At 62.7% G+C, this 57671-nt stretch carries 48 protein-coding genes, 1 tRNA gene and 3 riboswitches (1 of these 52 running past the window's edge); of the genes, 23 read left to right on the forward strand and 26 right to left on the reverse strand.

The genetic code is table 11. From position 1 onward, the window contains the following. Positions 1–219: 219 nt before the first annotated feature. A tRNA-Ala gene (locus tag AC1RQ5_RS01845) sits at positions 220–295 on the reverse strand. A gap of 207 nt (positions 296–502) precedes the next feature. Here AC1RQ5_RS01845 and AC1RQ5_RS01850 point away from each other — a divergent pair. From AC1RQ5_RS01850 to folD, 3 genes are read left to right on the forward strand one after another with little or no spacing between them, the layout of a single operon-like run. After that, a complete protein-coding gene (locus AC1RQ5_RS01850; protein WP_398484879.1) occupies positions 503–793 on the forward strand; it encodes a YggT family protein in 291 nt (96 codons plus the stop codon). 5 nt (positions 794–798) lie between these two features. Next, positions 799–1137, forward strand: coding sequence for a DUF167 domain-containing protein (locus tag AC1RQ5_RS01855; protein ID WP_493196899.1), 339 nt, complete (start codon positions 799–801; stop codon positions 1135–1137). Continuing rightward, positions 1134–2018 (forward strand): bifunctional methylenetetrahydrofolate dehydrogenase/methenyltetrahydrofolate cyclohydrolase FolD, encoded by an 885-nt coding sequence (gene folD / locus AC1RQ5_RS01860; RefSeq protein WP_493196900.1) that lies wholly within the window; start codon positions 1134–1136, stop codon positions 2016–2018. Before AC1RQ5_RS01855 ends, folD begins: the two co-directional genes overlap by 4 nt. 126 nt (positions 2019–2144) lie before the next feature. On the opposite strand, the gene AC1RQ5_RS01865 is transcribed toward folD, so the two are convergent. The 3 genes from AC1RQ5_RS01865 to AC1RQ5_RS01875 form a co-directional block, all read right to left on the reverse strand. Then, positions 2145–3620, reverse strand: coding sequence for a M20 family peptidase (locus tag AC1RQ5_RS01865; RefSeq protein ID WP_493196901.1), 1476 nt, complete (start codon positions 3618–3620; stop codon positions 2145–2147). 35 nt (positions 3621–3655) lie between these two features. Continuing rightward, positions 3656–4192: an inorganic diphosphatase gene (ppa, locus tag AC1RQ5_RS01870; protein ID WP_398483476.1), complete on the reverse strand. Its 537-nt coding sequence runs from the start codon at positions 4190–4192 to the stop codon at positions 3656–3658. 283 nt (positions 4193–4475) lie between these two features. Further along, positions 4476–4985, reverse strand: a complete 510-nt coding sequence (locus tag AC1RQ5_RS01875; RefSeq protein ID WP_398483474.1) for a GNAT family N-acetyltransferase — start codon at positions 4983–4985, stop codon at positions 4476–4478. Positions 4986–5288: 303 nt separating this feature from the next. On the opposite strand from AC1RQ5_RS01875, the gene AC1RQ5_RS01880 reads away from it, so the two are divergent. Next, positions 5289–5753, forward strand: a complete 465-nt coding sequence (locus AC1RQ5_RS01880) for a DUF2269 family protein (protein ID WP_493196902.1) — start codon at positions 5289–5291, stop codon at positions 5751–5753. Further along, the gene (locus AC1RQ5_RS01885; RefSeq protein ID WP_493196903.1) at positions 5750–6163 is read left to right on the forward strand and encodes a thiol-disulfide oxidoreductase DCC family protein; all 414 of its coding nucleotides are present in this window, start codon (positions 5750–5752) and stop codon (positions 6161–6163) included. The genes AC1RQ5_RS01880 and AC1RQ5_RS01885 overlap by 4 nt, the downstream gene beginning before the upstream one ends. A gap of 77 nt (positions 6164–6240) precedes the next feature. Here AC1RQ5_RS01885 and AC1RQ5_RS01890 read toward each other — a convergent pair whose 3' ends face one another. Further along, positions 6241–7482, reverse strand: coding sequence for a flavin monoamine oxidase family protein (locus AC1RQ5_RS01890; protein WP_493196904.1), 1242 nt, complete (start codon positions 7480–7482; stop codon positions 6241–6243). Positions 7483–7565: 83 nt separating this feature from the next. On the opposite strand from AC1RQ5_RS01890, the gene maiA reads away from it, so the two are divergent. Continuing rightward, a complete protein-coding gene (maiA, locus tag AC1RQ5_RS01895) occupies positions 7566–8234 on the forward strand; it encodes a maleylacetoacetate isomerase (RefSeq protein ID WP_493196905.1) in 669 nt (222 codons plus the stop codon). Positions 8235–8436: 202 nt separating this feature from the next. Here the strand turns inward: maiA and typA are convergent, their stop codons facing one another. Further along, positions 8437–10260 (reverse strand): translational GTPase TypA, encoded by a 1824-nt coding sequence (typA, locus tag AC1RQ5_RS01900; RefSeq protein ID WP_493196906.1) that lies wholly within the window; start codon positions 10258–10260, stop codon positions 8437–8439. A 219-nt stretch (positions 10261–10479) separates the two neighbouring features. Then, positions 10480–12030 carry an alkaline phosphatase D family protein gene (locus tag AC1RQ5_RS01905; protein ID WP_493196907.1) on the reverse strand — a complete coding sequence of 517 codons (1551 nt, stop codon included), beginning with the start codon at positions 12028–12030 and terminating at the stop codon, positions 10480–10482. Between the two features lie 240 nt (positions 12031–12270). Then, positions 12271–12477: riboswitch (cobalamin riboswitch) on the forward strand. Positions 12478–12621: 144 nt separating this feature from the next. Between AC1RQ5_RS01905 and AC1RQ5_RS01910 the strand changes: the two genes are divergently transcribed. From AC1RQ5_RS01910 to AC1RQ5_RS01935, 6 genes are all read left to right on the forward strand, one after another. Then, entirely contained in the window at positions 12622–13326 is a 705-nt protein-coding gene (locus AC1RQ5_RS01910) for an ABC transporter ATP-binding protein (RefSeq protein ID WP_493196908.1), read from the forward strand. Position 13327: 1 nt separating this feature from the next. After that, positions 13328–14731, forward strand: coding sequence for an ABC transporter permease subunit (locus tag AC1RQ5_RS01915; protein ID WP_493196909.1), 1404 nt, complete (start codon positions 13328–13330; stop codon positions 14729–14731). A 1-nt stretch (position 14732) separates the two neighbouring features. Next, positions 14733–16202, forward strand: a complete 1470-nt coding sequence (locus tag AC1RQ5_RS01920) for an ABC transporter permease subunit (RefSeq protein WP_493196910.1) — start codon at positions 14733–14735, stop codon at positions 16200–16202. Between the two features lie 97 nt (positions 16203–16299). After that, positions 16300–16507, forward strand: a riboswitch (cobalamin riboswitch). A 106-nt stretch (positions 16508–16613) separates the two neighbouring features. Further along, complete coding sequence (locus AC1RQ5_RS01925) at positions 16614–18893, forward strand: TonB-dependent receptor (RefSeq protein ID WP_493196911.1); 2280 nt, start codon at positions 16614–16616, stop codon at positions 18891–18893. 193 nt (positions 18894–19086) lie between these two features. Beyond that, positions 19087–19306, forward strand: a riboswitch (cobalamin riboswitch). Positions 19307–19413: 107 nt separating this feature from the next. Continuing rightward, positions 19414–21681, forward strand: a complete 2268-nt coding sequence (locus tag AC1RQ5_RS01930) for a TonB-dependent receptor (protein ID WP_493196912.1) — start codon at positions 19414–19416, stop codon at positions 21679–21681. 149 nt (positions 21682–21830) lie between these two features. Further along, positions 21831–23276 carry a PepSY domain-containing protein gene (locus AC1RQ5_RS01935; RefSeq protein WP_493196913.1) on the forward strand — a complete coding sequence of 482 codons (1446 nt, stop codon included), beginning with the start codon at positions 21831–21833 and terminating at the stop codon, positions 23274–23276. Here the strand turns inward: AC1RQ5_RS01935 and AC1RQ5_RS01940 are convergent. Beyond that, positions 23273–24688, reverse strand: a complete 1416-nt coding sequence (locus tag AC1RQ5_RS01940) for a TAXI family TRAP transporter solute-binding subunit (RefSeq protein WP_398482931.1) — start codon at positions 24686–24688, stop codon at positions 23273–23275. The two genes, AC1RQ5_RS01935 and AC1RQ5_RS01940, sit on opposite strands and share 4 nt — an antisense overlap. Before the next feature lie 217 nt (positions 24689–24905). On the opposite strand from AC1RQ5_RS01940, the gene AC1RQ5_RS01945 reads away from it, so the two are divergent. Together AC1RQ5_RS01945 and AC1RQ5_RS01950 are read left to right on the forward strand one after the other, a co-directional pair. Continuing rightward, positions 24906–25208 carry a 4a-hydroxytetrahydrobiopterin dehydratase gene (locus tag AC1RQ5_RS01945; RefSeq protein ID WP_493196914.1) on the forward strand — a complete coding sequence of 101 codons (303 nt, stop codon included), beginning with the start codon at positions 24906–24908 and terminating at the stop codon, positions 25206–25208. A gap of 219 nt (positions 25209–25427) precedes the next feature. Further along, on the forward strand, positions 25428–25805 hold the full coding sequence (locus AC1RQ5_RS01950) for a YkvA family protein (protein ID WP_398482927.1): 378 nt from the start codon (positions 25428–25430) through the stop codon (positions 25803–25805). A gap of 9 nt (positions 25806–25814) precedes the next feature. Here the strand turns inward: AC1RQ5_RS01950 and AC1RQ5_RS01955 are convergent, their stop codons facing one another. The 5 genes from AC1RQ5_RS01955 to AC1RQ5_RS01975 form a co-directional block, all read right to left on the reverse strand. Further along, on the reverse strand, positions 25815–26591 hold the full coding sequence (locus AC1RQ5_RS01955; protein ID WP_493196915.1) for a TIGR02186 family protein: 777 nt from the start codon (positions 26589–26591) through the stop codon (positions 25815–25817). Next, positions 26588–27520: a sulfite exporter TauE/SafE family protein gene (locus AC1RQ5_RS01960; protein WP_493196916.1), complete on the reverse strand. Its 933-nt coding sequence runs from the start codon at positions 27518–27520 to the stop codon at positions 26588–26590. Before AC1RQ5_RS01960 ends, AC1RQ5_RS01955 begins: the two co-directional genes overlap by 4 nt. Positions 27521–27737: 217 nt before the next feature. Beyond that, positions 27738–28397, reverse strand: a complete 660-nt coding sequence (locus AC1RQ5_RS01965; protein ID WP_398482920.1) for a COG3904 family protein — start codon at positions 28395–28397, stop codon at positions 27738–27740. 362 nt (positions 28398–28759) lie between these two features. After that, on the reverse strand, positions 28760–32185 hold the full coding sequence (locus AC1RQ5_RS01970) for a tetratricopeptide repeat protein (protein ID WP_493196917.1): 3426 nt from the start codon (positions 32183–32185) through the stop codon (positions 28760–28762). 246 nt (positions 32186–32431) lie between these two features. Beyond that, positions 32432–32983: a TetR/AcrR family transcriptional regulator gene (locus AC1RQ5_RS01975; protein WP_398482916.1), complete on the reverse strand. Its 552-nt coding sequence runs from the start codon at positions 32981–32983 to the stop codon at positions 32432–32434. 87 nt (positions 32984–33070) lie between these two features. On the opposite strand from AC1RQ5_RS01975, the gene AC1RQ5_RS01980 reads away from it, so the two are divergent. The 4 genes from AC1RQ5_RS01980 to AC1RQ5_RS01995 all read left to right on the forward strand — a co-directional run bounded on the left by AC1RQ5_RS01980 (position 33071) and on the right by AC1RQ5_RS01995 (position 39134). Beyond that, positions 33071–33472 carry a nuclear transport factor 2 family protein gene (locus AC1RQ5_RS01980; RefSeq protein ID WP_493196918.1) on the forward strand — a complete coding sequence of 134 codons (402 nt, stop codon included), beginning with the start codon at positions 33071–33073 and terminating at the stop codon, positions 33470–33472. Positions 33473–33568: 96 nt separating this feature from the next. Further along, on the forward strand, positions 33569–35359 hold the full coding sequence (locus AC1RQ5_RS01985; protein ID WP_493196919.1) for an acyl-CoA dehydrogenase C-terminal domain-containing protein: 1791 nt from the start codon (positions 33569–33571) through the stop codon (positions 35357–35359). Positions 35360–35520: 161 nt separating this feature from the next. Beyond that, a complete protein-coding gene (locus tag AC1RQ5_RS01990) occupies positions 35521–36729 on the forward strand; it encodes an acetyl-CoA C-acetyltransferase (protein WP_493196920.1) in 1209 nt (402 codons plus the stop codon). Between the two features lie 191 nt (positions 36730–36920). After that, positions 36921–39134, forward strand: a complete 2214-nt coding sequence (locus AC1RQ5_RS01995) for a 3-hydroxyacyl-CoA dehydrogenase NAD-binding domain-containing protein (protein ID WP_493196921.1) — start codon at positions 36921–36923, stop codon at positions 39132–39134. A 159-nt stretch (positions 39135–39293) separates the two neighbouring features. Here AC1RQ5_RS01995 and argF read toward each other — a convergent pair whose 3' ends face one another. Together argF and AC1RQ5_RS02005 are read right to left on the reverse strand one after the other, a co-directional pair. Continuing rightward, positions 39294–40226, reverse strand: a complete 933-nt coding sequence (gene argF / locus AC1RQ5_RS02000) for an ornithine carbamoyltransferase (RefSeq protein ID WP_493196922.1) — start codon at positions 40224–40226, stop codon at positions 39294–39296. Beyond that, positions 40226–41437 carry an aspartate aminotransferase family protein gene (locus AC1RQ5_RS02005; RefSeq protein ID WP_493196923.1) on the reverse strand — a complete coding sequence of 404 codons (1212 nt, stop codon included), beginning with the start codon at positions 41435–41437 and terminating at the stop codon, positions 40226–40228. The genes argF and AC1RQ5_RS02005 overlap by 1 nt, the downstream gene beginning before the upstream one ends. 461 nt (positions 41438–41898) lie before the next feature. Here AC1RQ5_RS02005 and AC1RQ5_RS02010 point away from each other — a divergent pair, with 461 nt between their 5' ends. Next, positions 41899–42408, forward strand: coding sequence for a GcrA family cell cycle regulator (locus AC1RQ5_RS02010; RefSeq protein ID WP_398484736.1), 510 nt, complete (start codon positions 41899–41901; stop codon positions 42406–42408). 207 nt (positions 42409–42615) lie between these two features. Here the strand turns inward: AC1RQ5_RS02010 and phoB are convergent, their stop codons facing one another. The 10 genes from phoB to AC1RQ5_RS02060 all read right to left on the reverse strand — a co-directional run bounded on the left by phoB (position 42616) and on the right by AC1RQ5_RS02060 (position 52746). Continuing rightward, entirely contained in the window at positions 42616–43320 is a 705-nt protein-coding gene (gene phoB / locus AC1RQ5_RS02015) for a phosphate regulon transcriptional regulator PhoB (protein WP_211911446.1), read from the reverse strand. 44 nt (positions 43321–43364) lie between these two features. Continuing rightward, positions 43365–44075 (reverse strand): phosphate signaling complex protein PhoU, encoded by a 711-nt coding sequence (gene phoU, locus AC1RQ5_RS02020; RefSeq protein WP_398484739.1) that lies wholly within the window; start codon positions 44073–44075, stop codon positions 43365–43367. 28 nt (positions 44076–44103) lie between these two features. Then, complete coding sequence (gene pstB / locus AC1RQ5_RS02025) at positions 44104–44931, reverse strand: phosphate ABC transporter ATP-binding protein PstB (protein WP_398484741.1); 828 nt, start codon at positions 44929–44931, stop codon at positions 44104–44106. Continuing rightward, positions 44928–45779, reverse strand: a complete 852-nt coding sequence (gene pstA, locus AC1RQ5_RS02030; protein WP_398484743.1) for a phosphate ABC transporter permease PstA — start codon at positions 45777–45779, stop codon at positions 44928–44930. Before pstA ends, pstB begins: the two co-directional genes overlap by 4 nt. Before the next feature lie 3 nt (positions 45780–45782). Further along, positions 45783–46781 (reverse strand): phosphate ABC transporter permease subunit PstC, encoded by a 999-nt coding sequence (gene pstC / locus AC1RQ5_RS02035; RefSeq protein WP_398484745.1) that lies wholly within the window; start codon positions 46779–46781, stop codon positions 45783–45785. Between the two features lie 147 nt (positions 46782–46928). Next, positions 46929–47939: a phosphate ABC transporter substrate-binding protein PstS gene (pstS, locus tag AC1RQ5_RS02040; protein ID WP_398482798.1), complete on the reverse strand. Its 1011-nt coding sequence runs from the start codon at positions 47937–47939 to the stop codon at positions 46929–46931. A gap of 438 nt (positions 47940–48377) precedes the next feature. After that, the gene (locus tag AC1RQ5_RS02045; RefSeq protein WP_398482796.1) at positions 48378–49676 is read right to left on the reverse strand and encodes a sensor histidine kinase; all 1299 of its coding nucleotides are present in this window, start codon (positions 49674–49676) and stop codon (positions 48378–48380) included. Between the two features lie 67 nt (positions 49677–49743). Continuing rightward, on the reverse strand, positions 49744–50790 hold the full coding sequence (locus AC1RQ5_RS02050; RefSeq protein ID WP_398482794.1) for a lysylphosphatidylglycerol synthase domain-containing protein: 1047 nt from the start codon (positions 50788–50790) through the stop codon (positions 49744–49746). Positions 50791–51043: 253 nt separating this feature from the next. Continuing rightward, the gene (locus AC1RQ5_RS02055) at positions 51044–51346 is read right to left on the reverse strand and encodes a hypothetical protein (protein WP_493196924.1); all 303 of its coding nucleotides are present in this window, start codon (positions 51344–51346) and stop codon (positions 51044–51046) included. Further along, positions 51343–52746 carry an OmpA family protein gene (locus AC1RQ5_RS02060; RefSeq protein WP_493196925.1) on the reverse strand — a complete coding sequence of 468 codons (1404 nt, stop codon included), beginning with the start codon at positions 52744–52746 and terminating at the stop codon, positions 51343–51345. Before AC1RQ5_RS02060 ends, AC1RQ5_RS02055 begins: the two co-directional genes overlap by 4 nt. Positions 52747–52909: 163 nt before the next feature. Between AC1RQ5_RS02060 and AC1RQ5_RS02065 the strand changes: the two genes are divergently transcribed. Then, positions 52910–53965 (forward strand): polysaccharide deacetylase family protein, encoded by a 1056-nt coding sequence (locus tag AC1RQ5_RS02065; protein ID WP_398482788.1) that lies wholly within the window; start codon positions 52910–52912, stop codon positions 53963–53965. A gap of 123 nt (positions 53966–54088) precedes the next feature. On the opposite strand, the gene AC1RQ5_RS02070 is transcribed toward AC1RQ5_RS02065, so the two are convergent. After that, a complete protein-coding gene (locus AC1RQ5_RS02070; RefSeq protein WP_493196926.1) occupies positions 54089–54817 on the reverse strand; it encodes a CBS domain-containing protein in 729 nt (242 codons plus the stop codon). Between the two features lie 289 nt (positions 54818–55106). On the opposite strand from AC1RQ5_RS02070, the gene AC1RQ5_RS02075 reads away from it, so the two are divergent. From AC1RQ5_RS02075 to AC1RQ5_RS02085, 3 genes are all read left to right on the forward strand, one after another. Further along, a complete protein-coding gene (locus tag AC1RQ5_RS02075) occupies positions 55107–55913 on the forward strand; it encodes an SDR family NAD(P)-dependent oxidoreductase (protein ID WP_493196927.1) in 807 nt (268 codons plus the stop codon). A 183-nt stretch (positions 55914–56096) separates the two neighbouring features. Beyond that, on the forward strand, positions 56097–56831 hold the full coding sequence (locus tag AC1RQ5_RS02080) for a cysteine hydrolase family protein (protein ID WP_493196928.1): 735 nt from the start codon (positions 56097–56099) through the stop codon (positions 56829–56831). Next, a protein-coding gene (locus AC1RQ5_RS02085; protein WP_493196929.1) for a regulator crosses the window boundary here: on the forward strand, positions 56828–57671 show its 5' portion. The gene runs 782 nt beyond the window's last position; 844 of the gene's 1626 nt are visible here — the first part of the coding sequence; it begins with the start codon at positions 56828–56830; its stop codon lies off the right edge, out of view. Before AC1RQ5_RS02080 ends, AC1RQ5_RS02085 begins: the two co-directional genes overlap by 4 nt.

Genomic DNA, 57671 nt, shown 5'->3' on the forward strand with positions numbered 1-57671 from the left:
ACGTCCGTCCGTCTTCGCCCTAACGGGCTTCGCCGGACACCACGCTTCGCCAAAAGGCTTCGCATGGCTGCGCCACGCGAGGTTTCGTGGAGAGTGTACAGCGAAATAAAGAGGGAGCTTCAACCTCCGTCCGTCTTCGCCCTAGCGGGCTTCGCCGGACACCACGCTTCGCCAAAAGGCTTCGCATGGCTGCGCCACGCGAAGCCTTTTGGCGAAGCGTGGTGGACCCAGGCGGGATCGAACCGCCGACCTCGTCATTGCGAACGACGCGCTCTCCCAGCTGAGCTATGGGCCCGTCAAGAACAGCACCGCGAAGCGGCGCAGGTCTGGAATGGGCGCCATTTACAATCCCCGTTAACGGCAAGTCAAGAACGACCCGCGCACGGCGCAAAGTCTCGATTTTCCGGGCTTTTTCGGCCCAGCCTTCCCTTGTTTGCGCAGGCGCGAACCGATATTTAGCCGAAGGTCCAATCCGCGACCCAACCATTGAGCCATTCCCGCCATGCGCGCCGTTCTCGATATCGTGCTGATCATCCTCGATCTCTACGTCTGGCTGCTGATTGCCTCGGCGATCCTGTCCTGGCTGATCGCCTTCAATGTGGTGAACACCCGCAACCAGTTCATCGCCGCCGTCGGCGAGTTCCTCTATCGCATCACCGAGCCGGTGCTGGCGCCGATCCGCCGGATGCTGCCGAGCCTCGGCGGCCTCGATCTGTCGCCGATCGTCGTGATCCTGATCATCATGTTCCTGCAGCGGGTGATCTCCTATTACATCTATCCGAACGTGATCTGAGCCCGTTGGCTGATCCCTGGCGATATGGCGCCGATGGCGTCAGCATCGCGGTTCGCGTCACGCCGCGCGGCGGCCGTGACGATATCGACGGGATCGAGGTGATGGCCAATGGCCGTGCGGTGCTGAAGCTCCGCGTCCGCGCCATTGCCGAAGGCGGCGAGGCCAATCGCGCCGTAACCGAGCTGCTTGCCAAAAAGCTCGGCGTGCCGAAGCGGGATGTCCGGCTGCTGTCGGGCGCCACCTCCCGCATCAAACAGATCGCCGTGACCGGCGATGCCAGGAAACTGGGGCTGCTTCTGCGCGACATCGCAGCCAGCCCGTCTGACGACAAGGACACAGCATGACCGCCAGCGTGATCGATGGAAAAGTGATCGCCGCCGAACTCCGCAGCCGCGTGGCCGCAGAAGTGGCGCGCGTGAAGGCCGATCACGGCCTCACGCCGGGCCTTGCCGTGGTGCTGGTCGGTAGCGATCCCGCCTCCGAGGTCTATGTGCGCAGCAAGCACAAACAGACCCAGGAAGCCGGCATGGCCTCCTTCGAACATGTGCTGCCGGCCGATGTCGCCCAGGCCGATCTGATCGCGCTGGTGCAGAAGCTGAACGCCGACGCTTCGGTGCATGGCATCCTGGTGCAGTTGCCGCTGCCGAAGGGCCTCGACACCCAGGCCGTCATCAACGCCATCGATCCCGCCAAGGATGTCGATGGCCTGCATCCCGTCAATGCCGGCCGCCTAGCCAGCGGGATGGATGCGCTGTCGCCCTGCACGCCGCTCGGCTGCATCATTCTGGCCAAGAGCGTGCATGAGAAACTCGACGGCATGAATGCCATCGTGATCGGCCGCTCCAATCTCGTCGGCCGCCCGCTGGTGCAATTGCTGCTGAACGAGAACGCTACCGTCACCATCGCGCATTCGCGCTCGCGCGATCTGCCGAAGCTGACCGCGCAGGCCGATCTCGTCTTCGCCGCCGTCGGCAAGTCCGAAATGGTGCGCGGCGACTGGATCAAGCCGGGCGCCACCGTGATCGATGTGGGCATCAACCGCCTGCCGGCGGCGGATGGCAAATCGAAGCTGGTGGGCGATGTCGCTTATCAGGAAGCATTGAAGACTGCGGGTGCGATCACGCCGGTGCCGGGCGGCGTCGGGCAGATGACGGTCGCCTGCCTGCTGGTGAACACGCTGCGCGCGGCCTGTGCGATCAATGGGCTGAAGCCGCCGGCGGTGTGACGCATTCACTGTCATCGCCCGCGAAAGCGGGCGATCCAGTAGACACCGCGATCAGCGTGTCGTCACAGCCGCCGCCGCATACTGGATTGCCCGCTTTCGCGGGCAATGACAGTGGAGAGGCATCGCTTACAGCTTCTCCATCAGTCGCCGATAAAACCGGATCATGTCCGCGTAATTCGCGATGCTGAGCCGTTCATTGGTGCCATGAAAGCGCTTCAGATCTTCGGCATTCGCGCGCACCGGCGAGAAGCGGAAGATGTTGTCGGTCACGCCGGCATAGTGCCGCGAATCCGTCGCCGCCACCATCAGACCCGGCGCCACCAGCGCATCCGGGAATATCTCGCGGATGGTCGTGTTCAGCGCGCGATATGAGTCGCTCGCGGTTCCCGTCACCGGTGGCGGATCGGTATTGCCGGGATATGCCTTGATCTCAATCTTCTCATTGCCGACCACCTTGCGCACATGCTCGGTCACGCTCGCCTGCGTATCCCCTGGCAGCAGACGGAAATTCACCACCGCTTCGGCATTGCCCGGCAACACATTGTCCTTGTCGCCGGCATTGAAGATCGTCAGCGCGGTGGTCGTGCGCACCGTCGCTTCGGTCGGGCCGCTCTTCTCGAATTCGCGCAGCAGCAACGGCTTGAACAGCCAGAGATTCGACAGCACCACGCGATTGAAGCCGCCCATCTCCGGCGCGATGGTGGCAAACATCTCCGCGACCGTGCTGCGGACCTGCATCGGCAAGCGCGCATTTTCCAGATGCGTCAGCGCGGCACTCATCATGCCGATGGCCGTCTCGCGCGGCGGCATCGAGGAATGGCCGGGGGTCGCACGCGCATTCAGCACCAGCGTCGCATAGCCCTTTTCGGCGACACCGATCAGCGCCATCGGCTGATCAAGACCCTTCAGGATTTTTTCGGTGATCAGCAGCCCCTCATCGAGAACGAAATCGAGCTTCACGCCGCGCGATTTCAGCAGCGCCGCCATCGCCTGCGCACCGCGGGTGCCGGAAACTTCCTCGTCATGGCCGAAAGCAAAATAGATCGTCCGCTTCGGGCGGAAGCCGGCCTTGGCCAGCGCCTCCGCTGCTTCGAGAATGGAATAGAGATTACCCTTGTCGTCCCAAGAGCCGCGCCCCCAGACGAAACCATCGGCAACGACGCCGTCAAAGGGCGGATACTGCCAGTCCTTCTCGGTGCCGGGCGCCACCGGCACCACATCCTGATGCGCGAGCAATGCGATCGGCCCGGCCGCGGGATCGCTGCCCTGCCAGGTGAACAGCAGGCTGTATTGGCCAACGAGTTCGAGTTTGGTCGCCGCGTGAAAAGCCGGGAAGCTGGCCGCGAGATGCGCATGCATCGCCCGCAGCGGGCCGGCGGACTGATCCGGAGTGAACGCGTTTGAGATAGTCTGGAAGCGGATCGCCTCGGCGAGCCTTAAAGCCGCGGCCTGTTCGTCCACCGCCACTTTCGGCGCCGGCGCCACGACAATCTGCCGCGAGCCCTGCCGGAACGTATTCACAAAAACCACCGCCGCGAGCACCACAATAATGGCGACCGCGGCGAGGATGATATTGCGAAGCCAGATCAGCATGCGGCGCATCGGAAACTCTCCCTGCACCGCGCGCCGATCAGCCCTTACTTCTTTTCGGCCTTTGCGCGCTCGATGCCTTCCTGGATCAGCTTATGCGCTTCCGCGGCATCAGCCCAGCGCACCACCTTGACCCATTTGCCGGGCTCGAGGTCCTTGTAGTGCTCGAAGAAGTGCTGGATCTGGTCCAGCGTGATCTGCGGCAGGTCGCTGTAGTTCTTCACCTTGTCGTAGCGCTGGGTGAGCTTCGAGGTCGGCACCGCGATGATCTTCTCATCGAGACCGCCTTCGTCTTCCATCAGCAGCACGCCGACCGGACGGCAGGCCATCACGGCGCCCGGCACGATGGCACGGGTGTTGGCGACCAGCACGTCGCACGGATCGCCGTCGCCGGAGAGCGTGTGCGGGATGAAGCCGTAATTGCCGGGGTAGCGCATCGGCGTGTAGAGGAAGCGATCGACGAACAGCGCGCCGGAGGCCTTGTCCATCTCGTATTTGATCGGCTCGCCGCCGACCGCCACCTCGATGACGACATTCACTTCATGCGGCGCCTTGGCACCGAGCGGGATCGCGTCAAGACGCATCGAAAGCTCCGGAATTCGCGTGACTGATGCGCGAGAGGTAGCGGAGCGGGGCGTTGGATTCAACGCCTAACCGCGCGAAATTGCGCGATTGGTGAATGGCTTAGCGGGAATACCTACGGGCAGTGCCCCAACTCCGCCCTCATCCTGAGGAGCGCGCTCTTGCGCGCGTCTCCCAGCGAATGGCGTAGCCATTCGCAAGGGATGGCCCAAGAACTCAGAGCCAGGCGATCTCACGGTTCGAGCCTGTGCTTCACGGCTCCTCACCTTGAGGGCTGGAAACGCCTCACGCGTTCCAGGCGAAAGCCACCTTGTCGAGCGACTTGGCGCCGAATCGCTCCGACGAGCGGGCCACCATGCGGCCCCCGAGCGCGCGGTAGAATTCCGTGGCGCCTTCATTGTCGGACAGCGCCCAGATCACGAGATTCTTCAGCCCGCTCTGCATCAGGTCGCGCTTGGCCGAGGCGAACAGGCGGCGGCCGAAACCGAGGCCCTGGAATTCCGGGCGCAGATAAAGCTCGTAGATTTCGCCTTCGAACTGCAGGCTGCGGGCACGGTTGCGGCCGTAATTGGCGTAACCGGCGACCTTGTCGCCGAAGCACAGCACGCTGACGCGGCTGCCCTTGCGGATCGCCGAATCCCACCACTGGGCGCCGCGGCGATTGATGAGCTTGTCGAGTTCCGGGCCGGGAATCAGGCCCTGATAGGCCGCGCGCCAGGCTTCGTCATGGGTGGACGCCACCTCAACCGCATCCGCGGTCCTGGCCGGCCGAACTTCGATCAGGGTTGTGCTCATGGATGTGATCAAAGCAGCGCATCGCGCCGGCTTCAAGAGCATCGTTAATTATCAGTTAACGTGTGGAATTTTTGCATCAGTTCCGTGAAAATCTGTCCCGGAAAAAGACAGATCGGTGCGGGATGGGCCAATGACCGGCCGGTTTTTCCACCGCCACACCTTCGAATGCGCGCCCAGCGATTCATCTACACGCATGTGTTGTCGTCCCCGCCTCGACCATCTGATTCGCGCGCACTACACTTGTCCGCCAGCGGCGCCGTGCTAGGCAGAGCCGGATACCCGTTTGGCCCCGTCGAGCATGCGATGACCGCCTATTTCATCCTCAAATTCCTGCATGTGCTCGGCGCCGTCGTCATCCTGGGCACCGGCGGTGGCATCGCTTTCATGATGCTGCAGGCCCATCGCTCCGGCGACGGCGCTTTCATCGCAGCAACTGCAAACACCTCCCTCGCCGCCACCGCGCTGCTCACCATCGGCGCCATGCTGCTGCAGCCCTTCACCGGCGGCCTCCTGATGGAGATGTCATCGACATCCGCCACCGAGCCCTGGATGATCGCCTCGCTGGTTCTCTATGCCGTGGCCAGCCTGATCTGGCTGCCGGTGCTGTTCATGCAGATCGAGATCCGCGCGCTTGCCCGCAGCGCTGTGGCCGATCGCGCACCACTGCCATCGCGCTATCACTCGCTGTTCCGCCGTTCGCTGGTGCTCGGCACGCTGGGCTTCGGCGCTATGCTGGCGATTCTCTGGCTGATGATCGCCAAGCCATGAAGGCACCTTGGCCCGATGACGACATCATCCTCTATGACGGCGTCTGCATCTTCTGCTCCCGATGGATCCGCTTCGTGGCAGCGCGTGATGTGGCAAAGCGCTTTCGCTTCACGCCGATCCAGTCTGAGTATGGCAGCCGTCTCGCACGACATTTCGGAATCGATCCGGATGATCCCGACACCAATGCGGTGATCCATGGCGGTGCGGCTTACTTCAAGTCAGACGCGGCACTGACGGTGCTATCGCAACTGCCGGGATGGAGCTGGGTGCGCGTGCTGTTCGCCGTGCCGGCGGCACTCCGCAATCCCGTCTACAACCTCATCGCCAGAAACCGCTATCGCATTTTCGGTCGCAGCGAGGCCTGTATGGTGCCGGATACGTCGCTGCGCGAACGCGTGATCGAATCGTAGGATGGGTTGAACGCAGCGATACCCATCACAACAAGCGCCGAGCCTGCGGTGATGGGTATCGCTGCGCTCAACCCATCCTACGGCTTCGCCATCACTTCCTTCGCCGCCCGCTCCCCGCTCGCGCGCGCGCCATGGGCCGTCGAGAAGAAATTCGGCGATGTCGCCTCACCCGCGAAGAACAGGCGATCATTCACCGGCTTGGCAAGCACCGCACGCGACTCCGCATGGCCGGGCTTCGCAGCTGAATAAGCGCCCTGCGCAAAGCGATCATGGCACCAACGGCTCTCCGCCAGCGGCGTCAGTTTGCTGCGGATATCCGATCCGAGCAATGCAACGATTTCATCGATACTTTGTGCCGCCAGCGCGCCCTCGCCCGCATCTTCCAGCTCACGCGCGAATGTGCCGCCGTAGAAGCCGGCAATGCAAGGCAGGCCGGACGGCCGCAGGTGAAAGCTGCCGATGCCAGTGCGAATAGCCGCGCCACGCAAACCGACATCAGCGGGCCATTTGCCTGCATCAGCAAGCGCCAGCATCACCTTGTTGTCTGCGCCAAGCGGCAGGCCGGCCGCGGCTTCGACTTTCTCCGGCAATGGCGGATGGAAGCGGATATTTTCATTGGCGAGGAGATTGGTCGGCACGCAGACGATCACCTTTGCCGCGCTCACCGTGCCGCGCGACGTTTCGATCTTCACACGCGATCCCGAATGATCGATCACCGTCACTTCCGTATTCAGCGCCACCGGACACGGGCCACCATAGGCGGCGATCAGCGCGCCATAGCCATCGGGCAGGCGCCAGTTCACCTCGGTGTCCTCATAGGAATCCATGTCGTGCAGCGACACGTCCTTGAGTTCAAATCCGTTGATATAGGTCGAGATCGCGTCGATCATCGGATTCCAGCGATTGCCCGGCTCGAGGCAGGTCGCGGCCGGCGCATCGTCGTCATTTTCCGCGGCCTCTTCCGCGCGATCGTAAAAGTCATCCATCGCGGCATAGAACTCGGCGCGCTCTTTCTTCGAGAACGCGCCGTCATAGGCCTGCTCGCGCCAGGGCGGACGGTTCCTGTCGACCTTGAAGCCGAGCTGTTTCGCGATGCCGACGAAATCGTTCCTGTCGGCCGAGTGCAGCCATTCACAGCCGAGATCGAACGGAATGCCGGGCGCCGCCATGATGGTGTGCGCACGGCCGCCGATGCGATCGCGGGCTTCGAGCACGATGACCGACAGGCCGGAATTCTCCAGCGTGCGCGCCGCGCCAAGGCCGGCGGCGCCGGCGCCGATGATGGCGACATCGACTTCGGAAGGGAGATTGCTGCTCATCGCGTCATTCACACCGGATTGTCGTGACACCGGGATAGAGGCTTGCTTGAATTATGCAAGTCACGCCCTCCGGAGCACACATCATGACCCAGCAACCCGACTATGAACTCTATGGCTATTGGCGGACCTCGGCGACCTATCGCGTCCGCGTCGCGCTCAACCTGAAAGGGCTGAAAGCGCAGGAGCATGTGGTCGACATCGACAAGGGCGAGAATCTCAGCGAAGCCTTCCTGAAGATCAATCCGCTCGGCGCCATCCCCGCTTTCATTGATAAGGGGCACGCGCCGCTGACGCAGTCGCTGGCGATCCTCGAATTCATCGACGAGACGCATCCAGCACCTCCGCTGCTGCCGGCCGATCCGCATGGCCGCGCGCGGGTACGGGCCATCGCCCATATGCTGGCCGCCGATACGCATCCGCTGATCACGCCGCGGGTACGAAAATATCTGACGACCACCGGGGGGTTTGACGACGCCAAACTACGCGGCTGGCTGGTGCACTGGTTCACGGTGGGCCTGCAGGCGGTGGAGCGACGGCTGGTGGAGGAGCCCGGCACCGGCGCATTCTGCCATGGCGATCAGGTGACGATGGCCGACATCTGCCTGGCCAGCATCACGGCGACCATGAAGGCGATCAAGATCCCGCTGCCGGATGTGCCGGTGATTGCCGCGATCGTCGCGCGCTGCGAGGCGATGGAGGCGTTTGCGAAGGCCGATCCGATGAAGCAGGTGGGCGCACCGAAGGCGTCGTGAAGCACACACTCTGTCATCGCCCGGCTTGACCGGGCGATCCAGTACACATTGACGCCAGTGATCGAACCGCATGGCTGGTGGTTACTCGATCACCCGCTTTCGCGGGTGATGACATGCAAAGCCTGGAATAGCCGAATGCGCAAACCAAAATGCCCGGCTTTCGCCGGGCATTCTACAACAGGAGAGCGAACGTCGAAGCCTCTTAAACGAAGGCTTCCTTGCTCTTCTCGGCGCGCTTGCGGTCGGTGGCGTCGAGGAACTTCTTGCGCAGGCGGATCGACTTCGGGGTGATCTCGACCAGCTCGTCGCTCTCGATATAGGCCAGCGCCTTTTCCAGCGTCATGCGGATCGGCGGGGTCAGGCGCACCGCTTCGTCCTTCGACGTGGTGCGAATGTTCGAGAGCTGCTTGCCCTTGAGAACGTTGAGTTCGAGATCGTTCTCGCGGGTGTGCTCGCCGATGATCATGCCCTTATAGACCTTCCAGCCCGGCTCGATCATCATCGGACCACGATCTTCCAGCTTGAACATGGCGTAAGCGACCGCTTCGCCCTGGTCATTCGAGATCAGCACGCCATTGCGGCGGCCGGCGATCTCGCCCTTATAGGGCAGGTAGTCGAGAAACAGGCGGTTCATGATCGCGGTACCCTTGGTATCGGTCATGAGTTCGCCCTGATAGCCGATCAGGCCGCGGGTCGGCGCGTAGAACACCAGACGCAGGCGGTTGCCGCCGGACGGACGCATCTCGATCATCTCGGCCTTGCGTTCGCTCATCTTCTGAACGACCACGCCCGAGAACTCCTCGTCGACGTCGATCACGACTTCCTCGATCGGCTCGAGGGTGTTGCCGTTCTCGTCCTTGGTCAGCACGACGCGCGGACGCGACACGCTGAGCTCGAAGCCTTCACGGCGCATGTTCTCGATCAGGATGGCGAGCTGCAATTCGCCGCGGCCGGACACGATCATCGAATCCTTGTCGTCGGATTCAACGACCTTGAGCGCGACATTGCCTTCGGCTTCGCGCAGCAGGCGGTCGCGGATCAGGCGGCTGGTGACCTTGTCGCCTTCGGTGCCGGCGAGCGGCGAGTTGTTGACGATGAAGGACATCGACACGGTCGGCGGATCGATCGCCTGCGCCTGGATCGGAATTTCAACCGAGGGATCGCAGAAGGTGTCGGCCACGGTGCCCTTGCTTAGGCCCGCGATGGCAACGATGTCGCCGGCTTCGGCGAGCTCGACCGGCTGGCGCTCGAGGCCGCGGAAGGCGAGGATCTTGGAGATACGGCCGGTTTCCACGGTCTTGCCGTCGCGCGACAGCACCTTGACGGTCTGGTTCGGCTTGACCGAACCCGACGCGATGCGGCCGGTGATGATGCGGCCGAGGAAGTTGTTGGCTTCGAGAATGGTGCCGAGCAGGCGGAACGGACCTTCTTCCACCACCGGCGGCGGCACATGCTTGAGCACCAGCTCGAACAGCGCCTTCATGCCGACATCGTGCGCGGCATCGGGGCTCGAGGCCATCCAGCCATTGCGGCCCGAACCGTAGAGGATCGGGAAGTCGAGCTGCTCGTCGGTCGCATCGAGCGCTGCGAACAGGTCGAACACTTCATTGACGACTTCGTCGATGCGCGCATCCTGACGGTCGACCTTGTTGATGGCGACGATCGGGCGGAGGCCGAGCTTCAGCGCCTTGCCGACCACGAACTTGGTCTGCGGCATCGGGCCTTCAGCGGCGTCGACGAGAACGATCACGCCATCGACCATCGACAGGATGCGCTCGACCTCGCCACCGAAGTCGGCGTGGCCCGGGGTGTCGACGATGTTGATCTGGGTGTCTTCCCACAGCACCGAAGTACACTTGGCGAGAATGGTGATGCCACGTTCTTTTTCGATGTCGTTGCTATCCATCGCGCGTTCCTGAACGCGCTGATTGTCGCGGAAGGTGCCCGACTGCTGCAGGAGCTTGTCGACGAGGGTGGTCTTGCCGTGGTCGACGTGTGCGATGATGGCGATGTTGCGCAGTTTCATGTGTCTTCTTCTGGTTCGACGAACGGATGCCCGAAGCGGGTTCTGCAAGACGTCAGCCCGGCGCACTCGTTGCGCGACCAACCCTATCCTGCCTGAAAACGCGCTGGGCAATCCCTGCAAAAGCAAACCCGGCCAATGGATAAAGGCCGGGTACTTGGGCGCGTTGCGGCGCAATATAGTCGGGAATGACCGAAAAACAATGTGAATCTGCCCTCGAAATTAGCCCATTTTGGGGTCCAGAACTGTACTCCAAAGGGCCGTATCGGCCCGATCTCGCAGAGTGACGGTCATCTGGCCGCTCGCGCCCTCAATCCGGACATGGCCGAAGAACTGCATACCGGCTGACGGCGGCAGGTTCTGCTTCCCCTCGCCGGGGGCCTTCACGTATCGGACTTCGGGGCCAAAGGTGTTGTCCATGCCGCCCGGGCCGAAGGTGCCGGCATGGAACGGGCCCGAGACGAACTCCCAGAACGGCTCGAAATCCTGGAACTGGGCCTTGTCCGGATTGTAATAATGCGCCGCCGTGTAATGCACGTCGGCCGTGAACCAGACGGTGTTGCGGATCCCCGCCGTCTTGATGAAACGCAGCAGGTCGGCGATTTCCAGCTCGCGCCCCCGTGCCGGGCCGTCCCCCTGCGCAATTGCCTCAGAACCGGACTTCGCCGCGGCATTGTCAAAAACCACGATGCCGATCGGCATGTCGGAAGCGATCACCTTCCAGGTTGCCCGCGAGTCCATCAGCGCACGCTTCAGCCAGGCCAGCTGCTCTGGTCCGATGAAATGGGCATCGGGGCCATAGGTCTCCTGCAGGTTCGGCCCGTTGGGCCCGCGATAGCTGCGCTCGTCCAGCATGAAGACATCGAGATGCGGGCCGTAATTCAGCACCCGATAGACGCGCCCGGGTTCGGCGGGATTGACCCGCACCGGATACATTTCATGAAACGCCCGCGCACCGCGCGCGGCCAGCACCATCACATCGCGCTCTTTATACGCTGCGGGCAACTGCTTTGACGCCGACCAGTTATTGGTGACCTCGTGATCGTCCCACTGGCCGAAGATCGGCACCTGTGCATTGAAGGCGCGGACATGGTCGTCGAGCAGATTGTATTTATGCGCCGCGCGGAATTCATCGAGCGTTTCGGCGACCTTGGCTTTCTCCGGCACCAGCGTGGTGTTTTTCCAGAGCGAGCCATCCGGCAACTTCACTTCTGCAACCATCGGCCCGTCGGCATAAATCGTGTCGCCGCTGTGGAGCAAAAAATCCGGATTGTGTTTTCGCATGGTGGCGAAGGTGACCATGCCGCCATCCTCCGCATTGATGCCCCAGCCCTGCCCCGCGACATCGCCACCCCAGACGAACGACACATCGCGGCGGTCCGCAGGCGCCGTACGGAAGCGCCCGACCACGGGCTCACCGATCACGCTCGTATGCGCGAGATCACGAAACCGCACGCGATAAAAGATGTCCTGCCCTGCCGGCAGATTCTCCAGCAGCAGTTTTGCCGTGAAATCGCTTTCCGGCAGCACCGTTACCGGCGGCAAAGCGCGCGCATGTTTGAACGACTCGGTGGTCGCCACCTCCACCATCATCTGCGCCGGCCGATCCGCCCGCGACCAGATCGTGCCGCTGTCGAAACCGATATCGCCGGACTGCACACCATGGCTCACCACCGGTCGATCGGCCGCGCGGCTGAAACGTGGCATCGCCAAGAGTCCCGCGCTTGCGGCAGCCGTCGTGAGGAAGCGGCGACGGGACACGCGGATGGCCATTGTGCTCTCCTGGAGTCGGCGATGGTGACGCAGGACGATCTAGGGCTACTACGCAACGCCCCTGTGACAGGCTGCCGCAGCGAGCGCAACAGCCGCCCGGCAAAGCCGTTTTCGGCTCGACACAGCCACTTCTTGTTCATCAAGATAATACCGAAGGGTGCCCACCAATTTCAGTCGAGGCCAAACGCGACAAGCGGAATTTTCCGCAGCGACGCGGCATTGACTCCCGGTGTCATTTCACCGAATTGTCCCCGCGACGGTTCCTTCGGGACCAATAGGGAATGCGGTGAGGCCAGTGCAGCGTCTGTTGCGCAAGCCAATTCCGCGGCTGCCCCCGCAACTGTAAGCGGCGAGCCTTTGCCACATGCCACTGGGCCACAACCCCGGGAAGGCGGCAGAAGGCCCTGACCCGCGAGCCAGGAGACCTGCCGTCGGCCGTGGTCACACGCGAGCACATCGGGCGGGGTGTCCTGATGGAAGCCGAGTTGCCTTCGCTGCGAATGGCAACACGGTTTGGTTTGCGGTGACGTGCCACGTTATCGCGAGTCCTTCGGATGATCTCTCTCATATCCAGCGTCAGCGCGGCGCTCCATGCTTAAAGCTACAGCCGTCAAGAAGCAGTTCGGCGCCAAGCTCGCGCTCGACGACGTCTCGCTCCATGTGCAGCCCGGCGATATCTATTGCCTGCTCGGCGCCAATGGCGCCGGCAAGACCACGCTGATCAACCTGTTTCTCAATTTCATCCAGCCGACATCGGGGCAACTCCTGATCGACAAGCATGATGTCACCGCGCAGCCGCTGGAGACCAAGCGGCTACTCGCTTACATCCCCGAACAGGTGAATCTCTACGGCCAGCTCTCCGGCGTGGAAAATCTCGCTTTCTTCGCCACCCTCGCTATTGGCGAAGAATTGCCGCGCGAGCGCCTGCTCGAATTGCTGCAAGCCGCAGGCCTGCCATTGCAGGCGGCGGATGATCGCGTCGGCACCTATTCGAAAGGCATGCGCCAGAAAGTCGGCATCGCCATCGCGCTGGCGAAGAATGCCAAGGCACTGCTGCTCGATGAACCGACATCCGGGCTCGACCCGTCAGCCGCCAACGAGTTCTCCGAACTGCTGGTCAATGCCAGCCGCAACGGCGTTGCGATCCTCACGACCACCCATGACCTGTTCCATGCCAAGCAGACCGGCACCCGCATCGGCATCATGCGGCGCGGCAAGCTGGTGCAGGAGCTGAACAGCGCCGATGTCAGCCACGCCGATCTGCAGGCGCTCTATCTCGAACATATGAGAGCCTGACGTGATCCTCACCATCGCCCGCAAGGATCTGCGCGAGATCATCCGCGACGGCCGCATGCTCTGGGCTGCGGCGCTCATCATTATTCTCTCCATCGTCGCCATGGCGTCGGGATCGATCCGGCAAGCGCAGATCAATAACGAGCGCGCCGCCGGGCAATCGCTCGATTATCAAGCCTGGCTGCAGCAGGGCGAACGGCATCCGCATGATGCCGCCGAGCAGGGCATGCATGTGTTCAAGCCGGAACCGCCGCTGGCGGTGCTCGATCCAGGCATCGAGCCTTTTGTCGGCTCCACCGTCTGGCTGCAGGCGCATCGCCAGAGCGAACTGAAATTCCGGCCGGCGCAGGATGCCACCGGGCTGCAGCGCTTCGGCCAACTCTCGCCCGCATGGATCGTGCAGGTGCTGGTGCCGCTGCTGATCATCGTCATCGGCTTCAGCGCCATCAGCGGCGAGCGCGAGCGCGGCACGTTGCGGCAATTGCTGAGCATCGGTGTGCCCGCGCGAAGCCTGCTGCTCGGCAAGGCGCTGGCGCTCGCCGCCTGCGCTTTTGCGCTGGTGATCCCGGTCTGGCTCGCTTTCTCCATCGTCGCCATTGGCCGTCTGCCCTCGGCCGAGCGACTGGATATCGTCTATCGCATGATGTGGTTGATCGCCGGCTACGGCCTTTATCTCGGCTTCTTCGTCTTCCTCACCATCGCCGTATCCGCATTGGTGCGCTCGTCGCGCGCAGCCGTGGTGCTGCTGCTCGGCTTCTGGGTCGCCGCCACCCTGATCGCGCCGCGCACGGCGTCCGAAGTCGCCAATGTAGTCTATCCCACGCCGTCACGGCTGGATTTCAACAACCACCTCTCGCACGACATTTCCGAAGCCGCAGATCAGGCCTGGAAAACCACCTTCAATGTCGATGCCCAATGGGATCCGTCGCTGCCGCTCAGCAAATGGGGCGCGGCGCTGAAGGTCGATGATCATGCCGGCTATGGCGTGCTCGACCAGACATTCGGCAAATTATGGGACACATTCGAGCACCAGCAGCGTTTCCAGCAATGGGTTGGCCTGATCGCCCCCGTGATCACGCTGCGCGGCTTTTCCATGGGCCTTGCCGGCACGGATTTCGCGCAACATCGCGATTTCTCCACCGCCGCTGAACTGCAGCGCCGCAAGATCCAGGACATTGTCAGCGACGATCTCGTCGCCCATGCCGACACGCTCGACAATGCGCATTTCAGCTACAAGGCCGGCGCCAGGCTTTGGGCCACCGTGCCGGAGTTCAAATACCAGCTCCCCACCATCGGTTTCGCCGCAAGCCGGTATTGGCGCGACCTGCTGCTCCTCGCCACGATATTCGCTGCCGCCGCCTTGCTCGCGCATCTCGCAGTCTCCCGCAGCCTGAAGCGCGTGGCCTGACATGTCACAGCACACCACCGCCTCGACCTTCTGGCTCATCTTCCGCCACGAGCTCACCATCCTCACCCGCGACCGCACGCTGCCGATCGTCGCTATCTTGCTGGCGTTGATGGTACTGGGTGGGCTGTTCGTCGGCATCACCCAGGCGCAGCAGCGCAACGCGATGATCGCCGAGGTGACCGCGCACAGCGAAAAGCGGCAAGCCAATAACGAGAAGACACTGCAATCGGTTCTGGACGGCAAGCAAGCGCTGGTCCCGTTCGGCAATCCCGCCAACCCCGCGGCGCTGGCCGGCAACCTCGCCGGCCGCCACACCACGCTGCCGAATCTGCCGCTGGCAGCACTCGCGATCGGCCAGTCCGACATGGTGCCGAATTATTACCGCATCTCGTATCTCAGCAAGGTGCAGTTCATGTATGACACCGAGATCGAGAATCCGTGGAATCTGCTCAGCGGCCATTTCGATCTCTCCTTCGTCATCACCTTCGTGCTGCCGCTGCTGGTGATCGGCTTGTCCTTCAACATGCTGTCTGCCGAACGCGAACAAGGCACGCTGCGCATGCTGTTCGCGCAGCCGATGGCGCTGACGACGTTGGTCGCCGCCAAGGCCAGCGCGCGCTATCTCGCGCTGCTGGCGATCCTGCTGCCGCTGCCGCCGCTCGTCCTGCTGGCGCTGTTTCCCGAAACCCGCACGGCAGACTCACTGCTCTTCATGGCGCTGTGGGCGCTGGTCGTCGCCAGCTACACGCTGTTCTGGTTCGCGCTCGCCGCGCTGGTCAATGCGTTCGGTCGTACGTCCTCCTCCAATGCCTTGATCATGATCTCCGGCTGGACGTTTCTCGTCCTCATCCTGCCCATCGTGATGAATCTCGTCGTCGGTGCCATCAGCCCGGCCCCATCGCGCACCGAGCTTGCCAGCCGCACCCGCGTCGTCACTGCGGATGCACTGCGCGAATATGAGGACATGTACAGCACGGATTATCGCTATGCCTCCGATCCCGAGACATTGACGGTGAAGGACGGCCGCATCGAAGTCCCCGCCCGCATGCGCGCGTTCTTCCTCGCCAAGCAGCGCGTCGATGCGCAGGTCGAGCCGCTGCTGAACCAGTTCGATCATCAGTTGCTCGAACAGCAGAAGCTGGTCGATACGATCGGCTTTCTGTCGCCAGCCATCCTCGTCAACGAGGCGTTGAACCTCGTCGCCGGCAATGACTCGCGCCGCTTCCTTGCCTTCAAGGCGCAGACCGAAACCTTCCACAATGGCTGGCGCGCCTTCTTTGCGCCGAAGATCGCAACAGACCAAGCAACAACGCTCGCCGAGATGGCCGCATTGCCGGTGTGGCAATGGCGCGAGACCGCGGCGGATACAACTTCGTGGCGCATCGCATCGCGCGCCGCGCTACTGCTGCTTGTGAGCTTGATCATCGCAATCATCGCGATGCGTCGATTGCGCCGTGGCCAGATCGTCTGATGCCTCACGCATCGGTCGCAGTGATGCATGATCCACACACAGGCCGCCATAAAGGCGCCATCGAACCGCGCGCGCGTTGACACATTCGTAAACATCACCCTAACGTGATCCCGACGGTTCCTTCGGGACCAATAGGGAATGCGGTGAGGTTCGCGCGACATGGTCGCAAGGCGAGCCGACTCCGCGGCTGCCCCCGCAACTGTAAGCGGCGAGCCTTCGCCAAGAGCCACTGGACCTCGGTCCGGGAAGGCGGCGACAGGCATTGACCCGCGAGCCAGGAGACCTGCCGTCAGTCGTGGTCACACGCGAGCACATTGGGCGGGGTGTCCTGGTGGAAGTCGAATTGCGTTCGTGATGGATGCAAAGCGCCTTGGTTCGCGGTGACGTGCCACGTTATCGCGAGTTTTTTTGATGACCGCCGTCTCCTCCGTCGCAGTGATGCGCCGCCGTTTCCTTCTCTGCACCGTCGCATTGCCTTGCCTGCTGTGGTCCGCCGATGGCTATGCCCAGGACGCGAAACCGAGTCAGACCCTCGATCCCGTCTTCGTGCAGCCCACTGCCCAGCCGCAGCGCGCGCGCCGTGCGACCACCGGCAATGCAAGCCGCGCCGCGCGGTCGCGCCAGCAGCGTAATGTCGCCGCGACGACGGCCGCGCCTGTCGCAACGCCCATCGACCCGGTCTTCGCGGCACCGACGCTCAATCTCACCGGTACGGCGCCGACCGCCAGCCGCCTCGGCCTCACCCGCCTGCAGACGCCGGCCAGCGTCGATGTGATCTCCGCGCAGACCATGTCCGAGCGCGGCCAGCAGAACATCAATGATGCCGTGACGCAGAATGCCGTCGGCATCACCGCCAATCCGTCGCTCGGCAATGGCGGCCTCGCTTTCAGCGCACGCGGCTTCACCGGCTCCAGCTCCGTCATGACCATGTATGACGGCACCCAGCTCTATGTCGGCCAGGGCACGGCGACATTCCCTTATGACACCTGGTCGGCCGAGCGCATCGAGGTGCTGCGCGGCCCCGCCTCGGTGCTGTACGGCTCGGGCGCCATCGGCGGCGCCATCAATGTAGTGTCGAAACTGCCGACCTGGGTGCCGGTCAACCAGGCCGAGATGTCGCTCGACACCAACATGACCAAGCGCATCGCCGTCGATAGCGGCGGCGCCATCAATGACAAGGTCGCCTATCGCGTCACCGCCACCGGCAATCTCTCGGATGGCTGGATGGATCGCGGCAACAATTCCAATGTCTCCGTGCATGCCGCCATTCAGGTCAAGCAGACTGAAGACCTCACCTGGACCTTCCTCAGCGACTATGCCGACGTGCAGCCGCAGAATTATTGGGGCACGCCGCTGGTCAATGGCCGCATTCTCGAAGCGACGCGCTTCAACAACTACAATTTCAGCAACGGCATCGTTCACTACAAGGACAATCTCAACCAGATCCGCACCGAGTGGAACGTCACCGACGGCGTGACCGTGCGCAATGTGCTGTATTATATGGATGTCCATCGCCACTGGCGTAACGCGGAGAGCTACGTCTACAGCCCGGCGTCCGGCCTCGTGAACCGCAATGGCAACAACACCGAAATCTACCAGGCCCAGCAGCAGATCGGCGACCGCATGGACGCCACCTTCCGCGGCCATGTATTCGGCCTGGAAAACCAGCTCGTCACCGGCTTCGATGTCAACCACATCAAGTTCGGCCGCGATGCGAATTTCCTGTCATCGACGTCCACCGGCAGCTCGACAGTCACGCTTTTCAATCCGATCCCGGGTAACTATTTCAGCAATACGCCGACCGTCGTCGACTATCGCAGCATCACCAACCAGTATGCGTTCTTCGCGGAGAACAAGCTCAACATCACCGAGCAGCTGGCGCTGATCGGCGGCATCCGGCAGGACGAGACGAACGTCACCCGCACCGACTTCTTCAATCCGGCCAACAGCCTCGACAAGTCGTTCTCGAACACCACGTGGCGTGTCGGCGCCGTCTACACGCCGATCAAGGATCTCGCCTTCTACGGCCAGTATTCCACCGCCGTCGATCCCGTCACCAGCGGCCTTCTCGCGCTCAATGCAGCAAACGCGAACTTCACCCTGGCCACCGGCCGGCAGGTCGAATTCGGTGTCAAGCAATCGCTGTTTAACGGCCGCGCGGAATGGACGCTCGCCGGCTATGAGATCGTGAAGAACAATCTGCTGGCGCGCGATCCCAATAACCTCAACGTGGTCCTGCAGGTCGGCCAGCAGTCGTCCCGCGGCATCGAGGCGTCGGTCGGCATGTTGCTGGATTATGGCTGGCGCATCGATGCCAACACCACATTCCTGCAGGCAAAGTATGATGACTTCCTGCAGGCCAGCGGCGTCAATTTCGCCGGCAATGTGCCGGTCAACGTGCCGCTCAACGTCTCCAATATCTGGGCGACATGGGACTTCGCGCCGAACTGGTCGGCCAATGCCGGCATCCAGATCGTCGGCAAGACCTATGCGGATGCAGCCAACACGCTGGCTCGCTCGGCCTATAACGTCGTCAATGCCGGCGTGCAGTGGAAGCCCGATGCGAACACCACCGTGTCGCTGCGCGTCTACAATCTGTTCGACGAGATCTACGCCACCGGTGGCGGCACCAATCAGTGGATCCTCGGCATGCCACGCACGGCGCAGATGGCGGTGAATGTGAAGTTCTGAGGGAGCAACACACTCTAATTGTCATCCCCGCCTAGCGCACCGAAGGTGCGCGCGGAGCGGGGATCCAGTACACACTGTCTTCACAGCTTTATATCTAAAGCTCGTGTCTACTGGATCGCCCGGTCAAGCCGGGCGATGACAGTGCGAGTGCGGTAGACAACCCACCTCCCAATTGACTCCTTCCAAACTTTCACCCTAACGTGATCGCGACGGTGCCCTTCGGGGACCAAAAGGGAATGCGGTGAGACGCGCTCTGTGAGTCCAGCAAACTCGGCAAGCGCATCGATTCCGCGGCTGCCCCCGCAACTGTAAGCGGCGAGCCTTCGCCATCAGCCACTGGGCTCTCCGCCTGGGAAGGCGGCGACAGGCACCGACCCGCGAGCCAGGAGACCTGCCGTCAGTCGTGGTCACACGCGAGCACATTGGGCGGGGTGCCCCGGTGGAAGCCGAGTTGCGTTCGTGAGGAATGCAGAGCGGCTTGGTTTGCGGTGACGTGCCACGTTATCGCGAGTCTCGAACCATGATCGTCACTCATCTCTTGACGGCCGACCGGCGCCATCTCCTTCTTTCAACCGTCGCGCTGTCCTGCCTGCTCTGGCCTGCCGAAAGCTGGTCGCAAACGGCACAGCAGAGCCAGACACTTGACCCCGTCGTCGTGCAGCCGACCGCCCAGCCGCAACGCGCACGCCGCGCCACATCAGGCAACGCCACGCGCAATGCGCGCTCGCGCCAGCAGCGCAATGTCGCCGCAACGACGGCCGCGCCGGTTGCAACACAGACTGGCCCGGTCTTCGCTGCACCAACGCTCAATCTCACCGGCACCACCTCCACCGGCAGCCGCCTCGGCCTCACGCGCCTGCAGACGCCGGCCAGCGTCGAGGTGATCTCGGCCGAGACCATGGCCGAACGCGGCCAGCAGAATGTCGTCGATGCCGTCACGCAGAATGCCACCGGCATCACCGCCATCGGCGAGCCCGGCAATGGCGGCATCGCCTTCTCGACCCGCGGCTTTGCCGGCAGCGGCTCGGTGACATCGCTCTATGACGGCACTCGTCTTTATGTCGGTGCCGGCACCGTCAATTTTCCGTTCGACACCTGGACCGCCGAGAAAATCGAAGTGCTGCGTGGCCCGGCCTCGGTGATGTATGGCGAAGGCGCCATTGGCGGCGCCATCAATGTGGTGTCGAAACTGCCGCTCTGGGTGCCGCGCAACCAGGCCGAGATCTCGCTCGACAGCAACATGACCCGCCGTATCGCGCTGGATAGCGGCGGCCCCATCAGCAAGGATGTCGCTTATCGCATCGCCGTCACCGGCAACGCCTCCGATGGCTGGGTCGATCGCGACAACCAATCGAACATCGCGCTGCATGCCGCCGTCCAGATCAAGCAGAACGAGGACGTCACCTGGACGCTCTCGACCGACTATGGCGACCGGCATCCGTCGAAATATTTCGGCACGCCGCTGATCAACGGCCAGCTCGATCCCGCGACCCGCTTCAAGAACTACAATGTCAGCGACAGCACCATTCGTTATCAGGATAGCTGGAGCCAGGTGAAGACCGAATGGCAGGTGTCCGACGGCATCACGCTGCGCAACACGCTCTATTACATGTATGCGAAGCGGCACTGGAAGGAAGTCGAGATCTACGGCTTCAACAATGCCACCGGCCAGATCGATCGCAGCGACTACCTCGAAATCTATCACCAGCAGCAGCAGATCGGCGACCGTATGGACGCCACCTTCACCGGCCATCTGTTCGGCATGGTGAACACGTTTGTCGCAGGCTTCGACGTCAACCGCATCGACTTCAAGCATACCAACAATTCGCCTTATGGCGGCTTCTCGTCGGTCGATCCGTTCAATTTCAATCCGGGCGTCTTCGAGAGTCCCGATGCGACGCGACCGGGCTACAGCGCGACCGCCAATCAATACGCGTTCTTTGCCGAGAACCGGCTGGCGGTGACCGAGCAATTCTCGCTGATCGCCGGCGTCCGCCAGGACCAGCCGAGCGTGACGCGGACCGACTTCCGCAATCCCGCCAACAGCTATACGCGGGATTATTCGGCCACCTCATGGCGCGTCGGCGCCGTCTATACGCCGATCCAGAATCTTGCTTTCTACGGTCAGTATTCCACCGCCGCGGATACGATCGGCGGCCTGATCTCGGCCAGCAATGCCAATTCGAAATTCGACCTCGCCATCGGCAAACAGGCCGAGATCGGCGTCAAGCAATCTTTCTGGGGCGGCCGCGGCGAATGGACACTCGCCGGCTATGAGATCGTGAAAAACAATCTGCTCGCAGTTGTCCCCGGCAGCGGCGGGATCGTTCAGCAAGTCGGCCAGCAATCCTCGCGCGGCGTCGAAGCCTCGATCGGTCTCGTGCTCGATTACGGCTGGCGCATCGATGCCAATACCGCCTTCCTGCGCGCGAAGTATGACGATTTCCTGCAAGCCAGCGGCGTCAACTATGCCGGTAATGTCCCGTTCAACGTGCCGCAGAATGTCTCGAATATCTGGGCGACCTGGGGCTTTGCGCCGAACTGGTCGGCCAATGCCGGCGTGCAGATTGTCGGCAAGACCTATGCTGACAATGCCAATACGCTGGAAATGCCGAGCTACACGCTCGTCAATGCCGGCGTGCAATGGAAGCCCGACATCAACACCACGGTGTCGCTGCGCGTCTACAACCTGTTCGACAAGGTCTATGCGACGTCGAGCTATAGCGACAATCAGTGGATCCTGGGCATGCCGCGCACCGCGCAGCTGGCTGTGAATGTGAAGTTCTAGACCGAGGCCTGCGTGTTCCCTCCCCCGTTCTTTACGGGGGAGGGTCAGGGTGGTGGCGCCCCACGTGACGTCGGAGCGTAGTGCCTCCCCCACCCCGGCCCTCCCCCGCAGAGCGGGAGAGGGAGAAGGAAAAAAGCGAACCGATCTCAATGCCTCTCAGACTTAATCGAACGTTCCGGCACTGGCTGTATCTCACCCATCGCTGGATCGGCATCGTCACCTGCCTGTTCTTCGCCATGTGGTTCATCTCGGGCGTGGTGATGATGTATGTCGCCTTCCCCGGCCTCTCCGACAAAGAAAGGCTGGCGGCGCTGCCGGACATCGCGTGGGAGAAAGCAACGCTGTCTCCCGGCGATGCAATGAAGGCCGCGGGCAGCACGCGCTATCCACGCGAGCTGCGATTGATGATGCTGGCGGATGAGCCGGTCTATCGACTGGGCGACTGGAGCGGCAAACGTCAAACGATCTCGGCTGTCGATGGCCGCGCGATCACCGAGATTTCTGGACAACAAGCCCTTGCCATCGCCGCAAGGCATCCTGCAAGCAAATCACCTCGCTTCGAGGAGATGATCGACCGTGATCAATGGAGCGTCGTCGCACGCTACGATCCTTTGCGGCCGTTCTATCTCATCAATCTCGGCGATGACGCCGGCACAAAACTTTACATCTCCTCCCACTCCGGCGAGATCGCCCTCGACACCAATCGCACCGAGCGTGTGTGGAATTGGCTCGGCTCGATCCCGCATTGGATCTATCCGACCATCCTGCGCCAGGACCAACCGCTCTGGCGGCAAGTCATTCTGTGGTCCTCCGGCATCTGCCTCGTGGTCGGCATCACCGGGATCTGGGTCGGCATCCTGCGCATGCGCGTGAAGCGGCGTTATGCCAATGGAAATATAACGCCCTATCGCGGCTGGATGGCCTGGCATCACATCACCGGCCTGATCGCCGGCGCCTTCATCCTGACCTGGATGTTCTCAGGCTGGCTCTCGGTCAATCCCGGCAACTTCTTTGCCGACCGCAACACGGCGCGCGAGATGCTGCAGCGTTACGCTGGTCATGACGCGGCAACCTTCGCAGCGAAGTGGCCAATCGCGCACCATCGGGCAGTCGAGGCCCGTTTCACCTGGGTCGATGGCATGCCGCTGGTGATTACGAATTCTCGTAGCGGCGAACGAACGGTGCTGGATGCCGCCGCGGGGGCTTCCGCTGTGCTGCCACAAGACCGCCTCTGGACTGCCGCAACAAAACTGCTCCCGCGCTCGCAACTGACGGACAAAATCGAGCTGAAAGAACCGGATTTCTACTGGTACGCGCACCATCGCGACCGCGAATTCCCGGTTCTCCGCGCGGTGTTCAACGACGACGCGCAGACCTGGATTCACATCAGCCCGGTGACCGGCGATGTCCTCGGCCACGTGGATTCGAGCCGCCGCACCTATCGCTGGATGTTCAATGCCCTGCACAGTCTCGACTTCCAGCTGCTGCTGAAATATCGCCCGGCCTGGGACATCGTGGTGATCCTGCTGTCGATCCTGGGCTGCATCGTCTCGATCAGCGGCGTCGTGGTCGGCTGGCGTTATTTGAAGCGCTAAACCGCGAGCGGTCGCGGCATCTGGCGCGCTGGCTCCGGCGGAATCATGCCGATCAGCGCCTTTCGATCAGCGACGGCGTTGTGGAATTGCTCGAGCGCGATGTTGAAGGCTGTCAATGTGCCTTCCTGAATCGCGCCATGCTCATAACACGTGAGTGTGTCGCGCAGGATGCCATCGGCTTCGGTCTGCATGCTGTCGAGCTCTTCGAGCGAATCGCATTTGCGCGCGATCGCGATCATGTCGAGCAGGCGGTCGCGCTGCGAGACATTCACATTGCGCTCGTCACGGCGGAAATAGCTCGCGAACCACGCACCCGCCGAGCCCATGGCCGACAGGCCCATCAGGCTCCACCAGATGTAATCGCTGTAGCGATCGAGGAAGGTCTTCTCTTCGCCGTCCACATAGGCGGCAGCGCCGGGATGCGCGGGGATGACAGCATCCTTGTCCGTGTCAGGCGTTTCGATCTTCGCGGCGAGCGGGAAGTCGTTGATGATCTGCTGGCGGATCGCAAACAGCTGCCGCGTCAGCGCTGCGACGGTCACTTCGGACAGGCCCTGCCGCGCCACGATGTGATGTGAGAAGCTGATGGTCTTCACATCATCATCCGGGCGCGCCGGCGCGCCGCCGAAAGTACCCGCCGGAATTTCAGAGGCCTCATAGACCGGATAATTCTGCGCGATCGCATCTGCGGAATCGATGGCAAGAAAGGTCGGCGTGCCGCCATCACGCGTGGTCGCCTGCAGCGCCTCACCTGTGATCTTGCTGTTGACGGGGCCGGCCGCGATGAAGGCATCGACCTTCTGGTCTTTCACGGCTTCGGCGACATCGGTGGTAGAGAACTGCTGGATCGTCACCTTGGCGGGATCGACGCCATACTGACGCAGGATGACGTTGAGCAAATTGACGTTGGCTTGCGTCTTGCCGATCACGCCAATGCGCTTGCCGGCGAGATCGGGAATCTTGGTGATCTTAGCCGCCGCCTTCTTGCCGCGGACCGTGCCCTTGGCCGGCGCCGGCACCCACAGCACGGCGACATTCTTGCGAAGAGTCGCCACCGCTCGCGCGTTCTTGGGAACGGGGAGATCGCCGCGGATCACAGCGAGATCGGCTTTGCCATCGGCCAGCGCCTGGGCGCTCGCCGTGGCGCCATCGGTAATCTGCGGGCGCAATCGCACCGTGCGATGATCGCGTGAGAAAGCCTGCACCAGCGCCTGCACGACCTTGACGTCGTCGCTATTGGCAGGCCCGACCGCAATCTTCAGCGGCACCGGCTTCATTGCGAAGTAATAGGCGCCGGCGACGGCAGCGACGATCGCCAGCGTGCCGGCCAGCGTGATCAATGTCATCTTGCGCCGGACCGAACGCGGCGACGGAAGCCCGACCGGTCCAATGACCTCGGGTCCATCCGTCATCGATCTCGAAAACAGGCGCTTCAAGTCCATTGTCACCAAAGTGGGTTAGAGCCGCAGTCTATCAAAGTTCCGGACCCCGTGCCCGTTCCAAAGCCAGCATGGTTACCGGGACGCGTGGTTAGCGGTCCATGCGCGGAATTTGCTGCCTTATTGTGGCATGGATCGATGATGTGTCATTGCGCGTTGGGGTAAAGTTCAGGTGATACAGGAGGTTGCCATGGTGGATCGGCTATCGGCGGACGGGCGCAAGGCGGCGCTGAAGGAACTGACCGGCTGGAGCGAGGCCAAGGGCCGGGACGCCATTGAGCGGACTTTTACCTTCAAGGACTTCAACGAGGCTTTTGGCTTCATGGCGCGGGCGGCGCTGGTGGCCGAGAAGAGCGATCACCATCCCGAATGGCGCAATGTCTACAAAACCGTGGAGGTGGTGCTGTCCACCCACGACGCCGATGGGGTGACCCAGAAGGATGTCGACCTGGCCAAGGCGATGGATGCGATCGCAAAGCGGCTGAACGGGTAACGTTGCAGTGCTGTAGAACGTGACCAAATAAGTCGAGGCGCAAGCTCTGTCTTCTCCCCGCTTGCGGGGAGAAGGTGGCGGGGACGAAGTCCGCGACGGATGAGGGGGAGCCTCCGCAGACTCGGAGCATGTGAAGAGCCCCCGCACCCGGCACTGCGCGCCGACCTCTCCCCGCAAGCGGGGCGAGGTTAGATCGAGCGTCATTGAGAGGATCAAAGCATGGCCACCGAACATAGCGTGGGATTTGAGCCCGCCGACCGGCTGGCGCAGGACCGCGAAAGCGTTCGCAAGCAATTCTGGCGCAAGCTGAAGAAACTCGCCGTGAAGCTGCCCTTCATGGAAGACCTGCTCGCAGCCTATTATTGTGCCTTCGACCGGCAAACGCCGCGCCATGTGCAGGCGGCGCTGCTGGGCGCGCTCGCTTATTTCATCCTGCCGTTCGATTTCGTGCCGGATGTGCTGCCGATCCTCGGCTTCGGCGATGACGCCGCGATCCTCGCAACCGCGTTGCGAATGGTGGCGACGCATATCAATGACGATCATCGCGAGGCTGCGAAGCGTGCAATGGCGCGGGGACTGGACGAGGAAGAAGCTTAGCCTCTCGCATCAGTCGCGGCGGAATACGATCGACGCCGCCCAACCGGACAGCAGCGCCATGATCGCCGTCATCACGCCGTAGATCAGGCCATGATTGCGCGCGGCATTGGCGACAAATTGCTCGAAGCCGACCTTGACGATGTCGAAGGCAGTTTCGGCTTTGGTGATGAAAGCGCCATCGGCGAACAACTCGATTTCGACATCGTAAGTGCCGATGGGCACTTCGGCCGGCAACGGGATCGTGGTGCGAAACAGCGTCGGCGTGAGGAAGGTCACCGCCGAGGTCTCTTCGCGGTAGAGGCCATGTTCCTTGCGCAGCCGCACGAAGGCACTGCGAAACGGATCGGTGGACACCACATCCGCAAAGTCGGTGCCGACGCGCTGGGTGAGCAGCACATTGTTGATGCCAAGCTGCTGGCGGCGCTGCACATCCACCGGCGCGATGGCATCGATGGGGCGATTGGCGAACACCGCGAGATAGGCCGGCACCTGCAGGAATTCGCGCGATTCCGTATTGATCCAGATGCCGAAGCGGCGCTGCTTGCGCCAGGTGACAAGATCGGTGCGCGGGCCGGAGACCGTAACGACCAGATTGTAATTGCTGCGGGCCGGCGGCGTCTTGTCGTCCTTCTCGACGGAGCCGAACAGGACCAGTTCCTCACCGGCATAATTCGGCGTGACGGTGACGCGATGATTGGACACCGACACGATCAGCCGTTCCGCCCGCACAGGCGCGACCGCGCCGAGCAACAGGGCGAGGATCGCAATCAGCCAGGCCCACATCATGACCCGCCACCTCCGGAGAGATCGCGGACGATGAACAGGTCTTCCGGCTGGATCACCAGTTGCGCGGCAAAGCGGATGCCGACGGCTAGGATGAGCAGGCCGAGCAGCAGGCGCAGATGCTCGCCGCGGATCTTCTGCCCGGCGCGGGCGCCGAACTGCGCGCCGGTGACACCGCCGACCATCAGGATCAGCGCCAGCACGGCATCGACGAGGTGATTGGTCACCGCATGCAGCAGCGTGGCGATGATCATGGTGACCAGCGTCAGCACCATCGAGGTGCCGAGCACCGTCGCGGTGGGCACGCGCAGCCAGTAGATCAGGATCGGGATCAGGATGAAGCTGCCGCCGATGCCCATGACCGCGCCGATAAAGCCGATCAGCAGGCCGACAGCGACGACAGGAATCACCGACAGGTAAATCTTCGAGCGCTTGAAGCGCATTTTCAGCGGCAGGCCATGGACCCAGTTATGGCTGCCGGGCCGGCGAAAGGTGACCGGCGTGCCGCGACGCAGCCGGATCAGCGCGCGCAGGCCTTCCCAGAACATGGCGCTGCCGACACCCGTGAGCAGGATCACGTAGGACAGCGCGATGGTGAGATCGAGCTGGCCGAGATTGCGCAGCAACGTGAACACCCAGACGCCGAGCGCCGTGCCGGCGATGCCGCCGGTGAGCAACACCCCTGCCAGCGCAGGATCGATCGCGCGGCGCCGCCAGTAGGACAATGCGCCGGAGAAGGACGAGGCGGCGATATGGCTGGCCACCGAGGCCACCGAAACCGCCGGCGAAATGCCGATGAAAATCAGCAGCGGCGTCATCAGGAAGCCGCCGCCGACGCCGAACATGCCCGACACGAAGCCGACCGCGGCGCCCATCGCCAGGATGAGCAGCACGTTGACGGGAAGGTCGGCGATCGGGAGGTACAGCTGCACGCGCGTTCGCTTCGAGATTGGCGCCGCGTCGGGCCCTGGAGTTCTGGCCAAAGCCACGCGCGGCATTGTTCTTGAGGCGGCGCGGATGGGGCCGCAATTCCCTCTTAGACGATATCGCCCTGCGATGGGATCAAAGATTCCGGCGAATGGCCCCTTTTTCGCCGGATCGGACCAGCAACCGCTGCTGTGGTAAATGGCTTGCTTGCAAAGCTTGATCTCAACTGCGTTGCACGGGATCGGTGACCAGATTCATGCTCGATGCCTCGCCACCGGTGAGCCAGCGGATCTTCTCGGTGCCGGACATCGCCTCCACCACCGATGACGAGACGCCCATCTTGGTCATGTAGCTCAGCACAAAACCCATGGTGCGCTGCGCGGAAGCCTCGGCATCGTCCCTCACCCTTGGCGAGGAGAAGCGATGTACGCCGAGCCGCGAGCCATCGATGCCGATGCGCACCTTGCCACCGGCATAGGCCGTGACACAGGCGCTGGCGCAGAAGGATGGCTTGATGCGCCCATCGGCATCTGCCGTGCCGACGGCCGTCGAGAGACCGCGGGCGCGGATCACTTCGCCCATGATCATGGACTGGCTCAGATTGCCGCCGGGCGACGACATCAGCACGATATCGCCTGGCTGAAGCTTGGCCTGATCCAGCTGTTCACGAAACCAGGTGGCGCTGGCAGCGCCAATCTTGCCGGAGATCGCCAGCGCCTTGCGACCCGATTTTCCGAGATCGACATTGTCGATCACCTCGGCGCTCATGCTCGGCGAGACGTACAAATCCTTCCAGTAGGACCAGGCTTCGGGCGTGGAGAGATCCTTATAGGCGCGGATGCCCAGGCCGCCGAACAGCAGCACCGCAAAAGCAATGGTCATCAGGCTCGGACGCCACCGCTGTGCGGGTTCTGGCTCTGGTGGAGGCGGCTGCGAGTTTCGCTGCTGCTGCGGCGGCGCAACGCGGGGAATGCTCCAAGGGCCGGCAGATGGGGCGGATGGCCGCGACTGCGGATCGTCACCATGCAAAGACAAATCGAATTCCTCACGCTTCAGCAATCAAGTCTGATGAAGCTTTGTTGAGGAAATAAGACCGCGGGTTCGAACATTCGAGCGATTAAATACGATCTCGTAGGATGGGTTGAGTGCAGGCGCGTAGCGCCGGAGCGATACCCATCACCACGAGCACGGAGGGTTGTGATGGGTATCGCTCCGCTCAACCCATCCTACGGTCCGAACATTCTTCAACGTGCAGCGCGCTTGCTGTTCGCGGATTTGGCGGCTTGTGCCGGTGCATTGTCCCAGCCACCGGCAGGCGTTGCGACATTGAGCGCATCTTCCGGTTGGCCTTCCGGCACAAAAGTCTGGATCGCGAGCTTCGCTGCGGCCAGCGACTGCGGATCGAGACGCTTGGCCACATCGTCACGCTTCTTGCCGGCATCGACATCGCCCGCGGCAGCGGCGAGGCTGAACCACTTGAAGCTTTCGGCGAGGTTCTGATCGACGCCAATGCCACGCGCATAGAGGATGCCGAGATTGAACTGGCTGTCGGCCACGCCGCGATCGGCGGCCTTGCGGAACCAGAGCGAGGCGCTCTTGTAATTGGCGCCACGGGTGCCGCCATCGGCATCGAGCACAGCGAGATTGTGCATCGCCTTGGCATTGCCGCGCTCGGCCGCCTGCATGTAGTAGCGGCGCGCGACTTCCCAATCCTTCTTCAGGCCGAGGCCCTTTTCATACAGCGTGCCCAGGCGGAACATGCCGGGCACGACGCCGGCCTGCGCCGCGCGGTCATACCACTTGGCGGCTTCTTCATAGCTCTGCGGCACGCCGCGGCCTTCGGCGAAGCGCACACCGACTTCGAAGGCAGCCGTCGCGTCGCCCTTCAGCGCAGCACTACGCAGTGCTGCACCACCGATGCCATCAGGCAATTTCTCGCCGGCAGGAATCGTCACCGTTCCAAGTTTCTGACCGCTTGGTGGCAGCAGCGTCGGAGCCGCAGGCAAGCCTGTCTGCGGCGCGGCAATGCTGCCGGTCACATCGGACGAGATATAAGGAACGGGCGCAGCTTGCGGCACCGGTGCCTGCTGCGGCGCAGGCGCGGCTTCAGGCGTCGGCGCGATCAGCGACTGCTTGCCGATCGACGGCGCCGATGTCGGCGCACCGATGGACGAAGCCGGCGCTTGCGGCTGGATCTCGTTTGCCTTCGGCGCATCGAGATAGAGCGGCGGCGTATGGCTGTTCGCGGCCATCGGCGGCTGCGATCCGCCGTCGTCCAGCAGCGTCATCGCCATCTTGAACGAGCCGAGCACGATCACCACCACGCTCGCGCCGACCAGCAGCGAACGGATCTTCGAGCCAATGGTCGATGGGCCCTTTTCGCCCTCGGCTTGCGGAGCGGTCTTGGCCCCCTTGGGCTTCTCACCCGTCGAGGCGGCTGCCTGCGCAGCACGGCGCGCGGCGGCAATGAAGCTCGATGCGCTCGCGGGCTCCGGAGCGGCACCGGCGATCTCGCTGATCGCATCTTCCGACGCGGCGATACGTTCCGACGGCGAGGCACCGCGACCTTGCGGGCGCGTGCCGGGCTCAAGCGGATGATCGGGCGGCAATTGCGGATCGACCATCGGACGCGGCGACGACGGACGCTCGACGGTGACCGGTGGCGCGGCCGGCTTTGGCGCCGGCTTCGGATCGAGAATATCGCTGATCGCCTTGGGTACCTGGAACGCAGGTGCAGGCTCGCTCGAAATCGCGGTCGCGGCGAAATCGCGCGGCGCGGCGTCGAAATGCGCCTGCGGCGGACGCACTTCGATCTGCGACGGCGCAGCAACCTGCGGCTTCACCGGATTGGGCATTTGCGGACGCGGCGGCGCAGCCATGGCGGGCTGCATCGGCGACTGCTGCATCGGAGCGGGCTGCGGCGCAGGCGGCATTGGCGCTGCGGCCGGCACGGGTTGCTGCGGGGCCGGACGCGCGCTGACATTGCGCAGATCGCCCTCGATCTTAGCCAGACGATCGACCACATGGCCGAGGGTCGAATGCACGACCTCCATCGAATCCTGCAGATGGCGATCGGTTTCCGACTGGCTGAAGCGCATGTCGGACAGTTCGCGCTTGAACGAATCGACCAGGCCGGATTCGGCACGGCTGTCGCTCAGCGCAGCGGCAAACATCGTCTGCTGGCGTTCGAGATGGCGCAGAATGTCCTGCAGGCCGTCCTCGACGCGGCCGAGATTGTTGGCGGCGCGCGGATCGCTGATGCTCTCCATGCGCTCCAGCAGATAGGTGACGCGCTGCTCCAGATGCGTGAAGGCGGAGGACTGGTCGTTGCCGACCGGCAGGTGATCGAGGCGCTGCGCGAGTGCCGCGAGCGCGGTTTCCAGATTGTCGGAATTGGCGGCCTGCGGACGCTCGCGATTTTCGAGCGTCGTGGTCAGCGTCATGATGCGCGCTTCGAGCGCGGCAAACATGCTGGTGTCGCTGCTCTGGGCCAGCTGGTCGACCTTGGACGACAAACGCTGCAAGTCGTCGCTGAGACGTCCGACCGCTTCATTGGTGGCGACATTGGAGACGATGGCGCGCAAGGCAGCGAGCGCGCCTTCGAGCTGCTCCAGCGTGCCGGGATTGTCGCTCGAACGCACGATCTGGTCGATCTTGCTGCCGAGATTGTTAATGGCCTGGTCGAAGCCGGCGAGCTGTTCGGCTGGCGTCAACGTCTTCAGTGTCTTGTGGATGTCGCCGAGCGCATGTTCGAGATTGCCAAGCACATCGGCATCAATGCCGCTGGAGCGCGTTTCATCGATCCGCTGCGAGAGCGCGCGGATTTCGTTTTCAATCGATTCGATGGCGCGACGCGGCAGCGCTTCGGTCACCGCAGTGCGGATTTCGGCGAGCTCGCTGCGGAACGTCGCGATCGATTGCTCGATGCTGTCATTCGGCCGCTGCAGTGCATCGATCTTGCTGGTGATCTGTGACAGCTGGCGCTCCAGCCCCGACATGTCAGGCATCGCTGGCGGCGGCGTCACATGGGGAGCGATCGGCGGCGCATAGCGTGGTGCCATCCGCGGAGCGCCGTCGAGTTCATCCTGGCGCGCGGCAATTTCAGCAATAGCAAAATCGAGCGAGAACGGATCGGACTGCGGCGCCGAGCTATAGACCTGATTGGCTGCACGCTCGACCATGTCGGGATTCGGGCGCGGATCATAATGCGGCTGGTAGGCCGGCGCAGCGCGACGCGGCTGCTCGCTGATCTGCGACAGACGCGCATCGAGACGCGAGATGGCTTCGTTGAGCTGGCGCGCAACGCCGGGCTCATTGTTGCTGCGCGGAGCCGGGCGCGAAAATTCTTCGATCTGGCGTGCGATCGCGTCGAGGCGCTGATGAATATCCGCGACTTCGGCGACGTCGCGCTGCGGCATCGCTGCCGGACGCGGCGGCATGGCCGCACGCGGTGAATGACCGGGACGCGCCTGATAGCGCGGCGCCTGGGGAGCTTCCGTCGGCCGGGCATGATCGGCATAGCCATGCATCGCGGGAGCAACCGGAGATTCGCCGATGGTCGTGTTCAGCCAATCCGTCAGGGACATGCCCGCGCGGCGCGCAGCGGCTTCGGCCCGCTCACGAACCGATGGGTCCATCCCCTCAACACTCCACGATACGCGCGAATTCATGCTTTGGTCCGGTTACGAGCCTGACGCCAACCAGCGCCTGCAGCCTCCACGCGTCCCAAGATGAAGAAATTCGAAACGGGAACGCGGTGGTCTGCCTCAGTCCGGACTTTTCAGGGTTAGGGTAAATAACGGGTTAAGGATGCCCGTATCCGCGCCTTAAATGTTAATCGGACGATACACTTGCGCGGATTCATAGGTAGGATGAGGCGTTCGCGCCTCGGATGTTTCAGGGCGTGAACACCGCACTTAGCGCGTGAACAACGCGCTGAGGTCGTCGATGTCGCGCTCGGTCATCGAGTCATGGCGCGGATCCATCACCGCGGACTGGCCGATATAGGCCCAATACAGAAACTCCGCGCGCGACAAGGCGCGGCGGCTCTCGACCCCCGCTTCGGTCAGCACATTCGCCATGTAAGCAATGCGCCGGGCATCGACGGACGCCACCATTTTGGCGACAGCCTTGTCGGTCGAGGCCATCCCGCGGATCGAGCGATCGAGGCTGCGATCCTCGTTGAAGGCCAGTTTCATGAGATGCGTCAGGCGCGCTGCGCCGGTGGTCGAGGCATCGGTCTGCTCCAGCACCTGATCGGTCGTCCGCTCCTGCCAACGCTCCAGAAGCTGCAGGCGAAATTCTCCGATGTCCTTGAAATGCCAATAGAAACTTCCGCGCGAGACGTTCAGTCCGGCAGCGAGATCGCCGACCTTGAGCGCCGCCGCGCCCTGCCGCGCCAGAATGCGGAGGCCATGATCTAGCCACGCCGTGCGGGTCAGCCTGTCCTTGGTCACTTGCTCGTCCATGACCCAACCATACACAAGTGTATTGACGAAATCCATCCGCCCGCGCTAGTTTCCATGCAAGGGTGTATGGAAACGCGGAGATCGCCGATGGCAATGCAAGGCAATCAAATGCAGGGCCTCGACAAGTGGTACGGCTTTATGAAGTCCCACGACCATGCTGCGCTCCGTGAGCTGCTGCATCCCGATGCCGTGTTCGAGAGCCCGGTGGTGCATTCACCACAGCGGGGCCGTGACATCGTGTTCAAATATCTCGCCGCCGCCGATCAGGTGCTGGGCGGGCCCGGCTTCACCTATATCGGCGAATGGCGCAACGAGACCTCGGCCGTGCTCGAATTCGAGAACGAGATCGAGGACATCAAGATCAACGGCATCGACATGATCACTTTCGATGCCGATGGCCGCATCACCCATTTCAAGGTGATGGTGCGTCCGCTGAAGGCCATCAATCTGCTGCACCGTCTCATGGGTGAAATGCTGGCGCGGCAATAAGGCGCCTGACATTTCAAATCACATTCCATCAGCCTTGCTGTAAGCTCGCAGCAGGCTGTCGCAACTGAACAACGAAATCCAACCGGGGAGGATTCCATGCCCAGTTACAAAGCGCCGCTCGAAGACGTCGGCTTTCTGCTCAATGACGTGTTCCAGTTCGATCGCTACAATAATCTCCCGGGCTTTGCGGACGCATCGGCCGATGTGCGCGAGGCGATCCTTGGCGAAGCCGCCAAGCTTAGCGAGGAAGTGCTGCAGCCGCTGAACCGCGTCGGCGACCTCGAAGGTTGCAAGCGGAACGACGATGGCAGCGTCACGACTCCAAAGGGTTTCAAGGACGCGTTCAAGCAGGTGACTGAAGGCGGCTGGCTCGGCCTCTCCGCACCCGTTGAATATGGTGGCCAAGGCCTGCCGGTGACGCTGTCGCAGACCGTCGCCGAATTCCAGATCTCGGCGAACATGGCCTTCTCGATGTATGGCGGCCTCACCATGGGCGCGACCGCAGCATTGATCGTGCATGGCAAGGATGAGCAGAAATCAAAATATCTGCCCAAAATGGTGTCCGGCGAATGGACCGGGACCATGAACCTGACCGAACCGCATTGCGGCACCGATCTCGGCCTGCTCCGCACCAAGGCGGTGCCGCAGGGCGACGGCAGCTACAAGATTTCCGGCACCAAGATTTTCATCTCGGCCGGCGAACACGACATGGCCGACAACATCATCCATCTCGTGCTGGCGCGCATCGAAGGCGCACCGGCCGGCATCAAGGGCGTCTCGCTCTTTGTCGTGCCGAAGGTGCTGGTCAATGACGATGGCTCGCTCGGTGAACGCAACGGCGTCGTCTGCGGCTCCATCGAGCACAAGATGGGCATCCACGGCAATTCCACCTGTGTGATGAATTACGACAATGCCACCGGCTGGCTGATCGGCGAAGAGAACAAGGGCATGCAGGGCATGTTCGTGATGATGAACGAAGCCCGTCTCGGCGTTGCCGTACAGGGCCTCGCGCAGTCGGAAGTCGCGTATCAGAACGCCGTCGCCTACGCCAAGGACCGTCTGCAGGGCCGTTCGCTGACCGGGCCGAAGTCGCCGGACAAGGCGGCGGATTCAATCATGGTGCATCCGGACGTGCGCCGCACACTGCTCACCATCCGCGCCTTCAACGAAGCCGCCCGCGCCATGGTGGTGTGGACCGCGCTGAAGAGCGATGTCGCCCATCGCTCGGACGATCCGAAGGAGCGCCAGGCCGCTGACGACCATATGGGCCTGATGACCCCGGTGCTGAAGGGCGTGCTCACCGATGGCGGCTTTGCCAATGCGGTGTCGGCGCAGCAGATGTTCGGCGGCCACGGCTATATCGCCGAATGGGGCATGGAGCAGTTCGTCCGCGATGCCCGCATCGCCATGATCTATGAAGGCGCCAACGGCATCCAGGCCCTCGATCTGGTCGGCCGCAAGCTGCCGCGCGATGGCGGCCGTGCGGCGATGGCATTCTTCGGCGAGGTTGCGGCCTTTGCGAAGGAGCATGGCGGTGACGAAGCCATGAAGCCCTATATCGATCCGCTGTCGAATGCGCTCGGTCACCTGCAGCAGGCCACCATGTGGCTGATGAACAATGCCATGGCCAAGCCCGACAATGCCGGCGCCGGCGCCACCGATTACATGCAACTGTTCGGCCTCACCGCCTTTGCCTATATGTGGGCGAAGATGGCGAAGATCGCCCAGGACAAGATCGCCGCCGACGGCGCCACGCCGTTCCTGACCACCAAACTCGTCACCGGCCGCTTCTTCATGGAGCGGATGCTGCCGGAAACCACCGTGCATCTCGCCCGCATCCAGACGGGAGCCGCCACGACGATGGAGCTTCCGGCGGAAGCGTTCTGATCATAGCTGTCAAAACACACTCGACTGTCATCCCCGCGAAAGCGGGGATCCAGTAGACACCAACGTCACAGATCAAGCTCAAACGCCCGCGTTTACTGGATCGCCCGGTCAAGCCGGGCGACGACAATGGGACAACCGGATTAAATCCGAAGGGAGACACCATGCCCGAGGCCTATATCTACGATCACGTTCGCACGCCGCGCGGCCGCGGCAAGTCCGATGGTTCGCTGCATGAGGTGACGGCGCTCGCGCTCGCCACCGCGCCGCTGAAGGCGCTGAAGGAGCGCAACAACCTCAAGCCCGGCAGCATCGATGACGTCATTCTCGGCGTCGTCGATCCCGTTGGGGAGGCCGGCGGCGACATCGCGCGCATGGCGGCACTCTCGGCCGGCTATGGCAATGATGTCCCCGGCATCCAGATCAACCGTTTCTGCGCGTCCGGCCTCGACGCCGTGAACTTTGCTGCCGCCCAGGTGATGGCCGGCCAGCACGAACTCACCATCGGCGGCGGCGCGGAATCCATGAGCCGCGTCGGTATCGGCGCCTCCGGCGGCGCATGGCCGGTCGATCCGTCGATCGCCGTTCCCGCTTACTTCATGCCGCAGGGCGTCTCGGCCGATCTGATCGCGACCAAATACGGTTTCTCGCGCGATGACGTCGATGCTTACTCCGTGCAGAGCCAGCAGCGCGCCGCCAAGGCGTGGGAGGAAGGTCGCTTCAAGAACTCGATCGTCCCGGTCAAGGACATCAACGGCCTGACGATCCTCGCCAAGGACGAGCATATGCGCCCGTCCACCACGATGCAGTCGTTGGCCGCATTGCAGCCCTCTTTCGCCACCGTGGCGGCCATGGGCGGTTTCGATGGCGTCGCCATCCAGTCGCATCCGGAAATCGAGGCAGTGAACTACGTCCATCACGCCGGCAATTCGTCCGGCATCGTGGACGGCGCCGCCGCCGTGCTGCTTGGCAGCGCTGAGGCCGGCAAGAAGGCCGGCCTGAAGCCGCGTGCAAAGATCCGCGCCTTCGCCAATATCGGCTCCGAGCCGGCGATGATGCTCACCGGTCCGGTGGACGTCACCAAGAAGGTGCTGGAGCGGTCCGGCATGAAGCTCTCGGACATCGATCTGTTCGAACTCAACGAGGCTTTCGCCTCGGTGGTGCTGCGCTTCATCCAGGCTTTCGACATCGACAATGAGAAGATCAATGTCTGCGGCGGCGCCATTGCCATGGGTCATCCGCTCGGCGCCACCGGCGCCATGATTCTCGGCACCGTGCTCGACGAACTTGAGCGCACCGGCAAGTCGACGGCCCTCGTCACTCTCTGCATCGGCGGCGGCATGGGCACCGCCACCATCATCGAACGCGTGTGACTTTTCCCCTCCCCCGCAAAGCGGGGGAGGGTGGATCGAACACGCGAAGCGTGTTCGAGACGGGACAGGGCCTTAGTGACGGTCCCTCTCCCGCCTTTCGCTTCGCTCAGGCACCCTCTCCCGCAAGCGGGAGAGGGGACAATCACATCAACGCTCGCGCCTCATGGCTGCAGGCATTTTGGGAGCCACACATGACCTTCAAGAATTTCAAGGTTGAGACCGACGCCGACGGCATCGCCCTCGTCACCTGGGACATTCCCGGCCGTTCGATGAACGTGCTCGACACCACCACCATCGAGGAACTCGGCGCCATCGTCGACCAGACCACGGCGGATGCTGCCGTGAAGGGCGTCGTCGTCACCTCCGGCAAGGACGCTTTCTCGGCCGGCGCCGATCTCTCCATGCTGGAAGGCATGAACAAGGTGTTCGCCGAGACGAAGAAAGCCAAGGGCGAGGAAGCCGCCCAGCAGTTGCTGTTCGACGAGAGCCGCAAGCTGTCGCTGACGCTGCGCAAGATCGAGACCGCGGGCAAGCCGTGGGTCGCGGCCATCAACGGCCTCGCGCTCGGCGGCGCGTTCGAAGTGACGCTCGCCTGCCACTACCGTGTCGCGGCTGAAAACCCGAAGACGCGCCTCGGCCTGCCCGAGATCAAGGTCGGCCTGTTCCCGGGCGGTGGCGGCACCCAGCGTCTGGCGCGCATGCTGCAGCCGCAGGACACGATGCAGATGCTGCTCAAGGGCGATGCGATCAATCTCGCCAAGGCGAAGGCGATGAACATCGTCGGCGCCGTGGTGCCGGCAGCTGACCTCATCACAACCGCGAAGGAATGGATCAAGGCCGGCGGCAAGGCTGTCGCCCCATGGGACGAGAAGGGCTTCAAGCTGCCTGGCGGCCCCGTCTATTCCAAGCAGGGCATGATGATGTTCCCGGCCGGCAACGCCATCTATCGGCGCGAGACGTTTGACAACTATCCGGCCGCCCGCGCCATCATGCAGTGCGTCTATGAAGGCCTGCAATTGCCGATGGATGCGGCGCTGCGGGTGGAGTCGCGTTACTTCGCCCACGTCCTGCAGACCAAGGAAGCAGCGGCGATGATCCGCAGCCTGTTCCTGTCCATGCAGGAGCTCAACAAGGGCGCCCGCCGTCCGCAGAACGTGCCGCCGACCAAGGTCAAGAAGCTCGCCATCATCGGCGCCGGCTTCATGGGCGCGTCGGTCGGTTATGTCTCGGCCAAGGGCGGCATCGATGTCGTGTTGATCGATCGCGACCAGGCCGCCGCCGAAAAGGGCCGCGCGCATTGCCAGTCGGTCATCGACGGGCTGATTGCCAAGGGTCGCGCCAAGGAAGCCGATCGCGACGCGCTGATGTCGAAGATCACGGCCACCGCCGACTTCAACGTGATCAAGGAATGCGATCTCGTCATCGAGGCCGTGTTCGAGGATCGCGCGGTCAAGGCCGAGATCTACAAGAAGGTGCAGCCGCTGCTGAAGGAAGGCGCCATCATCGCCTCCAATACCTCGACGCTGCCGATCAACTCGCTGGCTGAGGAATTCGAGGACCAATCGAAATTCATCGGCATCCACTTCTTCTCGCCGGTCGAGAAGATGATGCTGGTGGAGACCATCGTCGGCAAGAACACCGGCGATGTCGCGCTCGCCACGGCGCTCGATTACATCCGCGTCATCGGCAAGACGCCCATCGTCGTCAATGATAGCCGCGGCTTCTTCGCTAATCGCTGCGTGCTGCGTTTCACCGCCGAAGGGCTCGAAATGCTGCTCGAAGGCGTGCCACCGGCGATGATCGAGAACACCGCAAAAATGGCCGGCATGCCGGTCGGCCCGCTGTCGCTGTCGGACGAGATCGCGCTCGACCTAGTGCTGAAGATCATGAAGGCCACCGAGGCCGATCTCGGCTCGCAAGCGGTCGACCAGGCGCAGAAGAAGCTGATCGTCGAGATGGTGGAGAAGCAGGAGCGCTTTGGCCGCAAGAACGGCAAGGGTTTTTACGAGTATCCGCCGAAGGGCAAGGGCTCGAAGGCCTTGTGGAAGGGCATTGCGCCCCTGCTGCCGAAGCCGGTCGATCCCGACACGCTCGACATCGAGGAGTTGAAGCAGCGTTTCCTGGTGGTGCAGGCGGTGGAAGCCGCGCGCACGGTCGAGGACAATGTGATCGTCGATCCGCGTGAAGCGGATGTCGGCTCCATCCTCGGCTTCGGCTTCGCGCCGTTCACCGGCGGCACGCTGAGCTATATCGACTTCATGGGCACGAAGAAGTTCGTCGAGCTCTGCCACAAGCTGGAAGCCAAATACGGCTCGCGGTTTACGCCGCCGAAACTGCTCGAGGAAATGGCTGCGAAGGGCGAGACGTTCTACGGACGTTTTGCGCCGAAGAAGGTGGCGGCTTAAGAACCGCGTTCAAACTGTCATCCCCCGCGAAAGCGGGGGATCCAGTAGACACCGGCACCGCGGTGCCATCATAGACGTCAGCGTATACTGGATCGCCCGGTCAAGCCGGGCGATGACAGTGAGAGTGTGTTGCGGCGACAGTCGGGTACCGTGTTTACTTCACCGCGCCAGACACCACGCCAGAATCCCCTTCTGCGCATGCAGACGGTTCTCGGCTTCGTCGAACACCACCGATTGCGGGCCATCGATGACCGCGTCCGTGACTTCCTCGCCGCGATGCGCGGGCAGGCAGTGCATGAACAGTGCGTCCTTGTTCGCCAGACCCATCAGCCGCTCATTGACCTGATACGGCTTCAGGAGATTGTGGCGCGTCTCGCCCTCCTTGTCGCCCATCGACACCCAGGTGTCGGTGACCACGCAATCGACGCCCTTGGTCATGGCATCGGGATCATGCGAGAAGGTGATGTCGGCACCCGACGCCTTCGCCCACTCCTTGAACGCCTTCTTCGGCGACAGCTGCGGCGGCGTGGCGATGTTCAGCTTGAACTTGAAGCGCTCGGCCGCATGGGCCCAGGACATCAGCACATTGTTGTCGTCGCCGACCCAGGCCACGGTGCGGCCCTTGATGTTGCCGCGATGCTCCTCATAGGTCATCACGTCGGCCATGACCTGGCACGGATGCGAGAAACGCGTCAGGCCGTTGATGACCGGCACGGTGGCGTTGTTGGCCAGCTCCATCAGCGAGTCATGATTGAGGATGCGGATCATGATGATGTCGACGAAACGCGACAGCACCCGCGCCGTATCGGCAATCGTCTCACCGCGGCCGAGCTGCATTTCGGCACCGGTCAGCATGACGACTTCGCCGCCGAGCTGACGCATGCCGACCTCGAACGACACGCGGGTGCGCGTCGAAGGCTTTTCAAAGATCATCGCCAGCGTTTTATTCTTCAGCGGATGATCGCGATCGGCGCTGCTGTCCTTCTGGCTCTTCAGCTTCGCCTTCATGGCGCCAGCCGCATCGAGAATGTTGCGCAGCTCACTGGCGGAGACCGCCGTGAGATCAAGGAAGTGCCGCGGAGTCGTGTTCATCACACGGCTCCCTTTGCCAGCACGGTGCAGGCCTGTTCCAGACGCTGCACGGCGTCCTCGATGTCGCTTTCGGTCACGATCAGCGGCGGCAGGAAGCGCACGACATTGTCGCCCGCACCCACCGTCAGCAGCTTGGCATCGCGCAGCGCGCCGACCAGATCGGCCGCCGGCACCACGGCCTTGAGGCCGATCAGCATGCCTTCGCCGCGCACTTCTGCAAGCACGGTCGGATAGCGATCGACCACGCTGGCGAGTTTCTGTTTCAGCAGCAGCGTCTTCTGCTTCACTTGTTCGAAGAAGCCGGGCTCCAGCATCACGTCGAGCACGGAATTGGCTGCCGCCACCGCCAGCGGATTGCCGCCAAAGGTGGAGCCATGCGAGCCCGGCGCCATGCCTTCGGCCGCCGCAGCGGTGACGAGGCACGCGCCGATTGGGAAGCCACCACCGAGTGCCTTGGCCAGCGACATCACGTCCGGAGTCACGCCGAGACGCTCATAGGCGAACAGCGTACCGGTGCGGCCCATGCCGGTCTGCACTTCGTCGAAGATCAGCAGGATGCCGTTCTTGTCGCACAGCTCGCGCAGCGCCTTGAAGAACGCGTTCGACGCAGCGCGCACGCCGCCTTCGCCCTGCAGCGGCTCGATAACGATGCCGGCGGTCTCCGGACCGATCGCGGCCTTCACCGCATCGAGATCGCCGAGCGGCACCTGATCGAAACCATCGAGCGGCTTTCCGTAACCTTCGAGATATTTCGCGGCGCCAGTGGCTGCCAGCGTGCCGAGGGTCCGGCCATGGAACGCGCCTTCAAAGGTGATGATGCGCGTGCGCTCGGGGTTGCCCTTGGCGAAGTGATAATGGCGCGTCACCTTCAGCGCGCATTCCATCGCCTCGGCGCCGGAATTGGCGAAGAACACGAAATCCGCGAACGAGTTTTCGCACAGCCGCGCAGCAAGGCGCTCGCCATCTGGGCTCTTGAACAGGTTCGACATGTGCCAGAGCTTGGTGGCCTGCTCCTGCAGCGCTTTGACCATATGCGGATGCGCATGGCCGAGCGCATTCACGGCCACGCCGCTGGTGAAATCGAGATAGCGCTCGCCGGTGGTCGAAATCAGCCAGGAACCCTCACCGCGCTCGAAGGCAACATCCGCGCGCGCGAAGACAGGCAGCAAATGGGCCTGAGAGATTTGCGAGGATGGTGCGTTGCTGGTCATAACGGTTCCGATCAATCAGTCTGCGGTCCCTACCGATGTCTGCATGGTCGATGACACCAGTACGACATGGGGTAGCGGACCCTCAAAACGAAACGTGCCGCCCTTCTCGGGCGGCACGCGACCATTATCTTATGGGGGCTGCACAGGGTGTCAACCGCGCATAGCGGCGTCCATGTCACACCTGATCGAACAAAAGGCCGATTTTTCTGTTTGGTTGACAGAAAGCATGTGGATGTGACTCGGCCGACTCTTGCGCGTGAGTCGCGGCATCATGTAGTTTTTGGCCTGTCGGATACGACATCTCGTGCGGCAGTAGACCCTTGTACACTATCGGTACGGCGTAAGGCCGGAAGCAGTCATGCATCCGGTGAGCGCTAAGGGATTCTGACAACGAGGTTTTTTGACGATTTCAAGTCGCAGCGCGGGCCAAGGCCGGCCGGCGCATACGAAGGGATTTAGCGATGACGGTAATCACTTGGACCGACGATCGCGTCGAACAGCTCAAGAAACTCTGGGAAGGCGGCCTTTCCGCCAGCCAGATCGCCGCGGAACTCGGTAACGTGACCCGCAATGCCGTTATCGGCAAGGTGCACCGCCTGGGCCTCTCCGGCCGCGCCAAGAGCCCCTCCTCTGCCGCGCCGCGCCCGCGCAAGCCGCGTCCGGCCCAGCAGATGGTGCGCATGCCGCGCCCGGTCGCCCGTGGCAACACGGCGCTGGCTCACGACTATCAGGTCGAGATGGAGCCGGATCCGATCTCGGTCGATAACGTGATCCCGATCAGCCAGCGCCTGCAGCTGGTCGAGCTCAACGACGCCACCTGCCATTGGCCGGTGGGTGATCCGGCCAGCACCGATTTCTATTTCTGCGGCGGCAAGGCCGTGGCCGGCGCACCTTACTGCGCGCACCACTCGCGGATCGCCTACCAGCCTGCGAGCGATCGTCGCCGGGCAGCGCCGAAGCCGATGCGGTAAGCGAACAGCACGAACGAAAATGCCCGGCGATGAGCCGGGCATTTTTTGTTGCTTTGCTATTGAGCTAGAGCCGCCCACCTCCGCCCCTCATGGTGAGGAGGCGCGAAGCGCCGTCTCGAACCATGAGATGTCGGAGCTCCGTCGCCATCCTTCGAGACGCCGCTGCGCGGCTCCTCAGGATGAGGGCAGAGCGTGAGGTAAAGAGCGTTACTCCGCCGCCTTGTCGAAGCGATCGTCCAGCGCATAGCCCGCGCCACGCACGGTCCGGATCGGGTCGGGTTCGCCGGCCGGATTCAGCAGCTTGCGCAGACGGCCGATGTGAACATCCACGGTGCGCTCGTCGATATAGATGTCACGGCCCCAGACGCTGTCGAGCAGCTGCTCGCGGCTGAACACGCGACCGGGATGCTCGAGAAAGAATTCGAGCAGCCGGTATTCGGTCGGACCGAGATCGATCGGACGGGCGGCGCGCACCACGCGGCGCTTGTCGCGATCGAGTTCGATGTCACCGAAAGCCAGCACCGTGGCCAGACGCTCCGGCGCCGCACGGCGCAGGAGGCCCTTCACGCGGGCCAGCAGTTCCGGCACCGAGAACGGCTTGACGATGTAATCGTCGGCGCCGGTGGCGAGGCCGCGAACGCGCTCACTCTCCTCACCGCGCGCGGTGAGCATGATGATCGGCAGCGCCTTGGTTTCCGGCCGCGCCCGCAGGCGACGGCACAGTTCGATGCCGGACAGGCCGGGCAACATCCAGTCGAGGACCACGAGGTCCGGCACGCGCTCTTTCAAGCGGGTGTCGGCATCGTCGCCGCGGGCAACCGTCTCGACGTCGTAACCTTCGGCGTCGAGATTGTAGCGCAGCAGCGTGGTCAGAGCTTCCTCGTCTTCCACTACCAGAATGCGCGCGTTCATATGGCTGGCTTCCTATCTGTCGTTCAGAGACGTCGCGATGAGCCTCAGCTCACCGGCGTAGCGAAGTTGGTCATGTCACCCTTCGGGCGCTTGTCGACCATCTGCTGACCTTCGATCATGTAGAACACCGTCTCGGCGATGTTGGTGGCATGATCGCCGATCCGTTCGATGTTCTTGGCGCAGAACATCAGATGGATACAGAACGAGATGTTGCGCGGATCTTCCATCATATAGGTCAAAAGTTCGCGGAACAGCGAGGTGCAGATCGCGTCGATTTCCTCGTCGCCCTTCCACACCGCCATGGCGGCCGGGAGGTCGTGCGCGGCATAGGCATCGAGCACGGCCTTGACCTGGGTGTTCACCAGATCGGTCATGTGTTCGAGGCCACGGATCAGCTTCAGCGGATGGAAGTCGCTGTCCAGCGCATTGACGCGCTTGCCGATATTCTTGGAGAGATCGCCGATACGCTCGAGATCGGTGGCGACGCGCAGCGCGCCGACGATCTCGCGCAGATCGACAGCCATCGGCTGGCGCTTGGCGATGGTGAGGACGGCGCGTTCCTCGATCAGCCGCTGAAGCTGGTCGATTTCGGCGTCAGTGGCCACCACGCGGGCGCCCAGGGCGACGTCGCGGCGGACCAGCGCATCCACGGACTCTGCGATCTGACGTTCGGCCAGGCCCCCCATCTCGGCGACGAGACGGGTGAGTTCCTGAAGATCGTCGTCGAAGGCCTTGGTCGTGTGTTCAAAAGCCATAGGTCAATCCTCTCGCGAATATGTCGCGTCAGCCGAAACGGCCGGTGATGTAATCCTGGGTGCGGCGGTCGCTCGGCGAGGTGAAGATCTTGTTGGTCTGGTCGAATTCAACAAGCTCACCGAGATACATGAAGGCGGTGGTGTCGGAGACACGGGCCGCCTGCTGCATGTTATGGGTCACGATGGCGATCGTGTACTGATCCTTCAATTCGTCGATCAGCTCTTCGACCTTGGCGGTCGAGATCGGATCGAGCGCCGAGCAGGGCTCGTCGAACAGGATCACTTCCGGACGCACAGCGATCGTGCGCGCGATGCACAGACGCTGCTGCTGGCCGCCCGACAGGCTGAGGCCCGAGGCGTTGAGCTTGTCCTTGACTTCGTTCCACAGCGCACCGCCACGCAGCGCCTTCTCGACGCGCACGTCCATCTCCGCCTTGGAGATCTTCTCATAGAGGCGGATGCCGAAAGCGATGTTTTCATAGATCGTCATCGGGAACGGAGTCGGCTTCTGGAACACCATGCCGATGCGCGCACGCAGCAGGTTGAGGTCGAGCTTCGGATCCAGAATGTTCTGGTTCTCGAGCATGACCTGCCCTTCCGCGCGCTGACCCGGATAGAGGTCATACATGCGGTTGAAGATGCGCAGCAGCGTGGACTTGCCGCAGCCCGACGGACCGATGAAGGCGGTGACGCGGTTGGCGGCGAGGTTCAGGTTGATCTTCTTCAGGGCGTGGTGTTCGCCGTAATAGAAGTTCAGGTCCCGCACGGTCACCTTGGGACGCGTATCGCCCTGCACCACCGACGGCGGCGGCATCGAGACGCTGGGATTGGCGGCGGACACGGAGAGATCACTCATTTTGCTTTCCTCTCGGCGCCGAGAATGCGCGCGCCAATGTTCAGGGCAAGGACGGTCAAGGTGATGATCAGCGCGCCGCTCCAGGCGAGCTGCTTCCAATATTCGTAGGGGCTCTGGACGAAGTTGTTGATGGTGACCGGAAGGTTGGCCATCGTCTTGCCGAGGTCCAGGCTGAAGAACTGGTTGCTCAATGCGGTGAACAGCAGTGGCGCGGTTTCACCGGCGACGCGGGCGGTCGCCAGCAGCACGCCGGTGATGAGACCGGCGCGAGCTGCACGATAGGCGATCCGCTTGATCACCAGCGAGCGCGGCAGGCCGAGCGCCGAAGCCGCTTCACGCAGCGGGTTCGGAACCAGGCCGAGCATGTCTTCCGTGGTGCGGACGACCACCGGGATGACGATCACGGCGAGCGCCAGCGAGCCGGCGAAAGCCGAGAAGCCCCCCATCGGCACCACCACCGCGCCATAGACGAACAGGCCGATGATGATGGACGGGGCCGATAGCAGCACGTCGTTGATGAAACGGATCACCGAGGTGAGCTTGTCGTGCTTGCCGTATTCCGCGAGGTACGTGCCGGCGAGCAGGCCGAGCGGCGCACCGATGCCGACGCCGATCACAGTCATGATGATCGAACCGACGATGGCATTGAGCAGGCCGCCTTCCTGCGAACCAGGGGGCGGCGTGTTCTGGGTGAAGATCTGCACGCTGAGGCCGGCGAGGCCGTTGTAGAACAGCGTGAACAGGATCAGCGCCAGCCAGGTGACGCCGAAGATCGCGGCACCCAGGCACAGAATGCGGACGATCGTGTCGTTGCGGCGACGGGAGAGGTAAATCGGATTGACGCTCATGACTTACTTTCCTGCCTTCTTTTCGAGACGGAGCAGCATCAGACGCGCGGCCGACAGCACGAAGAAGGTGAGCACGAACAACAGCAGGCCGAGCAGGATCAGGCCGGACTGATGCAGGCCGTCGCTCTCCGCGAATTCCGAGGCAATGGCCGCGGAGATCGTGGTGCCTGGACCGAAGATCGAACCGGTGATGCGGAACGAGTTGCCGATGATGAAGGTGACTGCCATCGTCTCGCCGAGCGCACGGCCGAGAGCCAGCATGACGCCACCGATCACACCGACGCGGGTGTAGGGGATGACGACATTCTTGACGACTTCCCAGGTGGTGCAGCCGACGCCGTAGGCCGCTTCCTTGAGCACCGGAGGCACCGTCTTGAACACGTCGACCGAGATCGCCGTGATGAAGGGGAGCACCATGATGGCGAGGATGAGCGAGGCGTTGAACAGCGACAGATAGGACGGCGGCCCGGCAAAGATGGTGCCGAGCACGGGCACGCCTTCAAAGGCCGAGATCAGGAACGGCTGGAAGTGATTGGCCAGGAACGGGCCGAGCACGAAGAAGCCCCACATGCCGTAGATGATCGAGGGAATACCGGCGAGCAGTTCGACCGCCATGCCGATCGGGCGACGCAGCCAGTTCGGGCACAGTTCGGTGAGGAAGATCGCGATGCCGATACCGACCGGAATGGCGATCGACATGGCGATCACCGAGGTGATCAGCGTGCCATAGATCGGACCGAGCGCACCGAGCACCGGCGGTTCAGCCGACGGCGCCCAACGCTGCGTGAACAGGAAGGAGAAGCCGAATTCCCTCAGCGCCGGCCATGCACCAGCGATGAGCGACAGGATGATGCCGCCGAGAATGAAGAGGACGGACAGCGCCGAGATGCGTGTCAGCCAGTAGAAAACCTGGTCACCGGTCTTGAATGCGTTGAGCGCTTTGGCGCGGTCATACGGTCCAGCGGCGTCCATCGAAGAGCTCTGTACGGCCATATCTGCCACGCCCAGTCCCCTGTGTTGTTGTTGGATACCCGAAACACGACACCCTGAATGGGCCTGTCAGGGCGCGAAGCTCGAAAAGGAAAAGTGAAATCAGTTCAGAAAGAAGCGGAGGAGAGATGCCCCTCTCCTCCGCGCAAGAGCGAAAGCTTAGCTCTTGATGTCCGAGGACCAGGTCTTCTCGATCAGCTTGACGACCGAGTCCGGCATCGGGATGTAGTCGAGTTCTTCGGCAGCCTTGCTGCCCTTTTCGAACGACCACTTGAAGAACTTGATCGCTTCAGCCGAGGCCGCCTTGTCGGTCGGGGCCTTGTGCATCAGGATGAAGGTCGCGGCAGTGATCGGCCACGAAGCGTCGCCCGGCTGGTCGGTCAGGATCACGTAGTAACCCGGAGCCTTGGCCCAATCGGCATTGGCAGCAGCGGCCTGGAAGGCAGCGACGGTCGGCTGCACAGGCTTGCCAGCCTTGTTGATCATGCCGGCATAGGTCAGCTTGTTCTGCTTGGCATAGGCGTATTCGACGTAACCGATCGAATTCTTGGTCTGGCCGACGTTGCCGGCGACGCCTTCGTTGCCCTTGGCGCCAACGCCAACCGGCCACTCGACAGCGGTGCCGGTACCAACCTTGGACTTCCAGTCAGCCGAAGCCTTGGAGAGATAGTCGGTGAAGTTGAAAGTGGTGCCCGAACCGTCCGAACGACGAACGACGGTGATGGCAGCCGACGGCAGCTTCAGCTTCGGATTGAGCTTGGCGATCGCGGCGTCGTCCCAGGTCTTGACGGTGCCGAGATAGATGGCGCCGAGAACTTCGCCCGAGAGGACCAGTTCGCCCGACTTGATGCCTTCGAGGTTCACGACCGGAACGATCGCGCCCATCACCTGCGGCCACTGAACCAGGCCATCCTTTTCGAGCTGCTCGGCCTTAAGCGGCGCGTCGGTGGCGCCGAAGGTCACGGTCTTGGCCTGGATCTGCTTGATGCCAGCGCCCGAGCCGATCGACTGGTAGTTCAGACCGTTGCCGGTTTCCTTCTTATAGGCGTCGGCCCACTTCGAGTAGACCGGGAAAGGGAAGGTCGCGCCGGCACCGGTGATGTCGGCAGCGAAGGCCGAGGTCGACGCGGCCACGAGGCCCGCAGCGACGATCGCTTTAAGGAATTTCATGGGTATCTCCAATTTGTCGTGAGCGATGCGCGTATGCGCCCGATTGCGCTCACCCCGCCCATGTAGGTGCGGTCAGTTGAGCTTTTATGATAGCTAGATGACAGTTGGATGACTAAGACAAGCTATTGATAACGTTACTATTTCTCGGATTTAAATACCGGGCTCCGCACAGAAAATGGGATTTTCGCGGGCTTCCATGACAAAGCTTGTGCAGCGCAAAAGACCGGGTTCCCGCGGTTAACAATATGTTTCCATGAGAGGAATCCGGCATTTTCACTCATAGCCGTCTGCACTCGCCCGTAACGGGAAAACGGCACGGTGACGCCATGTCGCAGGGGCGGCGGACATGAAATCCGGCGCAAAAAAGCCGGCGCAGACGGGCCTCTGCTGCCGGCTTGAATGTTCAGGCACGATGCGGGGACAACCCCGGTGGCCGCCTCAGGCGACCGGCGTTGCCACTTTCGCCTGCGGGAAAGCCGCCGTGAAGGTCGCACCGTTCTTCGGCACGCTTTCGATCAGCAACCGGCCACGGTGGCGGTTCAGGATATGTTTCACCAGTGACAGGCCGAGGCCGGTGCCGCCCTGGGCGCGGCTATCGCCGACATCGACGCGATAGAAGCGCTCCGTCAGCCGCGGCAAGTGTTCCGGCGCGATACCGGGGCCAAAGTCGCGCACCGACACACGGATTTCGGAGGCGCCATCGGTGGTCGATGCGGGAGCCAGAGTGACCTCGACCCGCCCCCCCGAGGCGCCGTATTTCAGCGCGTTCTCGATCAGGTTCTCGAATAGCCGCAGCAACTCCTCACGGTCACCGGCGACCGTCACCGGCCCCTCGGGGACGTGCATCTCGATCTTCACGCCGCGCTCGGTCGCCATCAGTTCGAGACTGTCGCCGACCTGGCGGATGATCGGCAGGATGTCCACCAGCGTATCCGGGCGGACATGAGCCGACAGTTCGACCCGCGACAGCGACAGCAGATCGTCGATCAGGCGCGCCATGCGCGTCGCCTGGGTGTGCATGATGCCGAGAAAGCGTTCGCGCGCCCGCACATCGTCCTTGGCCGGGCCCTGCAGCGTATCGATGAAGCCGGACAGCGCCGCCAGTGGCGTGCGCAATTCATGGCTGGCATTGGCGACGAAATCGGCGCGCATTTCCTCGACACGACGGATCGGCGTCTGGTCGTGGAAGGTCATCAGCATGCAGGTATCATTGCCGCCGAACGCAGTGGGCACCTGGATCGGCGTGATCATCAGGTCCATCCAGCGATCGACCGGCACATGATCCACATAGGACGTCCGGCGCGGCTCGGTATTGGCAATGGCCTCGCGCAAGGCGCTGATGATTTCCGGCGAGCGCAGCGCGAATTGCGCGAGCTCGCCCTTGCGCAGGGCCGGCGCCAGTTGGGCGGCGGCAGCGTTGAGATGGATCACGCGGCCAGCACGATCGAGCAGCACCGCAGGATCCGGAATGCCGCCAACCACCGCGCGCACCACCGGTTGTTCGATCGGATTGACCAGCGCCTCGTCGCGCTTGGCGTCACTGTCATGCAGCCGCCACGGCACCAGCGCGGCGCCTGCAATACACGCAAATACGATTCCGGCGCGGAGCGGAGTCAGCTCGCCAAAAAACACCAGCGCGGCAAGCGCCAGCGCCGCCACGAGCAGAATGATCGCAGCATGCCTCAGCCGATCGGGCCAGGGTGAGAACATCGATGGAGGGGAAGCTTCAATGGCCATCGGGGCAATGTCTCTTTCGGCAGCGCTTGTTTCAGCAATCTGGTCCTGCCGGGGGCGCCCGCTCATGTCAGGTGGCCGGACCGCCACGATCGTTCAAGGTCCGGCTTACCGCTGAAGGAGCCTCAGCCGCGACTGGCTGCAACTTTTTTGATCTCGCGCCGACAATAAGCTCGCGAAACGTCAGTAGCATGACTGAAATAAAGAACGGCCCAAGGTAATACAACACCCGGAACAACAACATGCCGGCCAGTAGCTGCTCCTGGTCCATCATCTCCAGACCAACCAGCATCGCCGCATCGAACACGCCAAGACCACCCGGCGAGTGGCTGGCGAAGCCGAGCAATGTCGCAGCGACGAACACCACAGCGACAGTCACGAAATCGACGCCGGGCGTGTTGGGCACCAGCATATACATGGCCAGCGCGCAGAAGCCGAGATCGACGATGCCGATGACGATCTGCAGCAGCGTCAGCGGCCCGCCCGGCAGCACAACAGACCACGGCCCACGACCCACGCTGCGCGGCTTCATCCATACCCAGATCACATAGCCGACGAGGCCTGCGAGCACGACGTAAGCGAGGACACGATTGACCGCCGGCGGCACCTGATTGATCGCGCTGGCGGCTTCCGGATGATAGGCGATGCCCATGCCGAGCACCGCGAGATTGCCGAGCCAGAAGGTGAGGCCAGCAAGAAACACGATCTTGGCGACATCGACCGCCGACAGATTCCATGCCGAATAGATGCGATAGCGCACCGCACCACCGGTGAAGACTGACGCACCGACATTGTGGCCGATGGAATAGCTGGTGAAGGCCGCCAGCGCGTTGACGCGATAGGGCACGTCCCTGCGGCCAATGGTGCGAACCGCAAACCAGTCATAGAAGGTCAGCGTGAAATAGGCCGCAGCGACCGACAGCGCCGACAGCACGATCAGCCGCGGCTCGGTCTCGGCGATGAACTTGAAAACCCGCGCGGTGTCGACGTTGCGGAGCTTGTGATAAAGCATCCAGCAGGCGATGGCGATCACGGCGATGCTGGCCAAGACACCGAGTTTGTGCAGGATTTGCTTCTCGCGCAGAAACGTGGCCGTCCTGCGTATTGCTTCCAGCATCTCAACCTCGAATGCGATCCCAGCTCTGGGATGTCAGACCAACCCTGTCAGACCCGCTGTGGCGGAACCGCTACCTCATCACTTTCGTCACGCTGTTTCCAGCAGAACCCTCGTAGCGCGTTTCCCTGTGAAACGGAATCGGGGTCGTCCTGACAATGGCGTTTTGCCGCAAAATATTGCGCGAGGCCTAACAAACCACCCGCATTTCTTGCGGCAACGCTGCGGCAAAATGCCGGCTTCAGTGCGACCGCCATCACTGCCGAAAACGGGCCTGCTGCCGGGTCACCACGATGTCGCGCAACCAGGAGCCGATCGCGCAACCGACCAGATAGAAGCCAAACAAGGCAAGGCCGAGATCCAGCCAGTAACCGAACCGGCCGGGGACGAGTTTAGCCACCGCAATGCCGATAATGATGACAGCGAGCACGGACAGCCGCTGGATCCAGACCCGTGGCACCGACGGACCGCGATAGACCACCGCGATCCAGCCCATACCAAAGCCGATCAGCAAGGCGCCGAGCAGCCAGCCCCACAGAAGTGTCGCAAGAGCGGTCATGGATTGGGCCTCACCACGAATTCGATCCGGCGGTTCTGGAGCTTGCCGTCTTCGGTATCATTGCTGGCAAGCGGCAGCGTGGCGCCGTAGCCGATGGCTTCGAAACGATCGCCGGGCAAACCGGCCTTGATGAGATAATCCTCGACCGCCGCCGCGCGCTTTTCCGACAGCGTCTGGTTGAAGGCGGGATCGCCGTCGCCATCGGTATGGCCGACGATGTCGAATTTGGTCATCGGGCAGCGCATGGCGATTTCGACCAGGCGATCGAGCAAGCCCGCAGAATCCGCATTGATGCTGGCGCTCGAAGTTTCGAAGCGGATGCGGCCCTTGGTCAGGTTCTGCTTGAACAGCTGCTGGCAGACGCTGGCATCCACCGGTGCCGACGCAGGCTTCACGGACACTTCGGGCTTTGCCGTCCAGCCCTGCGGCAATTCCTTGCCGAGAGAAGCGCGAATGTCGGTCGCGGCGGCATCGTAAAGCGCGTCACCCGACAGTTTCACTTCGCGGTCATTGACCACCAGCGTGCCGGTGGACAGCCGCGACAGCGCGCCGAGCGCTGCGGTCACCGCCGGCGCGAAATTGCCGGGGGCGCCGATGCTGGCCTTCAGATTATCGACGACCTTGTCATTGGTGAATTTCCGCTGCGCGGCGGCGACCAAAGCGGCATGGACGTTGTTGTCCGGCACATAGCCCGACAGCGTCAGCGTATTCGCCACCGGGTCCTTGTTGGCCTGGAACACGTAAGGCGGTGCCTTCACGTCATTGGCGGCCACCGTGAAGCCTTCGGGCAGGTTCTTCAGCGCCGCCGCAATCGCCTCGCGGCCACCGAGGTCGCGCGCCATGCCGGTGATGCTCACGGTGGCGTCCATGATCGTCGCCTTGCCTTCCTTCAGCTTGGCGACCTGATCGAGCAGCAGCACGGCGGCGCCATCGAAGCGTGGTGGTGCACCGCGCTTGAGGCCGGTGCGGTCGGAGACTTCGGTTCCCGCCAGCGCCGCCTTCGCGGCTTCGGCGATGCGCGCCTTGCTGGCCGGCAGCGGCGTGGTGCCCCACAGGGTCACGCGGACATTGTCGCGCTCGGCGACCCAGACGAAAGGCTTGGCTTCGGCCACCAGGCGCGTGGCATCATTGACCAGGCGCACGCCGGGCGCGGCCTCGACGGAACCAACCGCGCTGCGGCGGCCCTCTTCCGAAAAGGCCTCCGCGGCAAACCGCACATCGCGGCCGGCGACCGAGATCTGCGTTTTATCAAGAACCGTACTTTTCAGCGCATCAAGGCTGCGCGCAGTTAAGTCCGCTTCCAGAGGAGGCGTGCTAAACCAGGCGGCAACGACCCAGAGGATCGCGAGTGGAATGAGCCCGGGCCACCACTTGGCGCTCCACCTGTAAAAACCGTGCATTCGACGTCCTGCGGGAATGGAAACAGAGAGAAAACAAACCCTTGCGGGACTGTCAAACTGAAATCAAGGCCAGCCACTGGCGTGGCGTGGGGTATTGGAATAACGCTTTGTTCAACCGTTTCTGATCATGTCCGTGGATCGCGTCAAAGTGCTGGGTCACAAGATGAAGCAGATTCGTAACACGATCATTCGTGCCGGGCTGGATGCACTTTATTTCAGCGGCGCGCATCGTGTGTTGCGTCCTTTTTTTGGCGGCGTCGGCACCATCTTCATGCTGCACAATGTGCGGCCTGCCCATGCCGGCCCGTTCCAGCCCAACCGCCACCTTGAGATTACGCCTGATTTCCTGCGCGCGACGCTGGCCTATCTGCGCGCCACCGATGTCGATATCGTGACGTCCGACGAAATGCGTCGCCGCCTGACCGAACAGGATTTTTCGCGCCGTTTCGTCTGTTTCACCTGCGACGACGGCTACCGGGATAACCGCGACCATATGCTGCCGGCGATGCGGGATTTCGACGCGCCGTTCTCGGTTTTCGTGACCAGCGACTTTGCCTCCGGCACCGGCCGGCTGTGGTGGGTGGCGCTGGAGCGCGTGGTCGCCAAGGCGTCGCGCCTCGAAGCCCCGATCGACGGCAACATGGTTCGCATCGCGACCGCCTCACTGCCCGAGAAGGAAATGGGGTTCGACCGCCTGCATGGCTGGCTGCGCAGCCTGGGCGAAGCCGATCTGCGCCGCGAGATGACGGCATTGTGCCAGCAGGCCGGGATCGACGAGGACGCGATCAGCCGCGAACTCTGCATGTCATGGGATGAACTGAAGCCGTTCGCCGCTGATCCGCTGGTGACCATCGGCGCGCATACGCTGACGCATTGCAATCTCGCCCAGCAGCTAGAAGCCGTGGCAGCGCATGAACTGGCTGCCAGCCGCGCCAATATCGAGAATGCGCTGCAGAAGCCGGCGCGGCATCTCGCTTACCCCTATGGCGACCGTGCCGCTGCCGGCGCCCGCGAATTCGCACTGGCGCAAGCGGCAGGCTTCCAGACCGCCGTGACGACGCGCCCCGGCGTGATTGCCGCAGAGAATTCGGCCCAGCTCACCGCGCTGCCGCGGGTGTCGCTGAACGGCAATTATCAGGACACGCGCTATCTGCCGGTGCTGACCTCGGGTGCGGCGACCGCGATGTGGAATGGTTTTCAGCGCGTCGGCCAGGGATAAACGCCGAGGCCGTAGGATGGGTTGAGCGAAGCGATAACCCATCACAACAAGCACTGAGCACGTGGTGATGGGTTATCGCTCCGGCGCTTGCGCGCCTGCACTCAACCCATCCTACGAAACGCCTCACACACCCGTCATCACATGCTTCGTATCCAGCGGCGGGATATAGGTCCCCGACATCGGATCCACCCAGCACAGATGCTCGCGCACCTCGGACACGCCTGCGACGTTCTCTGTTGCCACCACGATGGCCTGCCGCACCTTTTCATCGGTGATGAAGCCGATGATATCGACCACGCCGTCCTTCACGCGGACGTCCAGCCCCGCAGGCACCCATTCGCGCGCGCGCAACACCGCCAGCACGCGGCGACGGACCAGGGCGTCGCTCGACGCGATCTCCGACGTATTGCGCGTGACATCGGCTATGGCCGCAACGAAATTGTGCCGGCTGACAATGCCGACCAGATGATCGCCCTGCACCACCGGCACGCGCTTGATGCGGTGCCGCTCCATGATCTCGACGATATCGGCAAGCTGGGCATCGGGGATCACCGAATAGACATTCGGCGTCATGATCTCATGCACTTTTCGCCCCGCTTCGCGCACGAAATCCACCGCCTGACGGCCGGGGCCGCGCAAAAATTCGAGCCAGCGCGGGCGCTTGATCTCGGTGCCGAGCTCCTGGCGGCGCAGGAAATCACGTTCGGTGACAATGCCGATCAGCTTGCCGGCATCATCGACGACGGGCAGCCCGCTGACATGATGATCGATCATCAGCTTCGCAGCATCATGGATCGATGCATCCGGCGCGATGGTGACGACCTTGCGGGTCATGATCTGATGGGCCTTCATGGCTGCCTCCTTCGGGCAAACGGACCGCCGGATCGATCCGGCAGGAGGAAGCCTACGCCGATGGGCAATGGCAGCTTTGATATAGAGCAATCAGCCCCACACTCAGCCCTCATCCTGAAGAGCGGCCGCAGGCCGCGTCTCGAAGGATGGCCACAAAACTCTGCACCAAGCCATCTGATGGTTCGAGACGCGCGCAAAAGCGCGCTCCTCACCATGAGGGGCGGTGCGTGGTTTGCGCTGCGCTCTATCCACGCTACGATCACCGCAACCACAACAAACGGGAGGCGTCATGTTCAAGGATCTGTTTTCGCTCAAAGGCCGCATCGCTTTGGTGACCGGCGGTTCGCGCGGCATCGGCAAGATGATCGCGGCCGGCTTTCTCAGCCAGGGTGCCGCCAAGGTCTATATCACCGCACGAAAGGCTGCAGCCTGCGAAGCGACGGCGAAAGAACTGAGCGACGCCTATGCCGGCGAATGCATCGCATTGCCAATTGATATCTCGACCATGACCGGCATCGACATGCTCGCCGGTGAAATCAAGAAGCGCGAGTCGAAGCTCGACATCCTGGTCAACAATGCCGGCGCCGCCTGGGGTGCGGAGTTCGACGAATTCCCCGAAAGCGGCTGGGACAAGGTGATGACGCTGAACGTCAAGGCGCCATTCTTCCTCACCAAGGCTCTGGCCGCACCGCTCCGCGCGGCAGCCTCGGCCAAGCAGCCGGCCAAGGTGATCAATATCGCGTCCATCGACGGCATCTTCGTCAATCCGCTCGAGACCTATTCCTATGCCGCGAGCAAATCCGGCCTGATCCATCTGACACGGCGCATGGCGGCGAAATTGATCAAGGATCATGTGGTGGTCACGGCTATCGCTCCGGGGCCGTTTCAGTCCGACATGAACAAGGCTGCGCGCGACAATGCGGACGATGTGGCGACCAAGGTGCCGGCCGGCCGCATCGGCACCGACGAGGACATGGCCGGTGCCGCGATCTATCTCGCCTCCCGTGCTGGCGACTATGTGGTCGGCACGACGCTCGCCGTGGATGGTGGCATCGTCTACGCCAACCCGGGGATCGCAGGCAGCGGCTGGGATTGAGCAGCGGCGACTGCGTTTTGGGCAAGGTGGCGCAGGCTAGTTTTTAAGCAAACCTGCAGCTGCGCCTAACCCTCTGAAATCCATAGCCCTGTATTTGCGGCCTAAAACAATCCCTGCATTGTACACAATGGCACACGCCTTGCTTGATCTCCCGCAGCACTACGCGCGCGGGGAGACCAGACCATGGCGGATGCAACGGGGACAGTAACGGTCGCGGCAGAGCCCGGCCCCATCGACGTGGACCTCGCGTCCACCGCCCTCCTCATCATCGACATGCAGCGCGACTTCATGGAGCCCGGCGGCTTCGGCGAGACGCTGGGCAATGACGTCTCCCAACTCGCCCGCGCGGTGGCGCCGATCGCTGCGCTGCTCGACGCAGCGCGCGGCATCGGGATGACGGTGATCCATACCCGCGAAGGGCACCTGCCCGATCTCTCCGACGCGCCGCCCGCCAAGATCGAACGCGGCGCGCCATCGCTCCGCATCGGCGATCCCGGCCCGATGGGACGCATCCTTATTCGCGGCGAGGCCGGCCACGACATCATTCCCGAACTCTATCCCGTGGAAGGCGAGATCGTCATCGACAAGCCCGGCAAGGGCGCGTTCTACGCCACCACGCTCGGCGCCGACCTGAAGGCACGCGAGATCGACACGCTGCTGGTCTGCGGCGTCACCACGGAAGTCTGCGTCAACACCACCGTGCGCGAGGCCAATGACCGCGGCTATCGCTGCATCGTCATCGCCGACGGCTGCGCCTCCTATTTCCCCGAATTCCACGAGATGGGCCTGAGAATGATCAAGGCCCAGGGCGGCATTTTTGGCTGGGTCGCCGAGAGCGCGGCGGTGCTCGATGCCATCGACAATTTTGAAAGTGCAGTGGGGACTTCAAACAAACGAGCGGCGGGAGCATCACGATGAATACGAGCGTGGGGACTGCAACGACACCAGGATTCAAGCCGGCGCTGTGGACGCCGGGCGACTGGAATGCGCTCTTCGGCTTCGGCACCAACATCCTGGTCAACATGCTGGTGCTGACCGGACTGCTGCGCTTCGTGCTGAAAATGCCGGACTCGCTGGTATTCGGCCGCATCCTGCCGGCACTCGGCCTGATGATGTGCCTCTCGACACTCTATTACGCCTGGCTCGCTTATCGCCTCGCGCAGAAGACCGGCCGCAGCGATGTCTGCGCGCTGCCGTCGGGCGTGAGCGTGCCGCACATGTTCATCGTCACCTTCGTGATCATGCTGCCGATCACCATCAAGACCGGTGATCCCTTGAAAGGCTGGTCGGCTGGTCTCGTCTGGGTGTTCTTCCAGAGTTTTATCCTGATGATCGGCGGCTTCATCGCGCCCTATATCCGCAAGATCACACCGCGCGCCGCCCTGCTCGGCACGCTGGCCGGCGTCTCCGTCACCTTCATCTCCATGCGACCGGCGCTGGAGATGTTCATGACACCGCAGATCGGCCTGATCTGCTTTGCCATCATCATGCTGAGCTGGTTCGGCGGCGTCACTTATTTCCGCAATCTCCCGGCCGGCCTGATCGCCATTGCCGTCGGCATGATCATCGCCTGGGGCTCGAACCTATTCGGTCTCGGCATTGGCGGGCTGAGCGTGAAAGGCGTCGGCGATGCCTTTGCCAATTTCGGCTTCTCCGTGCCGCTTCCGGCCCTCGGCGCTGTGTTCTCCGGCTTTGAATTCCTCGGCATCATTCTCGTCACCGCGATCCCGTTCGGCATCTATGATCTCGTCGAGGCGA

The organism is Tardiphaga sp. GW821-FHT12E02 (genome assembly GCF_058807155.1).

Excerpts from the sequence above, each read along its gene's own strand:
- AC1RQ5_RS01850 (WP_398484879.1), top strand. The coding sequence starts at position 503 with ATGCGCGCCGTTCTCGATATCGTGCTGATCATCCTCGATCTCTACGTC.
- folD (WP_493196900.1), top strand. The coding sequence starts at position 1,134 with ATGACCGCCAGCGTGATCGATGGAAAAGTGATCGCCGCCGAACTCCGC.
- AC1RQ5_RS01865 (WP_493196901.1), bottom strand. The coding sequence starts at position 3,620 with ATGCGCCGCATGCTGATCTGGCTTCGCAATATCATCCTCGCCGCGGTC.
- ppa (WP_398483476.1), bottom strand. The coding sequence starts at position 4,192 with ATGCGTCTTGACGCGATCCCGCTCGGTGCCAAGGCGCCGCATGAAGTG.
- AC1RQ5_RS01875 (WP_398483474.1), bottom strand. The coding sequence starts at position 4,985 with ATGAGCACAACCCTGATCGAAGTTCGGCCGGCCAGGACCGCGGATGCG.
- AC1RQ5_RS01880 (WP_493196902.1), top strand. The coding sequence starts at position 5,289 with ATGACCGCCTATTTCATCCTCAAATTCCTGCATGTGCTCGGCGCCGTC.
- AC1RQ5_RS01885 (WP_493196903.1), top strand. The coding sequence starts at position 5,750 with ATGAAGGCACCTTGGCCCGATGACGACATCATCCTCTATGACGGCGTC.
- AC1RQ5_RS01890 (WP_493196904.1), bottom strand. The coding sequence starts at position 7,482 with ATGAGCAGCAATCTCCCTTCCGAAGTCGATGTCGCCATCATCGGCGCC.
- maiA (WP_493196905.1), top strand. The coding sequence starts at position 7,566 with ATGACCCAGCAACCCGACTATGAACTCTATGGCTATTGGCGGACCTCG.
- typA (WP_493196906.1), bottom strand. The coding sequence starts at position 10,260 with ATGAAACTGCGCAACATCGCCATCATCGCACACGTCGACCACGGCAAG.
- AC1RQ5_RS01905 (WP_493196907.1), bottom strand. The coding sequence starts at position 12,030 with ATGGCCATCCGCGTGTCCCGTCGCCGCTTCCTCACGACGGCTGCCGCA.
- AC1RQ5_RS01910 (WP_493196908.1), top strand. The coding sequence starts at position 12,622 with ATGCTTAAAGCTACAGCCGTCAAGAAGCAGTTCGGCGCCAAGCTCGCG.
- AC1RQ5_RS01920 (WP_493196910.1), top strand. The coding sequence starts at position 14,733 with ATGTCACAGCACACCACCGCCTCGACCTTCTGGCTCATCTTCCGCCAC.
- AC1RQ5_RS01925 (WP_493196911.1), top strand. The coding sequence starts at position 16,614 with ATGACCGCCGTCTCCTCCGTCGCAGTGATGCGCCGCCGTTTCCTTCTC.
- AC1RQ5_RS01930 (WP_493196912.1), top strand. The coding sequence starts at position 19,414 with ATGATCGTCACTCATCTCTTGACGGCCGACCGGCGCCATCTCCTTCTT.
- AC1RQ5_RS01935 (WP_493196913.1), top strand. The coding sequence starts at position 21,831 with ATGCCTCTCAGACTTAATCGAACGTTCCGGCACTGGCTGTATCTCACC.
- AC1RQ5_RS01940 (WP_398482931.1), bottom strand. The coding sequence starts at position 24,688 with ATGACGGATGGACCCGAGGTCATTGGACCGGTCGGGCTTCCGTCGCCG.
- AC1RQ5_RS01945 (WP_493196914.1), top strand. The coding sequence starts at position 24,906 with ATGGTGGATCGGCTATCGGCGGACGGGCGCAAGGCGGCGCTGAAGGAA.
- AC1RQ5_RS01950 (WP_398482927.1), top strand. The coding sequence starts at position 25,428 with ATGGCCACCGAACATAGCGTGGGATTTGAGCCCGCCGACCGGCTGGCG.
- AC1RQ5_RS01955 (WP_493196915.1), bottom strand. The coding sequence starts at position 26,591 with ATGATGTGGGCCTGGCTGATTGCGATCCTCGCCCTGTTGCTCGGCGCG.
- AC1RQ5_RS01965 (WP_398482920.1), bottom strand. The coding sequence starts at position 28,397 with ATGACCATTGCTTTTGCGGTGCTGCTGTTCGGCGGCCTGGGCATCCGC.
- AC1RQ5_RS01970 (WP_493196917.1), bottom strand. The coding sequence starts at position 32,185 with ATGAATTCGCGCGTATCGTGGAGTGTTGAGGGGATGGACCCATCGGTT.
- AC1RQ5_RS01975 (WP_398482916.1), bottom strand. The coding sequence starts at position 32,983 with ATGGACGAGCAAGTGACCAAGGACAGGCTGACCCGCACGGCGTGGCTA.
- AC1RQ5_RS01980 (WP_493196918.1), top strand. The coding sequence starts at position 33,071 with ATGGCAATGCAAGGCAATCAAATGCAGGGCCTCGACAAGTGGTACGGC.
- AC1RQ5_RS01985 (WP_493196919.1), top strand. The coding sequence starts at position 33,569 with ATGCCCAGTTACAAAGCGCCGCTCGAAGACGTCGGCTTTCTGCTCAAT.
- AC1RQ5_RS01990 (WP_493196920.1), top strand. The coding sequence starts at position 35,521 with ATGCCCGAGGCCTATATCTACGATCACGTTCGCACGCCGCGCGGCCGC.
- AC1RQ5_RS01995 (WP_493196921.1), top strand. The coding sequence starts at position 36,921 with ATGACCTTCAAGAATTTCAAGGTTGAGACCGACGCCGACGGCATCGCC.
- argF (WP_493196922.1), bottom strand. The coding sequence starts at position 40,226 with ATGAACACGACTCCGCGGCACTTCCTTGATCTCACGGCGGTCTCCGCC.
- AC1RQ5_RS02005 (WP_493196923.1), bottom strand. The coding sequence starts at position 41,437 with ATGACCAGCAACGCACCATCCTCGCAAATCTCTCAGGCCCATTTGCTG.
- AC1RQ5_RS02010 (WP_398484736.1), top strand. The coding sequence starts at position 41,899 with ATGACGGTAATCACTTGGACCGACGATCGCGTCGAACAGCTCAAGAAA.
- phoB (WP_211911446.1), bottom strand. The coding sequence starts at position 43,320 with ATGAACGCGCGCATTCTGGTAGTGGAAGACGAGGAAGCTCTGACCACG.
- phoU (WP_398484739.1), bottom strand. The coding sequence starts at position 44,075 with ATGGCTTTTGAACACACGACCAAGGCCTTCGACGACGATCTTCAGGAA.
- pstB (WP_398484741.1), bottom strand. The coding sequence starts at position 44,931 with ATGAGTGATCTCTCCGTGTCCGCCGCCAATCCCAGCGTCTCGATGCCG.
- pstA (WP_398484743.1), bottom strand. The coding sequence starts at position 45,779 with ATGAGCGTCAATCCGATTTACCTCTCCCGTCGCCGCAACGACACGATC.
- pstS (WP_398482798.1), bottom strand. The coding sequence starts at position 47,939 with ATGAAATTCCTTAAAGCGATCGTCGCTGCGGGCCTCGTGGCCGCGTCG.
- AC1RQ5_RS02045 (WP_398482796.1), bottom strand. The coding sequence starts at position 49,676 with ATGGCCATTGAAGCTTCCCCTCCATCGATGTTCTCACCCTGGCCCGAT.
- AC1RQ5_RS02050 (WP_398482794.1), bottom strand. The coding sequence starts at position 50,790 with ATGCTGGAAGCAATACGCAGGACGGCCACGTTTCTGCGCGAGAAGCAA.
- AC1RQ5_RS02055 (WP_493196924.1), bottom strand. The coding sequence starts at position 51,346 with ATGACCGCTCTTGCGACACTTCTGTGGGGCTGGCTGCTCGGCGCCTTG.
- AC1RQ5_RS02060 (WP_493196925.1), bottom strand. The coding sequence starts at position 52,746 with ATGCACGGTTTTTACAGGTGGAGCGCCAAGTGGTGGCCCGGGCTCATT.
- AC1RQ5_RS02065 (WP_398482788.1), top strand. The coding sequence starts at position 52,910 with ATGAAGCAGATTCGTAACACGATCATTCGTGCCGGGCTGGATGCACTT.
- AC1RQ5_RS02070 (WP_493196926.1), bottom strand. The coding sequence starts at position 54,817 with ATGAAGGCCCATCAGATCATGACCCGCAAGGTCGTCACCATCGCGCCG.
- AC1RQ5_RS02075 (WP_493196927.1), top strand. The coding sequence starts at position 55,107 with ATGTTCAAGGATCTGTTTTCGCTCAAAGGCCGCATCGCTTTGGTGACC.
- AC1RQ5_RS02080 (WP_493196928.1), top strand. The coding sequence starts at position 56,097 with ATGGCGGATGCAACGGGGACAGTAACGGTCGCGGCAGAGCCCGGCCCC.